Origin of the sequence: Afifella sp. IM 167 (assembly GCF_020144925.1) — a bacterium.
In the GTDB taxonomy this organism is placed as follows: domain Bacteria; phylum Pseudomonadota; class Alphaproteobacteria; order Rhizobiales; family Afifellaceae; genus Afifella.
The window spans coordinates 169,648-211,577 of sequence record NZ_NSLC01000009.1; the positions used below are offsets into that span (position 1 = coordinate 169,648).

The 41,930-nt window shown below is 67.1% G+C and carries 48 protein-coding genes (1 of these 48 running past the window's edge); 21 read left to right on the top strand and 27 right to left on the bottom strand.

Annotation, left to right across the window (positions count from 1 at the left end):
• Positions 1–174, top strand: partial view of a plastocyanin/azurin family copper-binding protein gene (locus tag CLD20_RS16640; RefSeq protein WP_224407786.1) — the 3' portion only. Its footprint begins 396 nt before the window's first position; only the last 174 of its 570 coding nucleotides appear in the window; the start codon falls outside the window, past its left edge; its stop codon occupies positions 172–174.
• A 30-nt stretch (positions 175–204) separates the two neighbouring features.
• Here the strand turns inward: CLD20_RS16640 and CLD20_RS16645 are convergent, their stop codons facing one another.
• The 5 genes from CLD20_RS16645 to lgt all read right to left on the bottom strand — a co-directional run bounded on the left by CLD20_RS16645 (position 205) and on the right by lgt (position 4,602).
• Positions 205–1,137: a ribose-phosphate pyrophosphokinase gene (locus CLD20_RS16645; protein ID WP_224407787.1), complete on the bottom strand. Its 933-nt coding sequence runs from the start codon at positions 1,135–1,137 to the stop codon at positions 205–207.
• Positions 1,138–1,250: 113 nt separating this feature from the next.
• Positions 1,251–1,727, bottom strand: a complete 477-nt coding sequence (locus CLD20_RS16650; RefSeq protein WP_224407788.1) for a hypothetical protein — start codon at positions 1,725–1,727, stop codon at positions 1,251–1,253.
• Between the two features lie 94 nt (positions 1,728–1,821).
• Positions 1,822–2,595, bottom strand: coding sequence for a peptidoglycan editing factor PgeF (gene pgeF, locus CLD20_RS16655; protein WP_224407835.1), 774 nt, complete (start codon positions 2,593–2,595; stop codon positions 1,822–1,824).
• 58 nt (positions 2,596–2,653) lie between these two features.
• Positions 2,654–3,748 carry a class I SAM-dependent methyltransferase gene (locus tag CLD20_RS16660; protein ID WP_224407789.1) on the bottom strand — a complete coding sequence of 365 codons (1,095 nt, stop codon included), beginning with the start codon at positions 3,746–3,748 and terminating at the stop codon, positions 2,654–2,656.
• A gap of 2 nt (positions 3,749–3,750) precedes the next feature.
• Positions 3,751–4,602: a prolipoprotein diacylglyceryl transferase gene (gene lgt / locus CLD20_RS16665; protein WP_224407790.1), complete on the bottom strand. Its 852-nt coding sequence runs from the start codon at positions 4,600–4,602 to the stop codon at positions 3,751–3,753.
• A 250-nt stretch (positions 4,603–4,852) separates the two neighbouring features.
• On the opposite strand from lgt, the gene CLD20_RS16670 reads away from it, so the two are divergent.
• The 5 genes from CLD20_RS16670 (at position 4,853) to CLD20_RS16690 (ending at position 7,880) form a co-directional block, all read left to right on the top strand.
• Positions 4,853–5,131 carry an accessory factor UbiK family protein gene (locus tag CLD20_RS16670; protein ID WP_224407791.1) on the top strand — a complete coding sequence of 93 codons (279 nt, stop codon included), beginning with the start codon at positions 4,853–4,855 and terminating at the stop codon, positions 5,129–5,131.
• 314 nt (positions 5,132–5,445) lie between these two features.
• The gene (locus CLD20_RS16675; protein ID WP_224407792.1) at positions 5,446–5,946 is read left to right on the top strand and encodes a YbjN domain-containing protein; all 501 of its coding nucleotides are present in this window, start codon (positions 5,446–5,448) and stop codon (positions 5,944–5,946) included.
• 1 nt (position 5,947) lies between these two features.
• Positions 5,948–6,769: a pyrroline-5-carboxylate reductase gene (gene proC / locus CLD20_RS16680; RefSeq protein ID WP_224407793.1), complete on the top strand. Its 822-nt coding sequence runs from the start codon at positions 5,948–5,950 to the stop codon at positions 6,767–6,769.
• An 84-nt stretch (positions 6,770–6,853) separates the two neighbouring features.
• Positions 6,854–7,540 carry a TetR family transcriptional regulator gene (locus tag CLD20_RS16685; protein WP_224407794.1) on the top strand — a complete coding sequence of 229 codons (687 nt, stop codon included), beginning with the start codon at positions 6,854–6,856 and terminating at the stop codon, positions 7,538–7,540.
• Positions 7,533–7,880 (top strand): tRNA-binding protein, encoded by a 348-nt coding sequence (locus CLD20_RS16690; protein WP_224407795.1) that lies wholly within the window; start codon positions 7,533–7,535, stop codon positions 7,878–7,880. The genes CLD20_RS16685 and CLD20_RS16690 overlap by 8 nt, the downstream gene beginning before the upstream one ends.
• An 11-nt stretch (positions 7,881–7,891) precedes the next feature.
• Here CLD20_RS16690 and CLD20_RS16695 read toward each other — a convergent pair whose 3' ends face one another.
• From CLD20_RS16695 to CLD20_RS16705, 3 genes are all read right to left on the bottom strand, one after another.
• Positions 7,892–9,256 carry an ATP-binding protein gene (locus tag CLD20_RS16695; RefSeq protein WP_370636926.1) on the bottom strand — a complete coding sequence of 455 codons (1,365 nt, stop codon included), beginning with the start codon at positions 9,254–9,256 and terminating at the stop codon, positions 7,892–7,894.
• Positions 9,257–9,361: 105 nt separating this feature from the next.
• The gene (locus CLD20_RS16700) at positions 9,362–10,078 is read right to left on the bottom strand and encodes a response regulator (protein WP_224407796.1); all 717 of its coding nucleotides are present in this window, start codon (positions 10,076–10,078) and stop codon (positions 9,362–9,364) included.
• Entirely contained in the window at positions 10,075–10,632 is a 558-nt protein-coding gene (locus CLD20_RS16705) for a MarR family winged helix-turn-helix transcriptional regulator (RefSeq protein WP_224407797.1), read from the bottom strand. Before CLD20_RS16705 ends, CLD20_RS16700 begins: the two co-directional genes overlap by 4 nt.
• A 159-nt stretch (positions 10,633–10,791) precedes the next feature.
• Between CLD20_RS16705 and CLD20_RS16710 the strand changes: the two genes are divergently transcribed.
• Positions 10,792–11,700: a branched-chain amino acid aminotransferase gene (locus tag CLD20_RS16710; protein ID WP_224407798.1), complete on the top strand. Its 909-nt coding sequence runs from the start codon at positions 10,792–10,794 to the stop codon at positions 11,698–11,700.
• A gap of 50 nt (positions 11,701–11,750) precedes the next feature.
• On the opposite strand, the gene CLD20_RS20275 is transcribed toward CLD20_RS16710, so the two are convergent.
• The 9 genes from CLD20_RS20275 to CLD20_RS16750 form a co-directional block, all read right to left on the bottom strand.
• Positions 11,751–11,876 carry a hypothetical protein gene (locus CLD20_RS20275; RefSeq protein WP_255599947.1) on the bottom strand — a complete coding sequence of 42 codons (126 nt, stop codon included), beginning with the start codon at positions 11,874–11,876 and terminating at the stop codon, positions 11,751–11,753.
• Between the two features lie 213 nt (positions 11,877–12,089).
• Positions 12,090–12,569, bottom strand: coding sequence for a molybdenum cofactor biosynthesis protein MoaE (locus CLD20_RS16715; protein WP_224407799.1), 480 nt, complete (start codon positions 12,567–12,569; stop codon positions 12,090–12,092).
• Positions 12,570–12,760: 191 nt separating this feature from the next.
• Entirely contained in the window at positions 12,761–13,018 is a 258-nt protein-coding gene (gene moaD / locus CLD20_RS16720) for a molybdopterin converting factor subunit 1 (RefSeq protein WP_224407800.1), read from the bottom strand.
• An 8-nt stretch (positions 13,019–13,026) separates the two neighbouring features.
• Positions 13,027–13,626, bottom strand: a complete 600-nt coding sequence (pgsA, locus tag CLD20_RS16725; protein WP_224407837.1) for a CDP-diacylglycerol--glycerol-3-phosphate 3-phosphatidyltransferase — start codon at positions 13,624–13,626, stop codon at positions 13,027–13,029.
• A 120-nt stretch (positions 13,627–13,746) separates the two neighbouring features.
• On the bottom strand, positions 13,747–15,783 hold the full coding sequence (gene uvrC / locus CLD20_RS16730) for an excinuclease ABC subunit UvrC (RefSeq protein WP_224407801.1): 2,037 nt from the start codon (positions 15,781–15,783) through the stop codon (positions 13,747–13,749).
• Between the two features lie 75 nt (positions 15,784–15,858).
• Positions 15,859–16,851, bottom strand: coding sequence for a phosphogluconate dehydrogenase (NAD(+)-dependent, decarboxylating) (gnd, locus tag CLD20_RS16735; RefSeq protein WP_224407802.1), 993 nt, complete (start codon positions 16,849–16,851; stop codon positions 15,859–15,861).
• 40 nt (positions 16,852–16,891) lie between these two features.
• A complete protein-coding gene (locus tag CLD20_RS16740) occupies positions 16,892–17,632 on the bottom strand; it encodes an SDR family oxidoreductase (protein ID WP_224407803.1) in 741 nt (246 codons plus the stop codon).
• Positions 17,633–17,643: 11 nt separating this feature from the next.
• On the bottom strand, positions 17,644–18,588 hold the full coding sequence (locus CLD20_RS16745; protein ID WP_224407804.1) for a calcium/sodium antiporter: 945 nt from the start codon (positions 18,586–18,588) through the stop codon (positions 17,644–17,646).
• A gap of 83 nt (positions 18,589–18,671) precedes the next feature.
• Positions 18,672–19,463: a glycosyltransferase family 2 protein gene (locus tag CLD20_RS16750; RefSeq protein ID WP_224407805.1), complete on the bottom strand. Its 792-nt coding sequence runs from the start codon at positions 19,461–19,463 to the stop codon at positions 18,672–18,674.
• Positions 19,464–19,700: 237 nt separating this feature from the next.
• Between CLD20_RS16750 and CLD20_RS16755 the strand changes: the two genes are divergently transcribed.
• Positions 19,701–20,336: an outer membrane protein gene (locus CLD20_RS16755; protein WP_224407806.1), complete on the top strand. Its 636-nt coding sequence runs from the start codon at positions 19,701–19,703 to the stop codon at positions 20,334–20,336.
• A gap of 95 nt (positions 20,337–20,431) precedes the next feature.
• Here the strand turns inward: CLD20_RS16755 and CLD20_RS16760 are convergent, their stop codons facing one another.
• Both CLD20_RS16760 and CLD20_RS16765 read right to left on the bottom strand, forming a co-directional pair.
• Positions 20,432–21,493 (bottom strand): DUF1176 domain-containing protein, encoded by a 1,062-nt coding sequence (locus CLD20_RS16760; RefSeq protein ID WP_224407807.1) that lies wholly within the window; start codon positions 21,491–21,493, stop codon positions 20,432–20,434.
• A 7-nt stretch (positions 21,494–21,500) separates the two neighbouring features.
• Positions 21,501–21,950: a hypothetical protein gene (locus CLD20_RS16765; protein ID WP_224407808.1), complete on the bottom strand. Its 450-nt coding sequence runs from the start codon at positions 21,948–21,950 to the stop codon at positions 21,501–21,503.
• A 210-nt stretch (positions 21,951–22,160) separates the two neighbouring features.
• Between CLD20_RS16765 and CLD20_RS16770 the strand changes: the two genes are divergently transcribed.
• Positions 22,161–24,221: an elongation factor G gene (locus tag CLD20_RS16770; RefSeq protein ID WP_224407809.1), complete on the top strand. Its 2,061-nt coding sequence runs from the start codon at positions 22,161–22,163 to the stop codon at positions 24,219–24,221.
• A gap of 120 nt (positions 24,222–24,341) precedes the next feature.
• Here CLD20_RS16770 and CLD20_RS16775 read toward each other — a convergent pair whose 3' ends face one another.
• The gene (locus CLD20_RS16775; protein ID WP_224407810.1) at positions 24,342–25,232 is read right to left on the bottom strand and encodes a LysR family transcriptional regulator; all 891 of its coding nucleotides are present in this window, start codon (positions 25,230–25,232) and stop codon (positions 24,342–24,344) included.
• A gap of 74 nt (positions 25,233–25,306) precedes the next feature.
• Positions 25,307–26,275: a thioredoxin-disulfide reductase gene (gene trxB, locus CLD20_RS16780; RefSeq protein WP_224407811.1), complete on the bottom strand. Its 969-nt coding sequence runs from the start codon at positions 26,273–26,275 to the stop codon at positions 25,307–25,309.
• A gap of 278 nt (positions 26,276–26,553) precedes the next feature.
• Between trxB and CLD20_RS16785 the strand changes: the two genes are divergently transcribed.
• The gene (locus tag CLD20_RS16785) at positions 26,554–27,228 is read left to right on the top strand and encodes a 2OG-Fe(II) oxygenase (RefSeq protein WP_224407812.1); all 675 of its coding nucleotides are present in this window, start codon (positions 26,554–26,556) and stop codon (positions 27,226–27,228) included.
• Between the two features lie 24 nt (positions 27,229–27,252).
• Here the strand turns inward: CLD20_RS16785 and CLD20_RS16790 are convergent, their stop codons facing one another.
• Positions 27,253–28,233: a mitochondrial fission ELM1 family protein gene (locus CLD20_RS16790; RefSeq protein ID WP_224407813.1), complete on the bottom strand. Its 981-nt coding sequence runs from the start codon at positions 28,231–28,233 to the stop codon at positions 27,253–27,255.
• A gap of 470 nt (positions 28,234–28,703) precedes the next feature.
• Between CLD20_RS16790 and CLD20_RS16795 the strand changes: the two genes are divergently transcribed.
• Positions 28,704–29,114, top strand: coding sequence for a DUF3775 domain-containing protein (locus CLD20_RS16795; RefSeq protein ID WP_224407814.1), 411 nt, complete (start codon positions 28,704–28,706; stop codon positions 29,112–29,114).
• A gap of 63 nt (positions 29,115–29,177) precedes the next feature.
• Here CLD20_RS16795 and CLD20_RS16800 read toward each other — a convergent pair whose 3' ends face one another.
• Positions 29,178–29,876: a hypothetical protein gene (locus CLD20_RS16800; protein ID WP_224407815.1), complete on the bottom strand. Its 699-nt coding sequence runs from the start codon at positions 29,874–29,876 to the stop codon at positions 29,178–29,180.
• 274 nt (positions 29,877–30,150) lie between these two features.
• On the opposite strand from CLD20_RS16800, the gene uvrB reads away from it, so the two are divergent.
• Positions 30,151–33,054 (top strand): excinuclease ABC subunit UvrB, encoded by a 2,904-nt coding sequence (gene uvrB, locus CLD20_RS16805; protein ID WP_304504368.1) that lies wholly within the window; start codon positions 30,151–30,153, stop codon positions 33,052–33,054.
• Here the strand turns inward: uvrB and bla are convergent.
• Complete coding sequence (gene bla / locus CLD20_RS16810; protein WP_370636927.1) at positions 33,051–33,959, bottom strand: class A beta-lactamase; 909 nt, start codon at positions 33,957–33,959, stop codon at positions 33,051–33,053. The two genes, uvrB and bla, sit on opposite strands and share 4 nt — an antisense overlap.
• 149 nt (positions 33,960–34,108) lie before the next feature.
• Between bla and CLD20_RS16815 the strand changes: the two genes are divergently transcribed.
• From CLD20_RS16815 to CLD20_RS16835, 5 genes are all read left to right on the top strand, one after another.
• Positions 34,109–34,393: a hypothetical protein gene (locus CLD20_RS16815; protein ID WP_224407817.1), complete on the top strand. Its 285-nt coding sequence runs from the start codon at positions 34,109–34,111 to the stop codon at positions 34,391–34,393.
• A 78-nt stretch (positions 34,394–34,471) separates the two neighbouring features.
• Positions 34,472–35,296, top strand: coding sequence for a DUF72 domain-containing protein (locus CLD20_RS16820; protein WP_224407818.1), 825 nt, complete (start codon positions 34,472–34,474; stop codon positions 35,294–35,296).
• A 108-nt stretch (positions 35,297–35,404) separates the two neighbouring features.
• The gene (locus tag CLD20_RS16825; RefSeq protein ID WP_224407819.1) at positions 35,405–35,584 is read left to right on the top strand and encodes a hypothetical protein; all 180 of its coding nucleotides are present in this window, start codon (positions 35,405–35,407) and stop codon (positions 35,582–35,584) included.
• Between the two features lie 226 nt (positions 35,585–35,810).
• On the top strand, positions 35,811–36,767 hold the full coding sequence (locus tag CLD20_RS16830) for a cyclase family protein (protein WP_224407820.1): 957 nt from the start codon (positions 35,811–35,813) through the stop codon (positions 36,765–36,767).
• A 661-nt stretch (positions 36,768–37,428) separates the two neighbouring features.
• Entirely contained in the window at positions 37,429–37,770 is a 342-nt protein-coding gene (locus tag CLD20_RS16835) for a hypothetical protein (protein WP_224407821.1), read from the top strand.
• 4 nt (positions 37,771–37,774) lie between these two features.
• Here CLD20_RS16835 and CLD20_RS16840 read toward each other — a convergent pair whose 3' ends face one another.
• The gene (locus CLD20_RS16840) at positions 37,775–38,662 is read right to left on the bottom strand and encodes a dienelactone hydrolase family protein (protein WP_224407822.1); all 888 of its coding nucleotides are present in this window, start codon (positions 38,660–38,662) and stop codon (positions 37,775–37,777) included.
• A 127-nt stretch (positions 38,663–38,789) separates the two neighbouring features.
• Here CLD20_RS16840 and CLD20_RS16845 point away from each other — a divergent pair, with 127 nt between their 5' ends.
• Positions 38,790–39,137 carry a DUF6665 family protein gene (locus CLD20_RS16845; protein ID WP_224407823.1) on the top strand — a complete coding sequence of 116 codons (348 nt, stop codon included), beginning with the start codon at positions 38,790–38,792 and terminating at the stop codon, positions 39,135–39,137.
• 262 nt (positions 39,138–39,399) lie between these two features.
• On the top strand, positions 39,400–39,612 hold the full coding sequence (locus CLD20_RS16850; protein WP_224407824.1) for a cold-shock protein: 213 nt from the start codon (positions 39,400–39,402) through the stop codon (positions 39,610–39,612).
• A gap of 87 nt (positions 39,613–39,699) precedes the next feature.
• Here CLD20_RS16850 and CLD20_RS16855 read toward each other — a convergent pair whose 3' ends face one another.
• Positions 39,700–40,095, bottom strand: coding sequence for a universal stress protein (locus CLD20_RS16855; protein ID WP_224407825.1), 396 nt, complete (start codon positions 40,093–40,095; stop codon positions 39,700–39,702).
• Between the two features lie 270 nt (positions 40,096–40,365).
• Here CLD20_RS16855 and CLD20_RS16860 point away from each other — a divergent pair, with 270 nt between their 5' ends.
• Both CLD20_RS16860 and CLD20_RS16865 read left to right on the top strand, forming a co-directional pair.
• Positions 40,366–40,890 (top strand): BA14K family protein, encoded by a 525-nt coding sequence (locus CLD20_RS16860; RefSeq protein ID WP_224407826.1) that lies wholly within the window; start codon positions 40,366–40,368, stop codon positions 40,888–40,890.
• A 219-nt stretch (positions 40,891–41,109) separates the two neighbouring features.
• Entirely contained in the window at positions 41,110–41,469 is a 360-nt protein-coding gene (locus CLD20_RS16865) for a septal ring lytic transglycosylase RlpA family protein (protein WP_224407827.1), read from the top strand.
• Positions 41,470–41,571: 102 nt separating this feature from the next.
• Here the strand turns inward: CLD20_RS16865 and CLD20_RS16870 are convergent.
• Positions 41,572–41,930, bottom strand: a 359-nt coding sequence (locus CLD20_RS16870; protein WP_224407828.1) for a hypothetical protein, incomplete at its 5' end; no start/stop codon positions are given.

Genomic DNA, 41,930 nt, shown 5'->3' on the forward strand with positions numbered 1-41,930 from the left:
GAGATGGAAGCCGATCCCGACATGACGCACGCAGATCCGAACGCCGCCAGGCTCCAGCCGGGCGGGACGAAGACGCTCGCCTGGCGCTTCACCGAGCCGGGAACCTTCGAATATGCCTGCCTCATCCCCGGCCATCGCGAGGCCGGGATGCTCGGACGTATCGTGGTGAAGTGAGGGGGACGGTCCGACCGAAGACGGCGGGGCTCAGTCGAACAGGCTGGAGACGGACTTTTCCAGTGCCGTGCGGTTGATCGCCTCGCCAAGAAGGGCGGCGATGGAGACGACGCGGATATTGTGGGCGCCGGTGACGGCGCTGGTCGGCTCGATGGAATCGGTGATCACCAGTTCCTTCATCTGCGAGGCGGTGATGCGCGCCACCGCGCCGCCGGAAAGCACGCCGTGGGTGATGTAGGCCGTCACCGAGGTGGCGCCCTTGGCGAGCAGCGCATCGGCGGCGTTGCACAGCGTGCCGCCGGAATCGACGATGTCGTCGACGAGGATGCAGTCGCGGCCCTTCACGTCGCCGATGATGTTCATGACTTCCGATTCGCCCGGCCGCTCGCGGCGCTTGTCGACGATGGCGAGCGGCGCGTCGATGCGCTTGGCGATGGCCCTTGCGCGCACCACGCCGCCCACATCGGGCGATACGACCATGACGTTGTCGAGCTCGTAATGCTCCTTGACGTCGCGCGTGAAGACCGGCGCGGAATAGAGGTTGTCCGTCGGGATGTCGAAGAAGCCCTGGATCTGCCCGGCATGCAGGTCGAGCGTCAGCACGCGGTCGGCGCCGGCATGGGCGATCAGGTTGGCGACGAGCTTGGCCGAGATCGGCGTGCGCGCCGCCGGTTTGCGGTCCTGGCGGGCATAGCCGTAATAGGGGATCACCGCGGTAATGCGGCGCGCCGAGGCGCGGCGCAGCGCGTCGATGATGATGAGGAGTTCCATCAGGTTGTCGTTCGCCGGGAAACTGGTCGACTGGACCGCGAAGACATCCTCGCCGCGCACATTCTCCTGGATCTCGACGAAAATTTCCTGGTCGGCAAAACGCCTTACGGCGCATTTGGCGAGTTCGATGTCGAGATAGGAGGCGATCTGCTGGGCGAGGCTTCGGTTGGAATTGCCGGCGACGATCTTCATCGGCTGGAAGCCCCTTCAGACAACTTGGCGACCCTTTTGGCTGGGCCGTACAACGCCGCGGCGGACGAATGCCGCAGCGACAGGCTTGGCGTATAGCGAACTCTGTGCGCCGATCAACCGGAAGAAAGCCATGCGGCAAGCTTGTCGAGCGTTTCGGAGGAAAGGCTCGCAAGCGCAGCGTCGTCGACCACGCTCCAGGCGTCGGACGCGCTCGCCCCAACCTTGATCTTTCCGCTGATGCGGTTGAGGCGCTTCAGGTCCGGCGAAAGGACGTCCCAGACATAGACGAGAAGCGTGCCCCCGTCGTCGTCGACGGCCGAGAGGTAGCCCTTGAGCGTATAGCTCGAGCCGCGCTCGCGGAAATCGGCGAGGTTCATGCCGCGCGCGGCCGCGTCGCGCGCCACGATGACGGCGAGCCGGTCGGCGACCTGCTGCGGCGGGCCGGTGAGAGGCGCGAAGGCGATTTTGGTCTCGCCCGCCACCATCCGTGTCGCGCCCGTCCCCGATCCGGCGGGCTTGAGCCCCGGCGTGCAGGCGGCGAGCGTGAGCGCGAGGAAAGCGGCGAGGATGGCGGGAAGGAGGGAACGCATGATGTCAGCTCGTTGGAGAGGGGCGTCTTAGCGGCAGGCCGGCGCAAAATCCACCACGGCCGGCCCGGTTCCTGTCACTCGTCTGGCGCATGGCTCAGGCGAGCGAGATCGCCGACAGGAGCCGGCCGTAATCCGGCTCGCCGCGATGCGTCGCCCGGCGATAGGAGAAGAAGAGCTCTTCCTCGGCATAGGTGCAAAGGTCGAGATTGACGGCCAGCCCGACCCCCGCCGCCTGAAGCCGCGCCACGATGAAAGCCGGCAGATCGAACATGGAATGCCCCTCGCGCTTCGATGGCGCGAAGAAGCGGGCGCTGCCTGGCGCCTCCTTGTCGAAGCGTTCGACGAATTCGGCCCCGACCTCGTAGTTCTTTGCCGAGATCGTCGGGCCGAGGACGGCGGTGATCGCCTCCCGCCTGGCGCCGAGCGCCTCCATGGCGGCGAGCGTCGATTCCAGAACGCCCGTCAGCGCGCCCTTCCAGCCGGCATGGGCGGCGCCGACGACCCGCGCCTGCGGATCGGCGAAGAGGATTGGCCCGCAATCGGCGGTGCCGATCCCGATGACGATGCCGGGCCGGTCGGTCGCCAGCGCGTCGCCGCGCGGTCCCTTGCCGGGCGCCCAGGCCTCGGTCACGGCGAAGCAGTCGGCGCTGTGCACCTGGTGGGGCGTGGCGAGCGCCTCGTCCGGCGCTCCGAGATGCCGGCAGGCGCGGGCGCGGTTCTCCAGCACGGCCTCGCGCCGATCCTCCGAGCCGAGGCCTGTATTGAGGCTGGCGTAGATGCCGTCCGAAACGCCGCCTTCGCGGGTGAAGAAGGCGTGGCGGATGCCGGAGAGCGCCAGCGCCTCGGCCGTGATGGGAACGGGTGCCATGGCGCTGGTAGAGGCCGCGGGCGGCCGCCCGTCAAGGGACGTGTCCCGGCTCATGCGCTCACGATCCTTCATGAAAGGGCGGCGGCTGGAGGCCGGGCGGCGTCACGGCCAGCACCTTGAAGAGCGTGCCCATCTCGTCGGGAGAGGCGAGGCGGATGACGTCGCTGCGCAGCGCCGCCTGCTCCGCCTCGCTGCGGCCGAAGCCGAGCCGTTCGGCGCGTTCGCCAAGGCCGAGGCGCAGAAGAAACTCGCCCTGGCACATCGGCCCGTGCACGGCAGCCCCGCCCGCTTCGGCTGCGTCCGCGAGCGCGGCGAAATCCACATGGGCGGTAAGGTCGACCTCGCCCGGATCCTTGAGGGGGTCGGCGTAACGGTGGTGCGAGACCGCCTGCAGCGTGTCGCCGAAGCCGGTTTCGGCATGGCCGTAATCGACGATGAGCGCCGCCCCGCCATTCCGGGCAATGCGGCTCGAAAGCGCGTCCATCACGGGCAGGGCGGCCGGACGCTCTTCGAAGACGTCGCCATGGGCGGCGCCCTCCGGGGCCCTTTCCGGCCGGCCGGGGCCGAAGCCGAAGGTGAAGTCGCCCGCAGCGTCGAGGCCGATCATCCGCTCCGCCCAGCTGCCGTCCTGGCGGACGAACTGGCGCACGGGCAGGGCGTCGAAGAATTCGTTGGCTATGAGATAGAAAGGTCCGTCCGGCACGCTCGCAAGGCTCTCGTGCCAGTCCTTGGGGCAGGAAAAGGGCGCGAGCGCCGCCTCCTGCGCCTTCCGGAGCGCCGTGCCGGTCTCGACCATGTGGACGCTGACGGCGGCGCTGAAATCCGCATCGAGCTTGGCGACGCGCAAGATGTCGGCCATCAGCGTGCCGCGGCCAGGTCCGAGCTCGACGAGGTTGAGGCGCTTGGGCGAGCCCTGCTGCTGCCAAAGGTCGATCAGCCATGCGCCGACGATCTCGCCGAACATCTGGCTGACCTCGGGCGCGGTGATGAAATCGCCCGCCGCGCCGATCGGCTCGCCGCTGCGATAATAGCCGCGCTCGGGATCGGCGAGGCAATGCGCCATCCAGGCGGCGATGTTCATCGGCCCATTGGTGCGGATGATTGTCTTCAGCGTTCCGGCGAGCCCGCTCTGTGTCTCGTTGACCGCGTCCATCGTCACGCTCCCTGTCCTTCATCCTGTCCTTCATCGCGCCTGCGGTGCGCCAGCGCCCAGAAGACGCCGCCGAGGCCGATCAGAATCATCGGGACGGAAAGAATCATGCCCATGGTCAGGAAGGAAGCGATGAAGCCCAGCTGCGGGTCCGGCTGGCGGAAGAATTCGGCGAAGATGCGGAAGCAGCCGTAAAGGGCGAGGAACGTGCCGCCGGTGAGGCCGGGCATGCGCAGGCTCCGGAAGTGGTGGGTGAGGAGGCGCAGGATGAGGAACATGAGCAGCCCCTCCAGCGCGGCTTCATAGAGCTGGCTCGGATGGCGCGGCAGCGGCCCGCCATTGGGAAAGACCATCGCCCAGGGAACATAGGCGATGCGCCCGTAGAGTTCGCCGTTGATGAAGTTGGCAAGACGCCCGAAGAAAAGGCCGAACGGCACGGCGGCGGCGATGACGTCGAAGAGCGACAAGGCGTTGAAGCCGCGCTTCAGCGAAAAGGCGATCATCGCGACGACGATGCCGGTAAGCCCGCCATGGAACGACATGCCGCCTTCCCACAGGCGCAGGAAAGCCATCGGATCGTCGATATAGTGGCCCGGCTCGTAGAACATCGCATAGCCGAGCCGCCCGCCGAGAATGATGCCGAGCGTGCCCCAAAGGACGAAATCGTCGAGGTCGACGATGCTGATCGGCGCGCTGCCGCCCTGCCAAAGCCGGCCGTTGCGCACCAGCCGGCGCGCATACCACCAGCCGATCAGGATGCCGACGAAATACGCGAGCCCGTACCAGCGGACCTCCACGGGACCGACCGACAGGGCGACCGGGTCGATCTGCGGGAAGGGCAGGACTAGAAGGTTCATGGAGCCTTGGCCGGTGGTTGGAGGAGCTCTTGGCGGGCGGCGGACCCTTGCTCCGGATCGAAGGCAGGGTCAACCGCAGCTTGGTGGCGACTTTGTGGGCGCCGCCCTCCGGCCGCCCGAAGAGGCCTTTGCCGTCCCCGCGACCGAAGCTGCGCTTGCGGGTGCATGGCGCTTGCTTATATCAGGAATCGGAAAAGGGCCGCCGCGCGTCGCCCAGATGACAATCCGCCGGCCACCGGAAGGGACCCCCATGACGCAGACCAACAACCGCCTGATGGACGAATTCGCCAAGCTGATGACGGACGCGGCGGGTGTCGCGCAGGGTGTGCGCCGCGAGGCGGAGACGGCGGTGCGCTCGCAGCTGGAGCGTTTCATGTCGGAGCTCGACATGGTGCAGCGCGAGGAATTCGACATCGTCCGCGACATGGCGCTGAAGGCGCGCGCCGAGAACGAGGCGCTCGAGCAGCGAATCGCGGCGCTCGAGGCGCGCCTTGCCGCCGACGAGGATCGCCCCGTATCGGGCGACTGAGCCCCGCCGCACGCACAGTTTCCCCTTACGAGAGCTGCCGGCGCGTCTCTGCGCCGGCCTTCGCGCGCCGGTTACACGACTGGCCCGTCACGGCTTTTTGGCGCGTTCGGCGAGAGCCGTGGAAAACCGGACACTTGCCTCTCGCCGGCTTTCGCCGCCCCCCTCCTGTTATATATTTGGAATCGAAAGAGATTCGCGGCGTCATGAAAACGACATCCGCGAACCTAACGCTCAGCTCGTAAGGAGTTGCCGATTCTTAACAGGACCAATTCACCGTCACTGCCTAGCAACCCCGAGAGATACGAGGGCTATTCATGAGCCTGCTCGATTTTCCGACCGCAGCTGCAGAAGGCCTCGTCGATCTGGTGGAACAGATCGCCACGAGCCGCGACTGGACCTTCGACCGTTCCGGTGAGGACGAGATCACCGTCTCCCTTACCGGCAGTTTTTGCGACTACAACATTTCCATCTCCTGGATGGGGGAGCTGGAAGCGCTTCATCTTGCGGCCGCCTTCGACTTCCGCGTCACGGACCGGCGCAAGACCGAGGTCATGCGTCTGCTCGCCCTCATCAATGAGCAGCTCTGGATCGGCCATTTCGATCTCTGGCAGGCCGAGGGCGTCATCATGTACCGCAGCGCGCTGCTTCTCTCCGACGGTGCGGAAGTGAATTCCGCGCAGCTGGAAGGCATGGTGAGCGCAGCCGTCGAGGCCTGCGAGCGTTACTATCAGGCGTTCCAGTTCGTCATGTGGGCGGGCAAGTCGCCGGAGGAATCGCTCGCCCAGGTGCTCTTCGAAACGCTCGGCGAGGCGTAGGATGAGCCTCGCTGAAACGGGCGGCCTCGTCCTCGTCGGGGCGGGCCGGATGGGCGGAGCCATGCTGGATGCCTGGCTCGATGCTGGCCTTCCCGGCGAAAAGGTCTCCGTCTTCGATCCGGGCCTGCCCGGCGAGCGGCGCGCCGAGCTTCAAGATCGGGGCGTCGTCTTTGCAGAGAAGGCCACCGATCTTGCCGAGGCGCCCCGCGTCGTCGTGATCGCGGTCAAGCCGCAGCAGATGGACACCGTCCTGCCGGCGCTCGCCGGCCTTGCCGGCTCCGGCACGCTGTTTCTCTCCGTCGCCGCGGGCATCCGCCTCGAGCGGCTCGGCCGGGGGCTCGGGGCTTCCGCGCCCATCGTGCGCGTCATGCCCAATACGCCGAGCCAGGTTGGCGCCGGCATGGCGGTCGCGGTCGGCAATGCGTCCGTGACGGACGAGGATCGCGCCCTTGTCGAGGAGATGATGCTGGCGACCGGCGAAATCGCCTGGGCCGAGGATGAGGGCCTGATGGACGCCGTCACGGCGCTCTCCGGTTCCGGCCCCGCCTATGTCTTCCATCTCGTGGAGGCGATGGCCGCCGCCGGCGAATCGGCCGGCTTGCCGCCGGAGCTTGCCGCCCGGCTTGCCCGCCAGACCGTCATCGGCGGCGGGGCGCTTCTGGCTGCGAGCCAGCTCTCCGCCTCGAAGCTGCGCGAGAACGTCACCTCGCCGGGCGGCACCACGCAGGCCGCATTGGAAGTGCTGATGGGCGAGGGCGGCATGCCCGACCTCTTGCGCCGGGCCGTGGCGGCGGCGAAGAAGCGCTCCGAGGAGCTCGGCTGAGCGCCTGCGGGCGCGGATTCGGCGCCTTGCCGGCTATTGCCGGCCCGAATGCGCACCTATCTATGGGCCCGAAGGAGCACCGTGATGGCCACAGCCAAGACCCGAGAGAAGATCATCGACGCCGCCCTCAAGCTCGCCGCCGAGCGAGACTGGGAGAACGTCGCCCTTGCCGATATCGCCGAGGCGGCCGGCGTTTCGCTGACCCAGTTGCGCGAGGCCTATGACGGGCGCGCCGATATCCTCGCCGACTTCATGCGCCGCACCGACCGCGCCGTGCTGGAAGCGATCGATCCCGACATGGCCGAGGAGAGCATGCGCGAGCGGCTCTTCGACATTCTCTTCTCGCGACTGGAGATCCTGACGCCCCATAAGGCGGCGATCGCAGGTATCGGCCACGCGGCGCGGCGCGATCCGCTCTTTGCCGCCGAGCTCAACCGCCAGCTGGTCAACTCCATGGCCTGGATGCTGAACGCGGCGGGCATCCGCGTCGCCGGTCCCTCGGGGCTGGTGCGGGCGCAGGGCCTTGCGTTCATCTTCGCGCGCGTCATGCGCACCTGGCTGAAGGACGAGGATCCCGGCCTTGCGCGCACCATGGCCGCGCTCGACAAGGAGCTGCGCGGCGGCGAGCGTGCTGTCATCCGTCTCGACCGGCTGGCGAGCTTCCTGCCGGGAAGGCGGCGCGCCCGCTCAAGGCACGACGCGCATCAGGCCCCGCCTCCCGGACGGGAAGAGGGTCCGCGTGCGGCCGGGGTCTATGGCCCCAATGACTGAGACGCCGCAGATTTCCTTCGACGATTTCCTGAAGGTCGACATCCGCGTCGGGCAGGTGGTAGAGGCCGCGCCCTTTCCCGAGGCGCGCAAGCCGGCGATCCGGCTCGTCATCGATTTCGGCGAAAAGATCGGCACGAAGACATCCTCCGCCCAGATCACCCGGCATTACCAGCCGGAAGAGCTCGTCGGCCGGCGGGTGCTCGCCGTCGTCAACTTCCCGCCCCGCCAGATCGGCCCGATGATGTCGGAGGTGCTGACGCTCGGCGTCCCGGACGAGGCGGGGGAGGTGGTGCTCCTGCGCCCGGATCTCGACGTCCCGATCGGCGGACGGCTGTTCTAGAAAGCTGCTGGCTACGCCGGGATCGTCACGATCGCCCTCAGCCCGCCGAGCGGGCTGTCGGCGAGCGCGATGTCGCCGCCATGGCTGCGAGCGATGTCGCGGGCGATGGCGAGACCGAGGCCCGTGCCGGCGACATCGACGTTGCGCGCATCGTCCAGCCGGTAGAAGGGGCGGAAGACCGCCTCCTTGTCCTCGTCGCGGATGCCCGGGCCGTCATCGTCGATGGTGATCTCCAGGATCCCACTGTGGTGCACGGCTCTCATCTCCACCCGGTCGGCGTATTTGGCGGCGTTGGTGAGAAGGTTCGACAGGCACCGCATGAGCGCAGTCGGCCGCACCCGGATCTCCGGCTCCCCGGAAAAGCTGAGCAGGACCTCGTCGCCATTGCGGCGCGTGTTCTCCGCTAGCGCTTCCAGCAGAGAGGGCAGGTCGACTTCCTCCGTCTCCTCGCCGGTGTCGCCGCGCGCGAAGGCGAGATAATCCTCCAGCATCAGGCTCATTTCGGCGATGTCGGTGCGCATCGCCCGCGTCTCCTCGCTGTCGGGCAAAAGTTCGAGCTCCAGGCGGAAGCGCGTCAGGATGGTTCTGAGATCGTGCGAGACGCCCGACAGCATCGTCGTGCGCTGCTCGATCTGCCGCTCGATGCGCTCGCGCATGTCGAGGAAGGCCTGGCTGGCCTGGCGCACCTCGCGCGCCCCGCGCGGCCGGAAGTTGTCCACCGGACGGCCCTTGCCGAAACTGTCGGCGGCATTGGCGAGCGCCACGATCGGCCGGATCTGGTTCCTGAGGAACAGGAGCGCGATGGCCAGAAGGATGAGCGCGCTGCCGACCATCCAGACGAGGAAGATATGCGAGTTGGAGGCATAGGCCCGCCGGCGCGGGGCGAAGACGCGCAGCGTGCCGTCATCGAGCTTGATGCGGATTTCGACAAGGTCCGAATTGCCCACCGTGTCGATCCAGAACGGCCGGCGGATCTGGGTGGTGATCTTTTCCGACAGCGTGCGGTCGAGCAGCGAGAAGAACGGCTTCGGCGCCGGCGGGGGCAGGGGCCCCGCGGGCAAGATCGACACTGTCAGCCCGAAAGTGTCGGCCGAAAGTCGCGTCACGTCCTGAAAATTCGGCTCGTGCGGGTAGCGCTCGATGACGGCGATGATCGCCGCGATGTCGGAAACGAGCGCGGCCGACAGGCGCTCGGTGACGAGCGCCCAGTGCCGCTCCATGAAGACGTAGGCGACGATCGCCTGCAGGATGACGATCGGCGTGACGACGATCAGGATGGAGCGTGCGAAGAGGCCCTTCGGCATGCGCCGCATCAGCTGATCGCTGAGCCCGAAGAGCGGCCGGATGCGCTTCAGCCGCCGGCGGAGGCGTCGCATCTGCGGGCTGGAGACGAAGCCGCGCAGCTCGCCGCCCCGCCTGCGGAGCGATGAAACGGCGCCATTCGCCCACTTTGGGAGCTTCGGCTCCGCCATTCGGATCCGTCAGTCGACCAGGAGCCGGTAGCCGATGCCTCTGACGGTCTGCAGGTGCACGGGATTGGAGGGATCGGCTTCGATCTTGCGCCTCAGCCGGTTGACCTGCACGTCCACGGTCCGCTCCCCGCTGGCATCGGAGGCCGAGAGAAGCTCGTGGCGCGGCACCGTCTCGCCCGGCCGGCGGGCGAAGGCTGTCAGCATCTCGCGCTCGCGGTCGGTGAGGCGCACGGGATCGACGCCGCGCTTCAGTTCGGCGCGCTCCAGCTGGAAGGTGAAGGGCCCGAAGCGCACGAATTCCATCTCGCGCACCGGCGGCGGCGAGCCCCGCTTCAGGATGTTGCTGATCCGAAGCAGCAGCTCGCGCGGCTCGAACGGCTTGGCGAGATAATCGTCCGCGCCGATCTCCAGGCCGCGGACGCGCGATTCGGCCTCCGAGCGCGCCGTCAGCATCAGGATCGGCACGTCGTCGGTCTTTCTGAGACTCGCGACGAGCTCCATGCCGTTCTCGCCCGGCATCATGACGTCGACGACGAGGAGGTCGAAGGACATGCCGGCCAGATGGCGCCGCGCTTCCGCGGCGGAAGAAGCGACGGTGACGCGATAGCCGCCGGTCTTCAGGAAGCGCGACAGGAGCGAGCGGATACGGCTGTCGTCGTCGATGACGAGCAGGTGCGGAGCATCGTCCGGCAGGCTCGCCGGTCCGATCTCGGCGGCAAGGTTCATGGCCTCGGCCTTTCGTTTTCGTAGACCCGCCCGGCGACGTCCTCCCGCTCGGTCTCGTTGACCATGGCGAGGAGGAAGCCGGCGACCTGCCGGCGCGCCTCCAGGCTGAGCCCGGCCAGTGCGTCATTGATCCGGCGAGATTGTGGCTCGCGCAGGCGGGCGGCGAGTTCGCCCCCCTGGGCGGTGGTGAAGAGGAGCCGCTCGCGCCGGTCGAGCGCGCCGGGCTGCTGCTCCACGAAGCCGCTGTCGATCAGCTGCTTGAGGACGCGGCCGAGGCTCTGCTTGGTGATCTTCAGGATCTCCAGGAGGTCGGCGACGCGCATGCCCGGATGCCGGTCGACGAAATGCAGCACCCGGTGGTGCGCCCGGCCGAAGCCGAAATCGGCGAGGATCGCGTCCGGATCGGAAATGAAGTCGCGATAGGCGAAGAAGAGCAGCTCGATGATATCGTCGGCCTCGCTGCCGCTCGCGGGTACGGGCTCGGCGTCTTGCGCCTGCGCCCGCTCCCGTGCTGCGGTGACGCGGCCACGCGGATGGGAAATTATGTCAGCCATATTGACATATTTTTCGGCGATAGTTACGCAAGCTGGTCGGTTCGGGTATGGGTCTCAGTGCGAGGCTTGAGGCTCGCGACACAAGCGCTCCGTTGCCGCCCAAGACCTTACAAGATGCTCGGCCGAAAGCAATCGCAGCGCAACGGGCAGGAGATGAACATGGCAGGCGTTCCCTTCGACAAGATGACAGGCAAGATCTGGTTCAACGGCGAATTCGTCGATTGGGCCGAGGCGAAGGTGCACGTACTGACCCACGGCCTGCACTACGGCAGCTCGGTCTTCGAGGGCGAGCGGGCTTATGGCGGTGTCATCTTCAAGAGCCGGGCGCATACCGAGCGCCTGCACGAATCGGCGCGGGTCCTTGATTTCAAGCTTCCCTATTCGGTCGACGAGATCGAGGAGGCCAAGCGCGAGCTTCTGAAGATCAACGGCTTCAGCGACGCCTACCTGCGTCCGGTCGCATGGCGCGGCAGCGAGATGATGGGCGTCTCGGCCCAGAAGAACCGCATCAATGTGGCCATCGCAGCCTGGCAGTGGCCTTCCTATTTCGATCCGGAGGAGCGGCTGAAGGGCATCCGCCTCGACATCGCCGCCTATCGCCGGCCCGATCCGGCGACCGCACCGGTGAAGTCGAAGGCGGCCGGGCTCTACATGATCTGCACCATCTCCAAGCATGCGGCCGAGGCCAAGGGCTACGCCGATGCGATGATGCTGGATTGGCAGGGCCGGGTGGCGGAATGCACGGGCGCCAACATCTTCTTCGTCAAGGACGGCGTCATCCACACGCCGATCGCCGACTGCTTCCTGGATGGCATCACCCGGCGCACGGCGATCGACCTCGCCCGCGCCCGCGGCTACGAAGTGGTCGAGCGGCGCATCATGCCGGAGGAGATGGAGGGCTTTTCGGAGTGCTTCATCACCGGCACGGCGGCGGAAGTGACCCCGGTCTCCGAGATCGGGCCCTACCGTTTCACGCCGGGCGAGATCTGCGAGACGATGTTCAAGGATTATCTCATCGCCGTCATGCCGGCGAGCGAGGCGCCGGAGAAGATGGCCGCTTCCGGCTGAACCCGCGCTTCACGTCGAGAAAATAGGGAAGGGCGCTTCGGCGCCCTTTTTCATTTCCGCCGGTGCTTCGCCGGGGTCGCTTCCCGCTCGTGCCTTGTGAGGTAGAGAGCCCCACCCGCCAGTATCAAAGCCGCTGCGGGCATCATCAGGAGCGCGATGTAGCTCATGATCGTCATGGCTTCATCCCTTTGAGAACTAGCCTTCCTGAATAATTTAGTGCCCCCGCCACGGCGAAGCAAACGAAGCTGATGACGAGGACCGGCGCGCTAGAACCTCCTGCCTCGCTTTTATACAGCTCGGAAACAATCGGAGCGAGACCGCCGCCGCGAAGGTCGCGATGGAAAGGCCGTTGATCCAGGTCGCCGTCAGCTTGATCTGCTCGTTCCCGATCATTCCGAGCTCTCCCCGTTCTCCCACCTCTCCGCCGCCGCGTCGTCGCTCTCCTTCGCTTCGACCCAGCCACCTTCGGTGCCGTCGATGCGCTCTTCCTTCTTCCAGAAGGGCGCCCGGGTCTTCAGATAATCCATCAGGAAGGAAGCGGCCTCGAAGGCGGCCTGCCGGTGGCGCGCTGCGGCGACGACGAGCACGATCTTTTCGCCCGGCAGGATGCGCCCGTGCCGGTGGATGGCGGTGATGCCGGAAAGCTCCCAGCGCCTTGCGGCCTCCTCGGCGATGCGGGTGATTTCGGCCTCCGCCATGCCGGGATAGTGCTCCAGCGTCAGCGCCTTCAGCGTTCCGCCCTCGTCGCGGCACCAGCCGGTGAAGGCGACGCTCGCGCCGACATCCCTGCGCCCTTCGGTGAGGAGGGCGGTTTCCGATTCGGTGTCAAAGACTTCGGCCTGGATGCGGATTCGGATTGTCGGCGACATGAATCGATGTCTTAGCGCCTGCGGCCAGCTCCCGCCACAGCCGACCGTTTCGGCTCGGCCGCCCGTCATCCGAGGCTAGAGGGCGGCTCGGCCGCCCGTCATGGGGGGGCCCTCAGAGCGGCCCCGGCCGCTCGTCATGGAAGAGCGAAGCGCGGCTTTAGCCGCCTGTCATGGGAGGCCAAAGGGCGGCTTCAGCCGCCCGTCATCGGGGGAAAGAACGCGATCTCCCGCGCCCCTTCGATCGGCGCGTCGTGCTCCACATGCTCGTGGTCGCGGGCGGTGCGGATCACCTCCGGGACCTCGAAGGCCGCCGCATAGCCTTCGTCGCGCCTCGCGAGCCAGGCGATCAGCTCGCCGATGGTCGTCACCCCGGCAGGCGGCTCGACGGTTTCTTCGGCGGTGCCGACACGCTCGCGCACCCAGGCGAAATAGCGAAGGTCGAGGCTCATGGGGCGGCTCACTCGGCGACGAGGTGCTTCAGGCCGGCGCGGAAATAGTCGTAGCCCGTATAGAGCGTGACGATCGCCGCGACCCAGAAGAAGGCAAGGCCGGTGTTGATGATGAAGCCGCTCTTGGCGCCCTGCAGGGCGGGGGCGATGAGCAGCGCGGCGATGGCGACGAGCTGCAGCGTCGTCTTCCATTTGGCGAGCTTCGTCACCGGCACGCTGACCCTGAGATCGGCGAGGAACTCCCGCAGCCCCGAGACCAGCATCTCGCGCATCAGGATGATGATGCCCGCCCAGATCGACCAGCCGGCCAGCATCCCGTCGGCGACGAGGATGAGGATCGAGACCGCGACGAGAAGCTTGTCGGCGATCGGATCGAGCATGCGCCCGAGCGCCGATTGCTGCTCCCAGATGCGGGCCAGATAGCCGTCGAAATAGTCGGTGATGGAGGCAATGACGAAGATCGTGAAGGCGATCCACGGTCCGGCATTGCCCGGGATGAAAAAGGTCGCGCCAACGAGCGGAGCCGCAGCGATGCGCCCGAAGGTCAGCATGTTCGGTATCGTCAGCGCCTGAAGTTGGGGGCTTCGCGCCGCCTCGTGCGCTTCCATGCTCATGCCTCAGCTTGATCCGTGGGGGTGAGATAAGTCAACTCTCAGCGTAGCAAACCCGCGTGACGCTGGGATCAAGTTCCGGCGCCGCCCTGTTCCGCGCGAGAGCGGCCTTTCGCCTCAGCCAGCATGCTCGTGGAAATGGTCGTAGATCGCCTCCGCCATCTGCTCGGAGATGCCTTCGACATCCATCAGGTCGTCGATGCCGGCCCGGCTGACCGCCTTGGCGGTACCGAAATGGCGCAGGAGCGCGCGCTTGCGCGAGGGGCCGATGCCGTCGATCTCGTCCAGCGGGTTGGCGGCCATCGCCTTCTTGCGCCGCACCCGGTGCGAGCCGATGGCGAAACGATGCGCCTCGTCGCGCAGCCTTTCGATGAAATAAAGGACCGCGTCGCGGTGCGGCAGCATGAAGGGCGGCCGCCCCGGCATGTGAAAGCTTTCCCGGCCGGCCTCGCGGTCGCGCCCCTTGGCGATGGAGACGATCGGCTGGTCGGCTATGCCGAGCTCTTCCAGCACCGCCATGGCGGCCGTCAGCTGGCCCTTGCCGCCGTCGATGACGACGAGGTCGGGCCAGGCGGGCAGGGTGTCGGACGGGCCGCCGTCCTCCGCGTTTTCATCGCCGCCCTCGCGGACAGGGCGCGGCCCGGCCTCCTTGACGAGGCGCGAGAAGCGGCGCGTCAGCACCTCGCGCATCATGCCGAAATCGTCTCCCGGCGTGATGTCTTCGGAGCGGATGTTGAACTTGCGGTAATGCGGCTTGGAAAAACCCTCCGGGCCGGCAACGATCATGCCGCCGACGGCGTTGCTGCCCATGATGTGGCTGTTGTCGTAGACCTCGATGCGCTGGGGCGGCCGCTCCAGCCCGAAAGCCTCGGCAAGCGCCGCCAGGAGGCGCGTCTGGCTGGAGGTCTCGGCGAGCTTTCGCCCGAGCGCTTCGCGCGCATTGGTGAGGGCGTGCTCCACGAGCTCGTGCTTCTCGCCCCTGTGCGGCACGTGGACGGCGACCTTGCGCCCGGCGCGCTCCGACAGAGCTTCGGCGAGCAGCCCGCGCTCCTCGAATTCCTCCGAGACGAGGACGAGCTTCGGCACCGGCTTGTCGTCGTAGAACTGCGCCAGGAAGGCCGAAAGCACCTCCGCCGGCTCCATGCTCTTGTCGGCCTTCGGGAAATAGGCGCGGTTGCCCCAGTTCTGCCCGGTGCGGAAGAAGAAGACCTGCACGCAGGCCATGCCGCCTTCCTGGTGGATGGCGAAGACGTCGGCTTCCTCCACCGACTGCGGATTGACGCCCTGATGCGACTGGATGTGGGAAAGTGCCGCCAGCCTGTCGCGGTAGACGGCCGCCTGCTCGAAGTCGAAGCTGGACGAGGCCCGCTCCATCTCCTGGGCGAGTTCGGCGCGCACGGACTTGCTCTTGCCGGAAAGGAAGGCTTCGGCCTCCTCCACCAGTTTGCCGTAGGCGGCAAGGTCGATCTCGCCAGTGCACGGCGCCGAGCAGCGCTTGATCTGGTAGAGCAGGCACGGGCGCGTGCGGCTGTCGTAGACGGAATCGGAGCAGGAGCGGATGAGGAACGCCTTCTGCAGGGCGTTGATCGTCCGCCCGACGGCGCCGGCCGAGGCGAAGGGACCGAAATACTCGCCCTTTCGCTTGCGCGCACCGCGGTGCTTCAGGATCATCGGCGCCTCGTGGTCGCGCGTGATCAGGATGTAGGGAAACGACTTGTCGTCCCGCAGAAGCACGTTGAAGCGCGGGCGCAGGCGCTTGATGAGATTGGCTTCCAGCAGCAGCGCCTCGGTCTCCGTGCGGGTGCGCACGAAATCCATCGTCGCCGTTGCCCGGATCATCCGCGCGATGCGGTTGTTCTGGCCGCCGAGCCGCGTGTAGGAGACGACGCGCTTCTTCAGGCTGCGGGCCTTGCCGACATAGAGCACCTGGCCGTCGCCATTGATCATCCGGTAGACGCCGGGCGCGTTCGGCAGCGTCTTCACTGCGGCCGAGATCACCTCCGCGCCGGGCTCGGTCGGCGGGAGCTCCTCGAAGGTGATGCCCGAAAGGGGCGGGGCAGCCGGGCGCGGCGCTTCGCCTTCCGCCTCGCCGGAGGTCTCCGCCGTCTCCGGCAGCAGACCCGCCTCGTCGCTTTCGCTGATTCCGTCGTTCATGATCGTGTCGAAGATAGGCGCTCGCGGCCGCTTGCGCACCCTTCCGCGCAAGCTTCCCTCAACGGGTAGGGCGCCTCAGCGCCCGCCGTCCGCCTTGCCGCCGCCCTCGATATGGCCGCCGAACTCCGAGCGCAGGGCCGAGAGGAGCTTTTCGCCGAAGGTGCTTTCGCGGCGCGAGCGGTAGCGCGCAAAAAGGGCCGCGGCGATCGTCGCGGCCGAAACCTCCTCCTCGATCGCCGCTTCGAGCGTCCAGCGGGCCTCGCCCGAATCGGCGACATGCCCCCGGAACGCTTCCAGCGAAGCGTCCTTGGCGAGCGCCGATGCGGCGAGGTCGAGAAGCCAGGAGCGGATGACGGAGCCGCGCCGCCACACTTCGGAGATGTCGGCGCAGTCGAGTTCGTAGCGCTCGGCTTCCGCCCGCGCGGCGGAATCGGCGTTGCGCAGGATGTCGAAACCCTCCGCATAGGCCTGCATCAGGCCATATTCGATGCCGTTGTGGATCATCTTGACGAAATGGCCGGAGCCCGACGGTCCGCAATGCATGTAGCCCTGGGCGGGACGGGGGTCGCGGCCGTTGCGCCCGGCCGTCTCCGGAAGGCCGGCAAGGCCCGGCGCCAGCGTCGCGAAGATCGGGTCGAGCCTTTCGACCTCCGGCTTCGGCCCGCCGATCATCAGGCAGAAGCCTTCGTGCTCGCCCCAGACGCCGCCGGATACGCCGATATCGAGGAAGGCGATGCCGTGCTCGCCGAGCATGGCGGTGCGCTCGATGTCTTCCTTGTAGTAGGAATTGCCGCCGTCGATGACGCAGTCGCCCTTTTCCAGAATCCCGGCGAGGGCGGCGATCGTCGAGGAAGTCGGCTCGCCATGCGGCAGCATCACCCAGACATTGCGGGGGGCGGCAAGGTTTGAAAGGTCTTCCAGGCTGGCCAGCGGCTGCGCCCCCTGCGCGGCGAGCTCCTCGATCCTTTCGGCATTGCGGTCGTAGACGTGGAGCGTGTGGCCGGCGGCCATCAGGCGTTTGGCAAGGCCTGTGCCCATCCGCCCGATGCCGATCATCGCAAGGTCCATGTGGCTCTCCTTTGAGGTTGTCCTGCGGCCGCCGATTGGCTCAGCCGCGCACCAGGTGCTGGCCGCTGTCGAGGGCGATGAGCTGGCCCGTCACCGAACCCGCCTGCCAAAGATAGCGGATGGTGCGGCCGAAATCGGCAAGGTCGACGGACCGTTTCAGCAGCGTGCCCTCGACCTCTTCCTGAAATCCGTCTTCGCCCTCATGCGAATTCGGCAAAGTGGGGCCGGGGCCGATGGCGTTGACGCGGATCCGCGGGGCGAGGGCCTGCGCCAGCGTCTGCGTCGCCGTCCACAGCGCCGATTTCGACAGCGTGTAGGAGATCATCTCGCCGCTGGGATGCAGCACGCGCTGGTCGATGACGTTGACGATCAGCCCTTCGCCTTGCGCGGCACGTGCACCGGCGAAATGCCGGGCGAGGAAGAGCGGTGCGCGCAGGTTCACCGCGAACTGCTTTTCCCAGGTCTGCGGATCGAGCGTCTCCGGCGTATCGGCGAGGAAGACGGCGGCATTGTTGACGAGAAGGCTGACCGGCCCGAGCGCCTCGCGTGCCTGCCCGAGAAGGCCTTCCACTTCGGCGAGTTCGCCAAGGTCGGCGACGACGACGGCGGCCTCGCCGCCATCGGCACGGATTTCCTGCGCCAGGGCGTCGGCTTCCTGCCGCGAGGCGCGGCAATGGATCGCCACTCGCCAGCCATGCGCGGCAAGATCCTTTGAGATGGCGCGCCCGATCCGCTTTGCCCCGCCCGTGATCAGCGCCGTCCGAGGGCTCTCCGGTGCCATCCTTGTCTCTCTCAGATCGAAGGCAGCGCGACGGTGCCCCAGATGAGGCCGCCATAGATGAGGACGAGGGCGAAGCCGGCGAGGCGCCCGATGGGCAGGCGCAGGCCGAGGAAGGGAATCAGCACCAGCGCGGCGGCGAGCATCGCCCAGAGCTCGTAGTGCAGGAAGTCCGGCGGCACGGTGAGAGGCACGGCGGTCGCCGTCAGGCCCAGAATGAAGAGGATGTTGAAGACGTTGGAGCCGATGGCGTTGCCGAGCGTCATGGCGCTCTGGCCGCGCCATGCCGACATCAGCCCGGCGGCGAGCTCCGGCAGGGAGGTGCCCACGGCGACGATGGTGACGCCGATCACCGTCTCCGAAAGGCCGAGCAGCTGGGCCATCTGGATGGCGTTGTCGACGACGAGCTTGGCCGCGAAGGGCAGGGCGAGGATGCCGCCGATGGAGAAGACGATGGCGAGCGGCACCGAAAGGCTCACTTCGGGGATGTCGAGCGCCTCGCGGTCCCGCCGTGCCCGCCGCGTCGCCTGGAACTGCATGACGAAGAACATCAGGAAGAAGAAGAGCAGGACGAGCCCGTCGAGGCGCGTCAGCCGGCCGTCGAGGCACTGCACGATGAACAGCACCGTCGCCGCCAGCATGACGGCGAAGTTCCGCTTCGCCCCGGTGGCTTGCACTGAGGTGGCGCAGATCAGCGAGGGCAGGCCGAGGACGAGGAGGATGTTGGCGATGTTGGAGCCGACGACGTTGCCGATGGCGATGCCGCCGGAGCCGGCAAGGCCCGCCTGCAGCGACACGACGAGCTCCGGCGCGGACGTGCCGAAGGCGACGACGGTGAGGCCGATGACCAGCGGTGGTACATGCAGGCGCTCGGCGAGCGCCACGCAGCCGCGCACCAGAATGTCGGCTGCGATCATCAGGAGCACGAGCCCGACGATCAGGAAGAAAAAACTTAGCATCGGCAGGGGTAATCCGTTAGCGGCGGCACGCCCGGCATATAGGCTGTGCCGGGCCGGTCAACAGCCCCGTCCGTTGCCGGCCTTCACTCTTTTTCCGCCGCGCCGGCCGGCGCGCCCTTCAGCCTGGCGTCGAGGAGCGTGCGGATGCGCCGGCGCTTGGCCGCCGCCACCTCATGGGCGTAGCGCGCGCCCACCAGCCCGCCCGTCCAGTGGCGCCGCGCCAGGAAGAATTTGGCGAATTGCATCGGATACTCGGTCGTGAGCCGCAGGCCGAGCACCAGCGGCGAGCGGCGCTGCGCCTTCTCGATCGTCTGCAGGTCCGAATAGCCGGAGAGCTTCCTGCCGATATGGTCGAAGGAGCGGAAGGAATGGTGCCAGACGACGCCGTCCAGCGTCGCGCTCGGCGCCCCGCCATCCATCACCCGGTCGTCCGTGAGGCTCGGCGAATAGCGGCCCGCTCGCCGGTCGTAGAGGCGCACGGGGGCGACATAATCGGCCCAGAAGCGCGGCTGGCTCTGGCCCGGATAGACCGTGACGATGCGCATCCGGTAGAATCGCAGCGGCGGCTCGCCGTTCTCGAACAGCGCGCTGATCGCGGCCACGAGCTGCGGCTGCGCCACCTCGTCGGCGTCGAGGTTCAGCACCCAGTCGTGCCGGCAGGCCTCCTCCGCGAAGCGCTTCTGCGGCCCGAAGCCTTCGAAGTCGTGATGGATGACGCGCGCCCCGAGCCGCTCGGCGAGCTCCTGCGTGCCGTCGTTCGAGCCGCCGTCGACCACGACGATATCGTCGGAAAGGCCGCGCACGGCCGCCAGCGTGGCGCCGATGCGGTCGGCCTCGTTGCGGGTGATGATGAAGATGGAGATCGGGATGGGCACGGTCGGGCTTATAGACGAGGTCGGCTGTGTGAGAAATCGCACATCGCGCGGGTGACGGGCATCCTAGGAGAGGGCATCGGCGGAGGAAGGGCGTGTAACGTCCAGTTACGCGTCAACATGGAAACGTCCTGTTTTCACCCTTTTTTCCGCCAAGGGCGATCACAATCTCCCTTTACTGAAAATTTGGAACCCAGACGCGCCGAGCGCGTTATGGCATTCGGAGAAGTGGAGGTACCCGTGCAAAAACCCCTGGTTCTTGCCGCAGCATTCAGCATCCTGGCCGCCCCGGCTTTCGCAGCCGATCTCGGTTCGGCCGAGCCGATCCCGACTCCGGGCCCCATGGTGACGTCGACCGGTCCCGTGACGGACTGGTCCGGCTTCTATCTTGGCACCATGCTCGGCTATTCGGCCGGCGACAGCGAGACGAGCGGGCCTGATCCCGACGTGGACGGTGTCGATGGCGGCGTCTATGCCGGCTATCAGCGCCAGTTCAACAATTTCGTTGTCGGCCTCGAAGGCGACGCGCTTCTTTCCGGCGTCGAAGGCTCCACCGGCGGCCTCAAGGTCGAGCAGAACTGGTCGGGCTCCCTGCGTGCCCGCGCCGGCATCGCCCTCGATCAGTTCCTCCTTTACACGACGGGCGGTGTGGCCCTCAGCGACATCGAAGCGACCTCGGGCGGCGTGAAGGATTCCAACACCCATTGGGGTTGGACGGCCGGTGTCGGCGCCGAAGCGCTCGTGGCGCAGAACGTCACGGCGGGCGTCGAGTACCGCTACACCGATTACGAGGACAAGACTTTCAGCCTCGGCACGCCGACCAATGCGGATCTGAGCACCCATTCGATCCGCGCGCGCGTCGGCTACAAGTTCTAGCCTCTCGCACGCAGCTTCAGAATACGGAAAGGCCCGGCGCTCGCGCCGGGCCTTTTCTTTGCGGCTCTCCTCCGTGGCCCTTGTGGGAGCCACGGCTATGACTTGTGTTCGTAGATGACCGGCCATGCGTCCGGCAGCCGCCCGTTGCAATCCTCTTCGGCGATGTAGCGGTCGAGCCGGTAGGCGTAATCGAGGAAGGTGAATTCGGCGCTGGAGCCGCAATCGCCGAGGCCGCGCCCCTTGGCGAAGGCCGAAAGATGCGTCCCCTCGAGCGAGACGTTGAACAGAAGGTCGGTGCCGCTCCAGCCGTAGGCCTTCGACCATTCGGGGAAGTAGAGCGTGCGCGCCCCGCCGATCTCGCCCGTCTCGCGCAGATACAGCCGGTAGGTGATGTTGTAGGCGCCCACCGTGCAAGGAATGGCGTAGACGATCGCCGTCTCGCTCACCTTGGCGATCTGCACCGGAATGTCCTTCATCAGCTCCGTGTCGGGGGCTTCGCAGGCGCTGCTGGCGATATGCAGCCCGCGCACCGCTTCGGGCACCCCCGAGGCCTCGATGGAAGCTTCCTTGGCCTTCTTGCTTGTTGCCTCGGGCCGCGCTTGCGCGAGTTCGTCCGGCACGATGGCGCGCCGCTCGGCGCCGACGATGCCCATCCGTTCCTCGATCCACAGGAGCGCGGCCGAAAGGCCGGAAAGCGAGAAGAGCTGGCGCCGCGGCTCGCCGGTCACGTCGATATATTCCAGGACGAGCTGCGAGCCCTTCAGCATCGCCTCGGTGAGGCGGGCGCGAAGCGGCGCGTCGGCCGAGACGAAGCTGCGCCCCTCGGCGCCGGTCAGCACCCAGCCCGTATGCGCCGCGAGCACGGTCTTCTCCCCGTCGACGAGCAGCGTCAGCGGCCGGTCCGGATCGGGCAGGGGATCGGAAAAGTCGAGGCGGATGTAAAAGCCGTCCGCGCCGTCGGCCCTGTCGAGCCCGAGCCGCGTCGAAGGCCCGCCGGTTTCGGCCAGGCACCCGGCATCCGGCTGGCATTCCGCCTGCCAGTCGCGAAAGGCCTTGCCGTCCGCGGCAAGGCCGGGTGTGGTGGAAAGAAGAAGCGCGGCGAGAGCGGCGGCGAGCCCCGCCCGGGCCGCCCCTTCGCGGGGCGCCAAAGCGGGCATGCGGGTCCTAGCGCAGTGTGCGGCAGTCGGCATCGTAGATGCGCCAGGGGTCGAGCCCGAGCACGCAGAAATCGATGCCGCTGCCCATGGAGGCAAAGCCCATGCCTTCCTCCACGATGTAGTAGACGTGGCGGCTCATGCCGTTGGTCATCACCGCCTCGGCGGCGCAATGATCGTGCAGGACGCGCGCCGGAGCCGTGCCGGCGACGTAGCGGTGCTTCGGGTTGATGAGCGTGTCGATGACGAAGCCGCGATGCCAGGTGTTGCGTTCCGCCCAGGCGAAGCGCTCCTTGATGCGGTTGAGCACCCACGGCTTCTCGCAGACCGTCGGCTCCGCCGGCCGCGCATCGGCGTAGACGGCGGGATCGTAGTAGAGGTCGGCGGCCGAGGCCGGAGCCGCGATCGAAGAAAGGGCGATCGCCCCGCCGATAAGGCCAAAAAGAAGCCGCGCCCACATGATCGTCTCACCTTCGCATAGGCTTGTCCTGCACGACCATGCGCGGCCGGGCCGGCCAAATCAAGCGCCTGACGCATGCCGGCTGCCACCTGTTGCAGTCTTGTCAAACCTTTCGGTGGCTGAGACGATCTGTGTCAATTCGTTGAAGCGCTCGGGAGCGCTAGAAAGCGCTCTGTCGAACGCCCAAAAGAGAAGGAAGGAGGCGACGCGATGAGTGGCAACAACGCGGGACATGAGAGGCGCACCGGACCGAGATGCATCGCCATCGTCGGTCCGTTCGCGAGCGGCAAGACGAGCCTCCTGGAAGAGATTCTCTATCGCACCGGCGCTGTCGAGAAGCCCGGCTCCGTCGCTGCCCGCAACACCGTCGGCGATGCCTCTGCGGAGGCGCGCGAGCATGCCATGAGCGTCGAGCTCAACTGCGCCAACACCGAATTCATGGGCGAGCCCTACTGCTTCATCGACTGCCCTGGCTCGGTCGAGTTCGGCTACGAGGCCGACCCGGTTCTCGCCTGCGTCGACGCGGCGATCGTGGTCGCCGAGCCGGACGAGAAGAAGATCCCCGCCCTGCAGGTGGTGATGAAGCATCTGGAGGAGCGCGAGATCCCGCGGCTCCTCTTCTTCAACAAGGTCGACAAGGCGCCCGGCAATGTGCGCGACGCGCTGGAGATGCTCCAGCCGGTCTCCAAGGTTCCGCTCGTCCTGCGCCAGATGCCGATCTGGCAGGACGGCATCGCCGTCGGCTTCATCGATCTCGCCCTCGACCGGGCCTTCCTGTATCGCGAGCACGCGCCGAGCGAGGTGGTGGATGTCGCCGAGATGGACCGCCTCAATTCGGAGGAGGCGCGCTTCACCATGCTGGAATCGCTCGCCGATCATGACGACGAGCTGATGGAGCAGCTTCTGGAGGATATCGAGCCGCCGCGCGACGAGGTCTTCGCCGATCTCGTCAAGGAGATGCGGGCCGGCGAGATCGTCCCGGTCTTCCTCGGTTCGGCGGCCAACGGAAACGGCATCATGCGTCTTCTCAAAGCGCTGCGCCACGAAGCCCCGGACATCACCGACACGCAGGCGCGCCTCGGCATCGATCCTTCCGGCGGCACGGTCGCGCAGGTCGTCAAGACGATCCACACCAGCCACGGCGGCAAGCTTTCGCTCGCCCGCATTCTCTCCGGCAAGGTCGAGGACGCGGCGGAGCTGGAAAGCGCCTCCGGCGCTTCCAAAGTCTCCGGCATTTACGCGCTGATGGGCCAGAAGACCTCCAAGCGCGGCCCGGCGCTGGCCGGCGAGACCGCCGCCCTCGGCAAGCTGGAGGCGGTGAAGACCGGCGACACGCTCGTTGCCAAGGGCGCGGCCGCGCCGCGGATCATGGTGCCGAAGCCGCCCCAGCAGGTGCTGCAGAAGGTGGTGCAGCCCACCGAGCGCAAGGATGAGGTGAAGCTCTCCGCCGCGCTCGCCAAGCTGGTGGAGGAGGATCCCTCGCTCTTCGTCCTGCATCGCCAGGATACGGGCGAGACGCTGGTCGGCGGCCAGGGCGAGATGCATCTGCGCGTCGCGCTCGAACGCCTTGCCGGCAAGAACGGCCTTGCCATCGAGACCTCGGTGGCGACCGTTCCCTATTGCGAGACGATCAAGGGCAGCGTCAGCCAGCGCGGCCGGCACAAGAAGCAGTCCGGCGGCCACGGCCAGTTCGGCGACGTGATGCTGGATATCCAGCCGATGCCGCGCGGCGAGGGCTTCGTCTTCGCCGAAAAGATCTCCGGCGGCGTCGTGCCGAAGCAGTATTTTTCGGCGGTCGAGGCGGGCGCCAGGGAAGCGCTGCAGAACGGCCCGCTCGGCGGCTTCCCGGTCGTCGATGTCGGGGTGACGCTGACGGACGGCTCCTACCACACGGTCGATTCCTCCGAGCAGGCCTTCAAGATGGCCGCGATCCTCGCCATGCGCGAGGGGCTGCCGCAGTGCCAGCCCGTGCTCCTGGAGCCGGTGATGAAGGTCGAGATCGCCGTGCCGAGCGAGGCCACGCCGAAGGTGAACGCCATTGTCTCCGGCCGCCGCGGCCAGTTGATGGGCTTCGACGCCCGGGCGGGCTGGGACGGATGGGATGTGGTGGAGGCGATGCTGCCGGAAGCGGAGATTGCCGACCTCATCATCGAGCTGCGCTCCGCGACGCAGGGCGTCGGCTCCTTCACCTTCGCCTTCGATCATCTCGCCGAGGTGCACGGGCGCCTGGCCGAGGACATCCTCAAGGCGGCGCACAAGGAAGCGGCCTGACCGCAGGGCAGACTGCCCTGACGGGCAGGCTCGCCGATACGAGGCGATGCCCGGCGCGAGCCGGGCAGGCGAGGGGCTTTCGGCAGGGAAGGCGGGCGGGAGGTCTGTCCGCCTGAGCGCTCAGTAGTGCCAGCGCCTCGCATTGGCGATGAGGAAGTCGCGGAAGACGGCGACGCGCGCGGAATTCCGGAGCTCTTCGGGATAGACGAAATAGGTGTCGAAGGCCGGCACCTCGGCTTCCGGAAGAACCGCGACGAGGCCCGATTCCTCGTTCACCAGATAGTCTGGCAGCATGGCGATGCCGACGCCGCGTTCCACCGCCCGGCGGATGGCGACGACGTTGTTGATCGACATCATCGGGGTGCGCGGCTCGGCCGATTCCCGTCCCTGCGTGACGAGCCGGTTCATTTCCTTCAGGTAGCCCGGCGCGTTGTCGCCGTAGACAATGATCCGATGGCTGTCGAGTTCGCCGATCGTCTTCGGCTGGCCGAAGCGCTTCAGATATTCCGGCGATGCGTAGACGTGGAAATGCACCGTGAAGAGCTTGCGCTGGATGAGGTCGGGCTGGGTCGGGGCCCGCAGCCGGATGGCGACGTCCGCCTGGCGCATGGCGAGGTCGAGCTCGTCGTCGTCGAGCAGGACCTGCAGGTTGATCTGCGGATAAAGGTCGATGAACTCGTTCAGCCGTGTGGCAAGCCATGTCGAGCCGAGGCCAACGGTCGTCGTCACGCGCAGCGGGCCGCTTGGCTGGCCCTTTGAGTCGGCGAGTTCGGCGCGCGTCTGCTCCAGCTTGACGAGAACGTCGCGGGCCGTGCGCATGAGCAACTCGCCCTGTTCCGTCAGGATCAGCCCGCGGGCGTGACGGTGGAAGAGGGGAACCCCGAGTTCAGCTTCCAGGGCGCTCACCTGCCGGCTGACCGCCGACTGGCTCATGTTGAGCGTGTCTCCCGCATGCGTGAACGAGCCGGCATCGGCTGCCGCATGGAAGATACGCAGCTTGTCCCAATCCATCTGAACTCCCCTCCAGGACCGGCACGGTCCGGAAGCTGGCCTTTTTGGGCCTTTTGTTTTGTGCGACGCCGGCCTTATTCGGCCGCTTCCCTCGCCGCTTCAATACCGTAGAGGAACTTTTCTGCCTCCAGGGCGGCCATGCAGCCCTGGCCGGCAGCCGTCACCGCCTGCCGGAAGACATCGTCCGTCACGTCGCCCGCGGCGTAGACGCCGGGTATCTCAGTGGCGGTCGAATCCGGCGCTGTCCACAGATAGCCGTTCGGCTTCACCTTCAATTGATCCTTGAACAGCTCGACCGCCGGCGCGTGGCCGATGGCGATGAAGATGCCGTCCACCGCGACCTCGCTGATTTCGCCGCTGCGCACGTTGCGGATCTTCGCGCCCGTCACGGAGGGCGGAAAGCCGCTCTGTCCGACGACCTCCTCCAGCACGCTGTCCCACATGACGGCGACGTTTTCGCGGGCGAGGAGCCGCTCCTGCAGGATGCGCTCGCTGCGCAGCGCGTCGCGGCGGTGGACGAGGGTCACCTTGCTGGCGAGATGCGAGAGGTAAAGCGCCTCCTCCACGGCGGAATTGCCGCCGCCGATCACCAGCACTTCCTTGCCCTTGTAGAAGAAGCCGTCGCAGGTGGCGCAGGCGGAGACGCCGAAACCCTTGAAGCGCTCCTCGGAAGGCAGGCCGAGCCAGCGTGCCTTCGCCCCGGTCGCGATGACGATCGCGTCGGCCGTCCAGATGTCGCCGCCGTCCAGTTTCAGGCGGAAGGGCCGGTTCTTCAGATCGACCTCCACCACCACGTCGCTGACGAGGCGCGTGCCGACATTCTCGGCCTGGCTGCGCATCTGCTCCATCAGCCACGGCCCCTGGATGGGATCGGCGAAGCCCGGATAGTTCTCCACGTCCGTGGTGATGGTGAGCTGGCCGCCGGGCTCCATGCCGGCGATGAGGACGGGCTCCAGCATGGCCCGCGCGGCATAGATGGCGGCGGTATAACCGGCCGGGCCCGAACCGATGATGACGAGCCTGGCGTGCTTGGCCTCTGGCATGGTCGCACCCCTGCGAATTTTGAGCACTGAGATAGGCGGCGATGCCCGAAAGGGCAAGCAATGAGCCGGCTCCGTCACCAGCTTTCGCCCGCCGGGCTCCGCCTTGACGCTAAGCTTGGCGCCAAGTCTGGCGTGGCGGGCCTGCCACAGACAAGCGCCCGGCGCATCCCGGGGGGCGCGGCATGATTGCGCAGCCGCCCATTGACGTGGCAATGAGGCCTTTCGTTCAATGAGAGAGTGCCGCCGCGCATCGGTCGACGGCCGTGAAGGGGTGGCCCATGCCCGGTCTGACGGAAGCTACGAAGAATTCTATCCGCGAATCGGTGCGGGCTGCCGACATGCGCTCCGAGCCCTATCCCCACGCCATTCTGGAAAACCTCCTGCCGCAGGAGGTCTACCGGGACCTGAAGGATCTCGATCTGCCGGTCGTCGAACTGGCAGGCGTCTCCGGCACGCGCGAGGTGCATAACGGCGAGCGCAGCTATATCGCCGCCGACAATCTCGGCCGCAACGCCGCCTGCCGCGCCATCGCCGAGGCCTTTCAGGATCCGGAAACCGTCTCTCTCCTGCAGGAGCATTTCGGCACCGATCTCGCCGGCACCTATCTGAGGATGGAATACGCCCAGGACGTCGACGGCTTCTGGCTGCAGCCGCATACCGATATCGGCGTCAAGAAGTTCACGCTCCTCCTCTATATGTCGGACGATCCGAGCCATGCCGATCTCGGCACGGACATCTATGCAGACAAGGAGACCCATGTCGGCAGCTCGCCCTTCAGGCCGAACGGGGCGATGGTCTTCGTTCCCGCCGACAACACCTGGCACGGCTTCGAGAAGCGGCCGATCCGGGGCGTGCGCCGCTCCATCATCGTCAATTACGTGACCAGCGACTGGCGCGCCCGCGAGCAGCTTGCCTTCCCGCAGCAGCCGGTGCTCGAAGGCGCGGCGGCCTGACGCTGGAGGTCTGGCGCTGGGGGCCTAGCGCTGCAGAAGGCGCCGGCGCACGAGCTCCGCCACTTCCGGCGTCGCATCCACCGGCTCGCCGCTTCCGGTAAAGAAGAGGTCGAGCCCCTCCGGCCCGGTCACCGAGACGAGTCCGCGCCGGCCGAGATTGTCGACGAAGGCGTCGTGCCGCTTCGACTTGCCGTTCATCGGCAAGAGGTTGATGGCGCGGCCGGTCGCCAGCGCCTCCGACACCATGGAAACCGAATCGGCCGTCACCACCAGCCGGTCGGCGAGCGCCAGGATGCCGAAATAGGGGTTCTCGCCGCTCCCGTCCCACTGCCAGTACCAGGGCTCCCCGGCGAAGGCGGCCGAGAGCCTTTCGGTCACCCGCGCCTCGGTGCGCCGCGAGGGCGTCACCACGATGCGCGCGCCGGTGATCTCGTGCACCTTGGCGATCATCGTCTCGAGCCGCGAGAGCAGCGCCTCGCTCATCCAGTAATGCTTGGTCGGCCCGCCGAGCACGAAGCCGACGAGTCTCTCCGCCCCCCCGCGCAGCCTCTCGCGCCACGCCTCCGCCGCTTCGGCGAGCTTTTCCGGTGTCACCCGATGCAGCGCCGTGTCGACCGAGACGACGTTGTCACCGCTCATGGCGTCGTGGCGCATGGCGATGACGAGATCGAAATGCTTCGTCGGCGTCTGCGGGTTCTGGATATGCACCGTCTTCGTGGCGCCCCCGGAAGCGCGCCGGATGCCGATCGAGAGCGCCGTCGAGCGCCGGCCGCAGGAGATGATCAGTTCCGGGAAGGGCCGCTCCAGCCGATCGCCCTCGGGGGCGAGGCCGGCGAGCGGGGCAGGGCACAGATGCCCCGGCAGCATCGACCAGGGCTTGCGCAGCGTCACCGCTTTTTCCTGGAAGTCGACGCCGAGCCTTTCGGCCAGTCCGATCGCCTGGCTGCGCATGCCGGCTTCGCCGGTCGTCAGGACCCAGCAGGTCGGTCGGGATGATTCGCTCATGGGAGGGCGCTTTCACGGGTCGCGCGGGCGCGCTGGCCAGCTGTTCCGGTAGCATGCGAGGCGAGGGGGGCAAAGGCCGTGTCCGGCGACTTTCGGCCGCTTTTGCGCCAGCTCTGCCGCGCAATTGAGCGGCGCTGCCTAGCGGCCGGGCAATTGCATACCTGACATGCAGAGTCGTTGATTGCCTCGCCGGGTCGTTCTGGCGATATACGAACAGCTGACGAGCTCTTGGGTCGCTTTTCCCGGTGACCTTGGAGAGGCAGCTGTTCCCCTCTTGGACGGCCGGTCGCCTGACCGGCTCCAAACTCTCCTGCGAGCCCTGGTAATCTCCGGGGCTCGCTTTTTTTTGTGCCTGCCGCCGGGCTTCGGGCGCATGCAGGCCCGTTCCGCGTGACAAAGGGCGCCGGTACGGAGTAGAACCGGCGTGCTATCCCGACTCCCTCGGGAGGCCCAGGAAAATGTTAGTGGAAATGGCTGTCGATCTCTCTCTCGATCCCGCGACTCTGCGGATTTTCGCCGAAAAGGCACGCGCCATCAGCGCCGACGTCCAGGGCGACTACGAGGATGGTACGGAGCACGAGATCGACCTCGATGCCGAGGGCATGCACGAGAGCCATCATCATGACGCTCTCGCTGAGGAAGAGGCCGACGACCAGACCGAGGAAGAGCTGCGCGAGCTGATCGACGATCTCAATGTCGATGAGGCCGCCGACCTCGTGGCGATCGTCTGGATCGGCCGCGGCGACTACAGCGCCGACGATTGGGACGAAGCGCGCACGGAGGCCCGTTCGCGCGCCGCCGGCAAGACCTCTGCCTATCTTCTGGGCATGCCTCTTCTCGCCGATCACATCGAAGCCGGGCTCGACACGCTCGATTTGTAGCTGTCTCGCGCGCCTGCCGGCCATTATCGGCGGAGCGCCCCGTTCCCAAACGCTCGATAGCCTTCACCAGCGGCGGTAAAGCTGCAGCAGGATCGTGGCGTTGCGGCTGTCCAGCCGCGGGTCGCTGACCGAGCCGATCAGCGTCATGCCGTCGACGATCCGCTGCTCGGCCTGCAGCGTGTTGTGCCAGGTGAAGTCGCTGTTGGTCATGCTCGAACGGGCGAGCAGGGCGGTGCCGGTGCCCCGCAGGTCGAGGCGGAGCGACGGGCTCGTCTCCAGCGTGCGCACCGCCTCGCGCCCGAGCCCCGTCTGGTTGAGCGCGTAGCTCAGCTGCATGGAGGCGTTGACGAGGCTGCCCAGCGTCTTCTCCTCGCGGATGCGCGCGGCGATGCGGTAGCTGTCGGTCTCCGGCACCACATTGCCCTCGACCCAGGCCTTGTCCCACGCCCAGTCGAGATCGGAGAGCGGACCGGGAATGCCGAGGCTGTACCAGAGCGCGTCCACCGGCCGGTTGCCCCATTGCCAGATACGCGTGTCGATGCCGAGGCCCGGCGATCCGGCCGTGCCGAGATCCATGCCGAGCCGCCCCTCGATCGGACCCGGCACCTGCGTTCCGAGAGAATAGACCGCGGAGCCGTCGGAATTGTGCGCCCGCCCGAGGATCAGCCAGTGCCGGTCCCCGGCCGCTGCGCTGCCGGGAAGGGCGCGGGAAAGACAGGCGATCGTGAGCGCGGCGCATGCCGCGCGGGCCGTGATTCGCAAGGGCTCCGGCTCCAGTCGTTCAAGGCGCTGGCGCGAATGACCCCCGGACGAATCCTCCGTCGGATGGTTGTTGGGCGAAGAGTTTAGGAAGCTCTGTGGCGAAAGAAAGAGTCACGTCCTGCTTGTGCTCCGCGCGCTCCGATTGAGCCTCGGCGGGCGCGGCGGATGCTTCGCGCTCCGCCGCGCACCCGGCTGTGCCGGCCTCCTGTCATTCCTGGCAGCAGGAAGCCGATCGGCCCTTTCCGCGCCGCCGCCATCGGTCCATATAGGGAACATGGCAGCGGACAGGCGGACACCTCCGAAACGGCGCGACGGCGCCGGCGAGGACACATACCAGCAGCACGAAAACGAGCCCGAAGGATTCGGCGAAGCGCCGCAGCCGAATCTGGAGGGCGTGCCGGTCGAAAAGGCCTTCGCCGGCTCCGTCTCGGCCTGGGCGGAGGCCATCTCCCGCGAGGCGGAGGCCGAGGGCGCCCCCGAGGCCCTCTCGCCCGAAGCGAGGGAGGAAGTCGAAACGCGCATCCGCGCCCGCAAGCCGGGCGATCGCGGCGGCCTTGCCTATGATCGCTCGCTTCCCGCCGCCGAAAAACCGCGGGACGGCGCCTCCAGATTGGGGCCCGGCAAGAGCTCCGGCTGGGAGACCGACCAGTCGCTGCCGCTGCGCCCAGACGGCAAGGCGGAAAAGCCCGCGGCGAAAAAGGCGAAGGCAAAGCGCGGTAAGAAGCAAACGGAAAAGCCGGCGAAGGCGGGTCCCCTCCGGACGGCGCGGGGCACCTCCATGGGCGGCAAGGGCACGGCCAAGGAGCGCGCCGGCGCCGGCCTCAATCCCGTTCCCGGCCTCGATATCTCGCTGGAGGAGGCCGAAACTCTCTCCAGCTCCTCCGTCACCGCCACGGTCGAGGCGCTGTCCTCGCTGATCGAGAAGGGCCGGCCGGAATTTCGCGACGGCACCTGGGTGCCGCATCGCCCGCCGCGCCCGGAAAAGTCCGAAGGCGGCGTGCCGCTGGAGATCGTCTCCGATTTCGAGCCGAAGGGCGACCAGCCGCAGGCGATCGCCGAGCTCGTCGAGGGCATCAGCGAGGCGGGGGAGGCGACGCAGGTGCTGCTCGGCGTCACCGGCTCCGGCAAGACCTTCACCATGGCCAAGGTAATCGAGGCGACGCAGCGCCCGGCGCTGATCCTTGCCCCGAACAAGACGCTGGCGGCCCAGCTCTACGGCGAGTTCAAGGCCTTCTTCCCCGAGAACGCGGTCGAGTATTTCGTCTCCTATTACGACTATTACCAGCCGGAGGCCTACGTCCCGCGCACGGACACCTATATCGAGAAGGAATCCTCCATCAACGAGCAGATCGACCGCATGCGCCATTCGGCGACGCGCGCTCTGCTCGAGCGCGACGACGTCATCATCGTCGCCTCGGTCTCCTGCATCTACGGTATCGGCTCGGTGGAGACCTACACGGCGATGACCTTCGCCATGGAGGTGGGCGAGCGGCTCGACCAGCGCCAGCTCATCGCCGATCTGGTGGCGCTGCAGTACAAGCGCTCCGACTCCAATTTCGTCCGCGGCACCTTTCGCGTGCGCGGCGATACGGTCGAGATCTTTCCGGCCCATCTGGAAGATCGCGGCTGGCGCGTCTCGCTCTTCGGCGACGAGATCGAATCGATCTCCGAATTCGATCCGCTCACCGGCAAGAAATCGGGCGAACTGCGCGCCGTAAAGGTCTACGCTAACTCGCACTATGTGACTCCGAAGCCGACTCTGCAGCAGGCCGTGAAGGGTATCCGCCAGGAGCTCAGATGGCGCCTGGACGAGCTGGAAAAGGCCGGGCGGCTTCTGGAGGCGCAGCGGCTGGAGCAGCGCACGCGCTTCGACCTGGAGATGATCGAGGCGACCGGCGCCTGCGCCGGCATCGAGAACTATTCGCGCTATCTCACCGGCCGCAAGCCCGGCGAGCCGCCGCCGACGCTCTTCGAGTACCTGCCCGACAACGCCCTCGTCTTCATCGACGAAAGCCACGTCACGATCCCGCAGATCGGCGCCATGTATCGCGGCGACTTCCGCCGCAAGGCGACGCTCGCCGAATACGGTTTCCGGCTGCCCTCATGCATGGACAACCGGCCGCTGCGCTTCGAGGAATGGGACGCCATGCGCCCGCCCAGCGTCTGCGTCTCGGCCACGCCCGGCGGCTGGGAGCTGAACGAGACCGGCGGCGTCTTCACCGAGCAGGTCATTCGCCCGACCGGCCTCATCGACCCGCCGGTGGAGATCCGCCCGGCGACGAGCCAGGTCGACGACCTCCTCGGCGAGGTCAAGGAAGTGGCCGCGGCCGGCTACCGCTCGCTGGTGACGGTGCTCACCAAGCGCATGGCCGAGGACCTCACCGAGTACCTGCATGAGCATGGCGTGCGCGTGCGCTACATGCATTCCGACATCGACACGCTGGAGCGCATCGAGATCATCCGCGACCTGCGGCTCGGCGCCTTCGACGTGCTGGTCGGCATCAACCTCTTGCGCGAGGGCCTCGACATTCCCGAATGCGCCCTTGTCGCCATCCTCGACGCCGACAAGGAAGGCTTCCTGCGCTCCGAGACCTCGCTGGTGCAGACCATCGGCCGCGCCGCGCGCAACCTCGACGGCAAGGTCGTGCTTTATGCCGACCGCATCACCGGCTCCATGGAACGGGCGATGGCCGAGACCGACCGGCGCCGCGAGAAGCAGCTGGAATACAACGCCGCGAACGGCATCACGCCGGAATCGGTGAAGGCGAAGATCTCCGACATTCTCGATTCCGTCTACGAGCGCGACCATGTCCGCGTCGGCATCGGCGGCGGCGGCCCCGGTGGCAAAGGCAAGGGCTTCGCCGAGGACGAGGGCGCGCTCGTCGGCCACAATCTGCGCGCCCATATCGACGCCATGAGCAAGCGCATGCTGGAGGCGGCGGCCAATCTGGAATTCGAGGAGGCGGCGCGCCTGCGCGACGAGATCAAGCGGCTGGAAGAGACCGAGCTCGCCGTCATGGACGACCCGCTCGCCCGCAACACCGGCATCGAGAACACCCGCCAGTCACGGAAGGATGCCGCCGGCGGCTCGCGCATCCGAAAGAACACGCTCGACGAGATGACCGTCGGGCGCACCGAAAAGCCGATGGGTGGTGCTCCGCCCAGGAAGCGGCGCTAGCCGGAAAAAGCCTTGCGCCCGCCAAGGGATTGCGAAAGCGCCTTGCCAATTTCCGCGATGCCCGCATTGCGGTCGTCGAGGGAAGCAACCGTCTCCGTCAGGTAGATCGCCGCGACGATCGGCTTTCGGTCCGTCGAAGGCCAGAGGATGGCGATGTCGTTCGTCGTGCCGTGGCCGCCGCCTCCCGTCTTGTCTCCTACCTGCCAGTCGCTCGGGACGCCGGCGCGCAGCTTGGCGTCGCCGGTCTTGTTGGCGAGCATCCAGTCGCGGAGCTGCTTTCGCGAGGCTTCCGAGAGGCTCTCGCGGGCAAGGAGCACCTGCAGGTCATGGGCGATGGCCTGCGGACTGGTGGTGTCGCGCGGATCGCCGGGAGAGGCCTCGTTGAGTGCGGTCTCGAAGCGGTCGAGCCGCGTGGTGGTGTCGCCGATGGAGCGTGCGAAGGCGGTCACGGCGGCCGGACCTCCAAGGCTCTGCAGGATGAGATTCGCGGCGGTGTTGTCGCTTCGTGTCATCGCTGCCTCGCAGAGCGCGCCGAGCGTCATGCCGGCGCCGTCGGCATGCGCTTCCGTCACGGGCGAGTAGGTCACGAGGTCCTCGTCGGTGAAGGCGATCTGGCGCGCAAGGTCCTCTTCGCCGGCATCCACGCTGGCAAGCACGGCGCCGCATGCCAGGAACTTGAAGGTGCTGCACATGGCGAAGCGCTCCTCGGCGCGCCGCATCCACTTCCGGTCGCTTTCCAAGTCGTGGATGAAGGCGCCGAGCCGCGCGCCGAGACGGGTCTCCACCTCCGCCAGTTTGCGCGAGAACGCGTCTGCTTCGTCGGCTGCCGCGTGGCCGAAACCGGGCAGGCACAGGCCGGCGAGGCTGGCGGCGATGAGGGCGGTGACGCTGCGGCGCGTCGGCATCGGATCCATGCGTCTTTCTCCGGACGGGGTGAGGGCCGCCGGCTAGCTGCGTCGCATGGCCGGATCATGGCGTGTGGGCGCGCCGGGGCGGTACTTCCGCCCCAAAGCTTGCCGCGGGGCGCCCGGCACCCCACATCTTCTGGTACATCATGCTGATCCGATCCCCCAAAACGGCTATTGCAGTCCTCGCTCTTGCGCTGACGCTGCCTTTTGCCGGCACGGCCTCCGCCGACCAGCGGCGGCCGTCCATCCCGCGCGTGGAGGTGCCCAACCTTCGCACCCCAGACCCGTTGAACAACCGCTATGACCGCACGCGCCAGCAGCGTCAGCAGGTCGAGCCGCGCGTCTTCGCGCCTCCCGGCTGCTCCGGCAATCTGACGGCGCAGCAGCGGGCCAATTGCCGGGCCAAATACCAGTACCGCAACGAGAACTGAGCGCCGGAAAAGGCGTTTTTCGGGTTGCCACCGAAGGGGCGGGAGAGGAATCTCTTTAGCTTCCCGAGGAGTATTCTCGTGTCTTCCAACCATCCAAGAACCGGCCCTGGCCGGATCCGCGTCGGCATCGGCGGCTGGACCTTCGAGCCCTGGCGCGGGGCCTTCTATCCCGACAAGCTGCCGAAGACGCGCGAGCTGGAATACGCCGCGTCGAAGCTGACCGCGATCGAGATCAACGGCACCTTCTATCGCGGACAGAGCCCCAAGAGCTTCGCCAAATGGCGCGACGAGACGCCCGCGGATTTCGTCTTCTCGCTGAAGGGCCACCGCGCCATCGCCATGAAGAAGAAGCTCTCGGAGACCGGCGAGAGCCTTGAATGGTTCACCGGCGGCGGCATCGCCGAGCTGAAGGAAAAGCTCGGCCCGATCCTCTGGCAGTTCCATCCCAGCCGACAGTTCGACGCCAAGGACATCGCCGCGTTCCTGAAGCTGCTGCCGCGCGAGGTGGAAGGTTTTCCGCTCCGCCACGCGCTCGAGGTGCGCCATGAGAGCTTCCTGTGCGAGGCATTCGTCGATCTTGCGAGGCAGCACAATGCCGCGATCGTCCTGGCCGATTCGGACGAATATCCCGAACTTGCCGAGCCGACGGCCGATTTCGCCTATCTGCGTCTGATGCGCAGCCAGGAAGACGAGGAGACGGGCTATCCCCCCGCCGATCTCGGCCGTTGGGCCGGGCGGGCGCGAATCCTCGCCGAAGGCGGCGTTCCCGACGACCTTGCCCGGCTTGAGGGGGCCGGCGCCGAAAAGGCCGCTGCCCGCGATGTCTTCGCCTTCTTCATCGCCGGCGCCAAGGTCCGAAATCCGGCCGCCGCCCAGAGCCTGATCGCGCGCCTGAAGGACTGAACGGCCGGGCAGGGGGCCTTTTCCGGGAATGGGGACTTTGCCGAGAATCCGGTCGCCGCTCGGCAACGCCTCGTCTATGCTTCGCCGGCAACACAAGCGGAGACGTGCATGACCGGGATCCCGGAAACCTACGGCAAGGCCAAGGACCGGCGGAAGAAGGCTCCCGTCAAGCGCGTGCAGCTCTCTGCCGAGCAGCGCCAGGCCTATGAAGACGCCATGCGCGAGCACGACCGGCGCGAGCGCGAGCACAGCCAGTATCTGCCCGACGACGTCCGCACCCGGCGCTGAGGGGCCTCTCCGGACCTGATCCGGCGATCCGTTCCGCGGGCGCCAGAGCGGGCCGAAGCGGCGATGGCATGCATCCAGAGCGCGGCCTTGGGCACAACGACAGGCGGTCTTCGACCGCGCTTTCACCGGAAAATTCCTCGATCCGCCCCTGTGGCGCGGTGCGACGCGATGGCGCTAAGCTTCACCCACGAGCCGGCCCGTCGAAGGGTCGCAGGAGGAGAACCGCATGAACCATCGTCTCGCCGTCCCGCGCCTTGCCGCGGCCCTCGCCTTCGCCGCCCTGTCGGCTCTGCCGCAAGCCGCCCGCGCCGAGGAGCCGTCCGATCTGTGGAAGGCCTATAACGACCTCTTCAAATCGGCGAAGTACATCGACCTCACCCATGCCTTCGAGCCGCAGCAGGCGGTCTGGCCGGGCTTCGGCAACGCCACCTTCAAGCCCGCCGTGGCCGGCAAGGACATCGAGGGCTACGTCAAGAAGGGCGAGGAATTCACCTACGAGAAGCACGGCTTCGTCGCCACCGCCTACGACATCCCGACCGACCAGTACGGCACGCAGCTCGATCCGCCGGCGCATTGGGAGCCGATGGGCGCGACCATCTCCGACATTCCCGCGACCTACGCCGTGCGTCCGCTGGTGGTGATCTCCATCGTCGAGCAGGTGAAGCAGGACGAGGGCTACCACCTGCAGGTCGCCGACATCGAGGACTGGGAGGCCGAGCACGGCACCATCCCGGAAGGCTCCGTCGTCATGGTGCGCTCCGACTGGTCGAAGAAGTGGGACGACATCGAGGCCTTCGGCGCGCCAAAATTTCCGGGCGTCTCGCTGGCCGCGCTGAAGTTCCTGCACAACGAGCGCCACATCCTCTTCCACGGCCACGAGCCGCTCGACACCGATACGACGCCGACGCTGGAGGGCGAGTACTGGCTGATGCACAACCATTTCGCCCAGGCCGAGGGCGTCGCCAATCTCGACAAGGTGCCCGAAGCGGGCGCGCTCGTCGCGATCGGCTTTGCCAAGCCGCTCGGCGGCACAGGCGGCTATGCGCGCTACGTGGCGATCGCGCCTTCGGACTGGCAGTACGGCGTTTCGATCGACGAAATGCCCGGCTCTCCGCTGCCGATGCAGGAAAGTCCCCTCAAGCGCGACGCAAACGGCGTCATGCGCCCCACCGAAAAAAAGTAATCCCCGGCGACAAGGCCGGAGGAACCCATGCAACGCTCCGGCCTTGTTGGGCGTTTGCGAGATAAAACCACCTGAAAGGAAACCCGGATGAGGCGTGTGACGGCTACTTTGAAGTTTGGCCTCTTGAGCATCGGTCTCACACTTGCGACCGCAACAGCCGCCTCCGCGGCTTCTGCCCCGCCTCCGGCCGGGATCGCCGCGCCGCCTCTCATTCTCGCCCATGGCTGCCATGCCGATGTCCGCAGCGGTTTCGTGCCGGAATTCGGCGGCCGCGCCCGGCACTACCATCGGGGGCCGAATTGCCGCCCCGTGGTGGCCGAGGAACGGCGTCGCGACGGCCCCCCTCCCGGGTTTCGCCGGGACGGGCGGCGCGATGGGCGCGACTTCCGGGGCGGGCCGCCCCGCCGGGATGGCCCGCCGCCGCCCCGCCGGCGCAACTGCGTGAGGGTCGGCCCGGTCGAGGTCTGCGAATAGGCCGCACCTCAGGCGCGAGCAGGCCCTTCGCCAATTCGGGAAACGGTGAGGGAACAAAAAACGGGCGGCGCCAGCGCCGCCCGTTTTTTGTTCCCTCACCGCCGCTCCGGCATCCGTGCGGCATCTTCTCGCTCCACCGCCTTTCCGGGCGCTTGCTAGTCTGGCGCCGCGAAAGAAGGGTAGGGCGATGCGAAGCATTTGGGTTCTCGCCGGCGCGGCCTGCCTCGGATTTCTGACGGGGCCTTGTGGCGCCGCGGCGGTCCAGGCGCTCTCTCCGGTCCCGGCAGAGGCCGTGCCGCTTCTCCTTGCCCATGGCTGCCACCGCTCGATCCAGTATGGCGAGGTGGCAGAATGGGGCGAGGAGCTCTGGCATTTCCACGACACGGAGTGCGGTCCGCTGCGCGCCAGCGAGCAGAAGCCGCCGCCGACCGCTGGCGGCCCGGGCGAGCCGCCGCCGCCCGCACCCCCGGGCATCCGGCCTCAGATGAAGATCGATCCGAAAGCTCTGAAGGCCGCGCCTCGCTCCTGAGCCCTCAGCCGGCGAGCTTCTCCTTCAGGAACGCGATCGTCCGCTCCCAGGCGAGTCGGGCCGCCTTCTCGTCGTAGCGGGCGGCCGACGTGTCGTTGTGGAAGGCGTGGTTGACGCCGTCATAGACATGGATCTCGTGGGCCACGCCTGCCTTCTCCAACGCTTCCTCATAGGCGGGCAGACCGGCGTTGATGCGCTCGTCGAGGCCGGCATAGTGCAGCAGCAGCGCCGCCCGGATCTTTCCGACTTCGGACGAATCGGGCGTGCGGCCGTAGAAGGCGACGCCGGCCGAAAGGTCTTCGCCGGCATGGATCGCTACCTGGTTGACGAGGCCGCCGCCCCAGCAGAAGCCGATCGCGCCGACGCGGCCGTTCCCGTCCGGCCGCTCCTTCAGATAGTCGACCGTCGCGACGGCGTTGGCGACGGTCGCCGCCGCATCGAGTTCGCCGATCATCTGTCGTGCCTTGTCCTCGTCCGGCGGCGTGCCGCCCGCAGGCGAAAGGAAATCGGGGGCGAGCGCCACGAAGCCGGCAAGCGCCGTGCGCCGAGCGACATCCTCGATATGGGCGTTGAGGCCGCGATTTTCGTGGATCACCATGACGGTTGGCGTGCGCGCGCCGCCGCCGCGCGGCAGCGCGAGGTAGCCGGACATTTCGGTTCCGTCCGCGCCTTCGAAGGTGATGCGCTCCGCTTTCACCCTTTCATCGTCCGGCGCCACCATCGCCGCGCCCGCTCTGTCGGCGGCGATCAGCGGCGCGATCGCCGCGGCGGCGGAGGCCGAGCCCGCCAGCGCCGTCAGCCGGCGCATGAAGTCGCGGCGGTCGTAGGTGAGGTGGGTGTATTCGTCGTAGAGCCGGATCATCTCCTGCGAGATCTCAGGGCGTTTGGGCATGGGTTCCTCCCGTCGTCGGACGCAGGGAAAGCTAGGCCCGGCCCCGCCGGCTGGAAGGCGCGTTGACGCGCAGTTGATCTTGCGGGTCCCGCTTGCCTCTCCGGCCTGCCCGTCCTAGCTCTGGCGAATGGTCGTCCGTCCGCCGCGCATTCTCGCCCCGAAGAGGATCGAATCCCCGCTCGACGCCCTCCATCACGAAATGCTGGAGGAGAAGGCCGGGGCGCTTTCGCGCATGGTCCGGCGCTTCGAGGAAGCGCTCCAGGAATGGCGCCGTCTCGCCGAGGTCGGCGAGGGAAGCGACGACGCCATCCGACAGGCCGCGCTTGACAGGGCGGCCGAGGCGCTCTGGGCGCTGATCGTGCAGCGCGATGTACTCGGCCTGCCGGGCACGGAGCGCCTGCTGCGCGAATACGACGTGCCACCTGTGCTGCGGGCAAGGCTCGGCATCGTCCAGCCGGGCGGTCGCCGGCGCTGACGGGGCCCGTTTCGCCCCATCGGAGCCGCGCCCGCCGCGCAGGGCATTTCGCCGCCCGTCTTGTTATCTCCGCACTTTGGCGTCATACGTTTCATGTGGCGCGTTTCGATGGTTGGATGGCGCGCCACCGACGACCGGTTAAGTCGGCCGCAGAGCGCCCCAAAAAAGGCGCCGCAGGTGGCCAGAACGTCTTTCCCGACTGCTTCGAAGGACCGTGCATATGCCCGGCCTGAATCCGACGACACGGGAAAGGACATATCCCATGAGCCAGACCGGAACGGTCAAGTTTTTCGACGCCACTCGCGGCTTCGGTTTCATCGCGCCCGAAGACGGGAGCAAGGACGTCTTCGTGCATATCTCCGCCGTTGAGCGCTCGGGCCTGTCGGCTCTTGCCGAGGGCGACCGCGTCACGTTCGAGCTGCAGCCGGACCCGCGTGGCCGCGGCCCGCAGGCAGTCAATCTGCAGATGGCCTGACGCGGGCGGGCTTCGGCCTGCCTCAAGAATCGGAAAAGCCGCCGGCATCGCCGGCGGCTTTTCTGTATTGGCGCACCAAACGCGGCTTCAGCGCACGACCAGCACCGAGCAGGGGCTGTGCAGCACCACATTGGCCGCGTTGGAGCCCATCACATAGTCTCCGAGACTGGGATTGTGCGAGGCCATCACCACAAGGTCGATCGCCTCCTGCAGGATGGCCGCGCGGATGCCGCGAGCGACCGTGCCGAGCCGGTGAACGGCGCGGCTTTGGATATCGGGCGGGATGCGCCGCCGCCGGAAAGCCTCCACCGCCGGAACGTGGTGCTGCGGAAACTGCTCGAAATCGGCTTCCATCTCCGGAAAGACGCTGAGGACGACGAGTTCCGCCCCGAAATGGCGCGCGAGGTCGATCGCCATGTCGACCGACTTCTCCCAACTCGCCACATGATCGAGATCGATCGGCAGTAAGATCCGCTTCGCCATCGTCGCGCTTCCTCTTCGGGCCGTTTCTCTCACCGATGGAGGTACGGCGCCGTTCCCTTCCCATTGATGGAAGTCGGCGAAGCATGTGCCTTGATCGCCGTCAAGCACGCACCGGGCGAGGGGCGTGCCGGATGCGGTCCGCTGAAGGGGAGGAGGCGAGGGGAGCGCCCCGGTCTGCAGGCCGCCTTCGTTCAGCCGCCATTCAGCCTATCATCGCTAGTTCTTCTTCCCGAAGACGCCGGATCCCGGCGAAAGCCCAGGAAGTCAGCCATGTCCCTTTTTTCCTCAGCAACACCGAAGGCCATTGCAGCCACGCTCGCGATGGCGGTCGTGGCGACCTCCCTGCCGAGCACGGCCTCCGCAGACCATTGGCGCCACCGCGGCTATTACGGCCATCACCATCGCGGAGGCGATGGCGGAGCGGCTCTGGCCGCCGGTGTCGTCGGCCTTGCCGCCGGCGCCATCCTCGGCTCGGCGCTCGCCCCGGCGCCGGCCTATGCCGCCCCGCCGCCGCGTGCCTATTACGCCCCGCCGCCGCGGGTTTACTATGCGCCGCCGCCTCGCGCCTACTACGCGCCGCGCCCGGTCTACGTCGCTCCGCCCCCTGTCTACGCGGCGCCGCAGCCGGTTTATCGCGCTTCCGGTGATCCTCTGGTCGTCTATGGCGGGTCCGTCGGCGGTCCGCAGCCCTGGACGCCGGAATGGTACCTCTACTGCGAATCCAAGTATCGCTCCTTCGATCCGGACAGCGGCACCTTCCAGCCCTATAACGGACCTCGCCAGCTCTGCCGCTGAAGGGTTCCCTTGCAGTTGATCATAGTTTTGTGAAAGTAACGGCCATCCTTCGGGGTGGCCGTTTTCCGATGTGGCGCGTTGATCCATATGACGCGCTGCCAAGACATCGCCGCATTGCAGCGGGCATTTCCCGAAAATGCCCCATTTGCTGCCAACCCTTCGCCGTCTTTGGGCAGGAAAGGCCGACCTGCCAACGACGGCAAAGGGGAAAATCTGAAAATGCAGCACACGGCGAAGCTCTTCGCCGCGGCAATGCTTGCCGTGGTCAGCGCCACCCTCGTTCAACCCGGCTCCGCCGGAGCTCAGACAGGCCACGCCTCCTGGTATGCGCTCACATCGCGCACCGCCTCCGGAGAAAGGTGCAATCCCAACGCCATGACGGCGGCGCACCGCTCGCTACCCTTCGGGACCAAGGTCAGGGTCACCAACCTGCACAATGGACGTGCCGCCGTCGTGCGGATCAACGACCGCGGCCCCTTCGTGCGGGGCCGTATCATCGACGTCACCCGGGCCGCCGCGCAGAAGCTCGGTTTTCGAGGAAGGGGCACTGCCCGCGTCAAGGTCGAGGTCCTCAAATAGCTTGGCTTTTCTGGCATCGCCAAGACCATCGACGATTCACCTCTTGCGGATTTGTCGGTTCTGCGCATAGATTGTCTGAGGGGGTCTGCATGAGGCGTCCCCTTAAGGATGGTTGAGGGCCAGCGGACCGATCCCGGCTTTCCATGTTACTCCAAGTAAAGACCGCGCGCTTGCCCGCGTCGGCTGGTGGCTGCCAGCCGGCGGTTTTTGTATTCCAAGGGACCTGATGAAATGACGGAAAATGGCGGTCGCGGCGATCACGACGACGACGAGTTTGGTGAACGCCCCGAGAGGGATCGCACGCGCCGTCCGCGGCGTGGCGGTGCTAGAGAGTTCGGCGGCGAGTATGGCGCGGATGTGACGCCTCCCCCCTTCGGCGGGGGAGAGCGCGATGAAGGCGGCTATCGCGGTGGCGGCGGTGGCGGCGGCTATCGCGGCGGCGGCGACCGCGAAGGCGGTGG

What these genes read in the sequence shown, in the direction of transcription:
- CLD20_RS16700 (WP_224407796.1), bottom strand. Translation starts at nt 10,078, where the DNA reads ATGAACCTTGCCGCCGAGATCGGACCGGCGAGCCTGCCGGACGATGCT.
- CLD20_RS16785 (WP_224407812.1), top strand. Translation starts at nt 26,554, where the DNA reads ATGCCCGGTCTGACGGAAGCTACGAAGAATTCTATCCGCGAATCGGTG.
- CLD20_RS16705 (WP_224407797.1), bottom strand. Translation starts at nt 10,632, where the DNA reads ATGGCTGACATAATTTCCCATCCGCGTGGCCGCGTCACCGCAGCACGG.
- CLD20_RS16690 (WP_224407795.1), top strand. Translation starts at nt 7,533, where the DNA reads ATGACTGAGACGCCGCAGATTTCCTTCGACGATTTCCTGAAGGTCGAC.
- uvrB (WP_304504368.1), top strand. Translation starts at nt 30,151, where the DNA reads ATGGCAGCGGACAGGCGGACACCTCCGAAACGGCGCGACGGCGCCGGC.
- CLD20_RS16685 (WP_224407794.1), top strand. Translation starts at nt 6,854, where the DNA reads ATGGCCACAGCCAAGACCCGAGAGAAGATCATCGACGCCGCCCTCAAG.
- CLD20_RS16745 (WP_224407804.1), bottom strand. Translation starts at nt 18,588, where the DNA reads ATGCTAAGTTTTTTCTTCCTGATCGTCGGGCTCGTGCTCCTGATGATC.
- moaD (WP_224407800.1), bottom strand. Translation starts at nt 13,018, where the DNA reads ATGAGCCTCGACCTTCGCTATTTCGCCTGGGTGCGCGAGCGTGTCGGC.
- CLD20_RS16650 (WP_224407788.1), bottom strand. Translation starts at nt 1,727, where the DNA reads ATGCGTTCCCTCCTTCCCGCCATCCTCGCCGCTTTCCTCGCGCTCACG.
- CLD20_RS16740 (WP_224407803.1), bottom strand. Translation starts at nt 17,632, where the DNA reads ATGGCACCGGAGAGCCCTCGGACGGCGCTGATCACGGGCGGGGCAAAG.
- gnd (WP_224407802.1), bottom strand. Translation starts at nt 16,851, where the DNA reads ATGGACCTTGCGATGATCGGCATCGGGCGGATGGGCACAGGCCTTGCC.
- trxB (WP_224407811.1), bottom strand. Translation starts at nt 26,275, where the DNA reads ATGCCAGAGGCCAAGCACGCCAGGCTCGTCATCATCGGTTCGGGCCCG.
- CLD20_RS16675 (WP_224407792.1), top strand. Translation starts at nt 5,446, where the DNA reads ATGAGCCTGCTCGATTTTCCGACCGCAGCTGCAGAAGGCCTCGTCGAT.
- CLD20_RS16865 (WP_224407827.1), top strand. Translation starts at nt 41,110, where the DNA reads ATGCAGCACACGGCGAAGCTCTTCGCCGCGGCAATGCTTGCCGTGGTC.
- CLD20_RS16825 (WP_224407819.1), top strand. Translation starts at nt 35,405, where the DNA reads ATGACCGGGATCCCGGAAACCTACGGCAAGGCCAAGGACCGGCGGAAG.
- lgt (WP_224407790.1), bottom strand. Translation starts at nt 4,602, where the DNA reads ATGAACCTTCTAGTCCTGCCCTTCCCGCAGATCGACCCGGTCGCCCTG.
- CLD20_RS16840 (WP_224407822.1), bottom strand. Translation starts at nt 38,662, where the DNA reads ATGCCCAAACGCCCTGAGATCTCGCAGGAGATGATCCGGCTCTACGAC.
- CLD20_RS16695 (WP_370636926.1), bottom strand. Translation starts at nt 9,256, where the DNA reads ATGCGACGCCTCCGCCGGCGGCTGAAGCGCATCCGGCCGCTCTTCGGG.
- CLD20_RS16855 (WP_224407825.1), bottom strand. Translation starts at nt 40,095, where the DNA reads ATGGCGAAGCGGATCTTACTGCCGATCGATCTCGATCATGTGGCGAGT.
- pgsA (WP_224407837.1), bottom strand. Translation starts at nt 13,626, where the DNA reads ATGGAAGCGCACGAGGCGGCGCGAAGCCCCCAACTTCAGGCGCTGACG.
- CLD20_RS16815 (WP_224407817.1), top strand. Translation starts at nt 34,109, where the DNA reads ATGCTGATCCGATCCCCCAAAACGGCTATTGCAGTCCTCGCTCTTGCG.
- CLD20_RS16860 (WP_224407826.1), top strand. Translation starts at nt 40,366, where the DNA reads ATGTCCCTTTTTTCCTCAGCAACACCGAAGGCCATTGCAGCCACGCTC.
- CLD20_RS16765 (WP_224407808.1), bottom strand. Translation starts at nt 21,950, where the DNA reads ATGTGGGCGCGGCTTCTTTTTGGCCTTATCGGCGGGGCGATCGCCCTT.
- CLD20_RS16710 (WP_224407798.1), top strand. Translation starts at nt 10,792, where the DNA reads ATGGCAGGCGTTCCCTTCGACAAGATGACAGGCAAGATCTGGTTCAAC.
- CLD20_RS16830 (WP_224407820.1), top strand. Translation starts at nt 35,811, where the DNA reads ATGAACCATCGTCTCGCCGTCCCGCGCCTTGCCGCGGCCCTCGCCTTC.
- CLD20_RS16790 (WP_224407813.1), bottom strand. Translation starts at nt 28,233, where the DNA reads ATGAGCGAATCATCCCGACCGACCTGCTGGGTCCTGACGACCGGCGAA.
- CLD20_RS16775 (WP_224407810.1), bottom strand. Translation starts at nt 25,232, where the DNA reads ATGGATTGGGACAAGCTGCGTATCTTCCATGCGGCAGCCGATGCCGGC.
- CLD20_RS16770 (WP_224407809.1), top strand. Translation starts at nt 22,161, where the DNA reads ATGAGTGGCAACAACGCGGGACATGAGAGGCGCACCGGACCGAGATGC.
- CLD20_RS16715 (WP_224407799.1), bottom strand. Translation starts at nt 12,569, where the DNA reads ATGTCGCCGACAATCCGAATCCGCATCCAGGCCGAAGTCTTTGACACC.
- CLD20_RS16850 (WP_224407824.1), top strand. Translation starts at nt 39,400, where the DNA reads ATGAGCCAGACCGGAACGGTCAAGTTTTTCGACGCCACTCGCGGCTTC.
- CLD20_RS16835 (WP_224407821.1), top strand. Translation starts at nt 37,429, where the DNA reads ATGCGAAGCATTTGGGTTCTCGCCGGCGCGGCCTGCCTCGGATTTCTG.
- proC (WP_224407793.1), top strand. Translation starts at nt 5,948, where the DNA reads ATGAGCCTCGCTGAAACGGGCGGCCTCGTCCTCGTCGGGGCGGGCCGG.
- pgeF (WP_224407835.1), bottom strand. Translation starts at nt 2,595, where the DNA reads ATGGCACCCGTTCCCATCACGGCCGAGGCGCTGGCGCTCTCCGGCATC.
- bla (WP_370636927.1), bottom strand. Translation starts at nt 33,959, where the DNA reads ATGCCGACGCGCCGCAGCGTCACCGCCCTCATCGCCGCCAGCCTCGCC.
- CLD20_RS16660 (WP_224407789.1), bottom strand. Translation starts at nt 3,748, where the DNA reads ATGGACGCGGTCAACGAGACACAGAGCGGGCTCGCCGGAACGCTGAAG.
- CLD20_RS20275 (WP_255599947.1), bottom strand. Translation starts at nt 11,876, where the DNA reads ATGACGATCATGAGCTACATCGCGCTCCTGATGATGCCCGCAGCGGCT.
- CLD20_RS16645 (WP_224407787.1), bottom strand. Translation starts at nt 1,137, where the DNA reads ATGAAGATCGTCGCCGGCAATTCCAACCGAAGCCTCGCCCAGCAGATC.
- uvrC (WP_224407801.1), bottom strand. Translation starts at nt 15,783, where the DNA reads ATGAACGACGGAATCAGCGAAAGCGACGAGGCGGGTCTGCTGCCGGAG.
- CLD20_RS16845 (WP_224407823.1), top strand. Translation starts at nt 38,790, where the DNA reads ATGGTCGTCCGTCCGCCGCGCATTCTCGCCCCGAAGAGGATCGAATCC.
- CLD20_RS16670 (WP_224407791.1), top strand. Translation starts at nt 4,853, where the DNA reads ATGACGCAGACCAACAACCGCCTGATGGACGAATTCGCCAAGCTGATG.
- CLD20_RS16795 (WP_224407814.1), top strand. Translation starts at nt 28,704, where the DNA reads ATGGCTGTCGATCTCTCTCTCGATCCCGCGACTCTGCGGATTTTCGCC.
- CLD20_RS16760 (WP_224407807.1), bottom strand. Translation starts at nt 21,493, where the DNA reads ATGCCCGCTTTGGCGCCCCGCGAAGGGGCGGCCCGGGCGGGGCTCGCC.